Annotated in this window: 50 protein-coding genes and 1 pseudogene (2 of these 51 running past the window's edge); 22 read left to right on the top strand and 29 right to left on the bottom strand. The window is 70.2% G+C overall.

Annotation, left to right across the window (positions count from 1 at the left end):
- The 6 genes from ACZ5U5_RS13290 to ACZ5U5_RS13265 all read right to left on the bottom strand — a co-directional run.
- Positions 1–432, bottom strand: the 5' end (the start) of a protein-coding gene (locus tag ACZ5U5_RS13290) for a GDSL-type esterase/lipase family protein (RefSeq protein ID WP_469020215.1). The gene continues 765 nt to the left of window position 1, outside the view; only the first 432 of its 1,197 coding nucleotides appear in the window; its start codon is at positions 430–432; its stop codon lies beyond the left edge, outside the window.
- A 20-nt stretch (positions 433–452) separates the two neighbouring features.
- Positions 453–1,043, bottom strand: a complete 591-nt coding sequence (locus ACZ5U5_RS13285; RefSeq protein WP_469020213.1) for a TetR/AcrR family transcriptional regulator — start codon at positions 1,041–1,043, stop codon at positions 453–455.
- Between the two features lie 107 nt (positions 1,044–1,150).
- The gene (locus ACZ5U5_RS13280) at positions 1,151–1,933 is read right to left on the bottom strand and encodes an oxidoreductase (RefSeq protein WP_469020210.1); all 783 of its coding nucleotides are present in this window, start codon (positions 1,931–1,933) and stop codon (positions 1,151–1,153) included.
- Positions 1,934–2,025: 92 nt separating this feature from the next.
- Positions 2,026–2,604 (bottom strand): TetR/AcrR family transcriptional regulator, encoded by a 579-nt coding sequence (locus ACZ5U5_RS13275; protein WP_469020207.1) that lies wholly within the window; start codon positions 2,602–2,604, stop codon positions 2,026–2,028.
- A gap of 80 nt (positions 2,605–2,684) precedes the next feature.
- Positions 2,685–4,214, bottom strand: a complete 1,530-nt coding sequence (locus ACZ5U5_RS13270; RefSeq protein WP_469020204.1) for a DEAD/DEAH box helicase — start codon at positions 4,212–4,214, stop codon at positions 2,685–2,687.
- 165 nt (positions 4,215–4,379) lie between these two features.
- Entirely contained in the window at positions 4,380–4,583 is a 204-nt protein-coding gene (locus tag ACZ5U5_RS13265) for a cold-shock protein (RefSeq protein ID WP_100598391.1), read from the bottom strand.
- Positions 4,584–5,265: 682 nt separating this feature from the next.
- On the opposite strand from ACZ5U5_RS13265, the gene ACZ5U5_RS13260 reads away from it, so the two are divergent.
- On the top strand, positions 5,266–6,375 hold the full coding sequence (locus ACZ5U5_RS13260; RefSeq protein ID WP_469020202.1) for a sugar ABC transporter substrate-binding protein: 1,110 nt from the start codon (positions 5,266–5,268) through the stop codon (positions 6,373–6,375).
- A gap of 24 nt (positions 6,376–6,399) precedes the next feature.
- Here the strand turns inward: ACZ5U5_RS13260 and ACZ5U5_RS13255 are convergent, their stop codons facing one another.
- Positions 6,400–7,362, bottom strand: coding sequence for an ankyrin repeat domain-containing protein (locus ACZ5U5_RS13255; protein ID WP_469020199.1), 963 nt, complete (start codon positions 7,360–7,362; stop codon positions 6,400–6,402).
- A gap of 63 nt (positions 7,363–7,425) precedes the next feature.
- Positions 7,426–8,364, bottom strand: coding sequence for a LysR family transcriptional regulator (locus ACZ5U5_RS13250; RefSeq protein ID WP_469020197.1), 939 nt, complete (start codon positions 8,362–8,364; stop codon positions 7,426–7,428).
- A gap of 235 nt (positions 8,365–8,599) precedes the next feature.
- On the opposite strand from ACZ5U5_RS13250, the gene ACZ5U5_RS13245 reads away from it, so the two are divergent.
- Entirely contained in the window at positions 8,600–9,352 is a 753-nt protein-coding gene (locus ACZ5U5_RS13245) for a sulfite exporter TauE/SafE family protein (protein WP_469020194.1), read from the top strand.
- A gap of 125 nt (positions 9,353–9,477) precedes the next feature.
- Positions 9,478–9,954 carry a carboxymuconolactone decarboxylase family protein gene (locus ACZ5U5_RS13240; protein ID WP_469020193.1) on the top strand — a complete coding sequence of 159 codons (477 nt, stop codon included), beginning with the start codon at positions 9,478–9,480 and terminating at the stop codon, positions 9,952–9,954.
- Between the two features lie 16 nt (positions 9,955–9,970).
- Here the strand turns inward: ACZ5U5_RS13240 and ACZ5U5_RS13235 are convergent, their stop codons facing one another.
- Together ACZ5U5_RS13235 and ACZ5U5_RS13230 are read right to left on the bottom strand one after the other, a co-directional pair.
- Positions 9,971–10,909 carry an AraC family transcriptional regulator gene (locus tag ACZ5U5_RS13235; protein ID WP_469020190.1) on the bottom strand — a complete coding sequence of 313 codons (939 nt, stop codon included), beginning with the start codon at positions 10,907–10,909 and terminating at the stop codon, positions 9,971–9,973.
- Between the two features lie 72 nt (positions 10,910–10,981).
- Complete coding sequence (locus ACZ5U5_RS13230; RefSeq protein WP_469020189.1) at positions 10,982–11,905, bottom strand: NADP-dependent oxidoreductase; 924 nt, start codon at positions 11,903–11,905, stop codon at positions 10,982–10,984.
- Positions 11,906–12,172: 267 nt separating this feature from the next.
- On the opposite strand from ACZ5U5_RS13230, the gene ACZ5U5_RS13225 reads away from it, so the two are divergent.
- From ACZ5U5_RS13225 to ACZ5U5_RS13215, 3 genes are all read left to right on the top strand, one after another.
- The gene (locus ACZ5U5_RS13225; protein WP_469020186.1) at positions 12,173–12,520 is read left to right on the top strand and encodes a DoxX family protein; all 348 of its coding nucleotides are present in this window, start codon (positions 12,173–12,175) and stop codon (positions 12,518–12,520) included.
- Positions 12,521–12,671: 151 nt separating this feature from the next.
- Entirely contained in the window at positions 12,672–13,187 is a 516-nt protein-coding gene (locus ACZ5U5_RS13220) for a lytic polysaccharide monooxygenase auxiliary activity family 9 protein (RefSeq protein WP_469020184.1), read from the top strand.
- 136 nt (positions 13,188–13,323) lie between these two features.
- Positions 13,324–14,517, top strand: coding sequence for a serine hydrolase domain-containing protein (locus ACZ5U5_RS13215; protein ID WP_469020183.1), 1,194 nt, complete (start codon positions 13,324–13,326; stop codon positions 14,515–14,517).
- Positions 14,518–14,547: 30 nt separating this feature from the next.
- Here ACZ5U5_RS13215 and ACZ5U5_RS13210 read toward each other — a convergent pair whose 3' ends face one another.
- From ACZ5U5_RS13210 to ACZ5U5_RS13190, 5 genes are all read right to left on the bottom strand, one after another.
- Complete coding sequence (locus ACZ5U5_RS13210) at positions 14,548–17,406, bottom strand: NHLP bacteriocin export ABC transporter permease/ATPase subunit (RefSeq protein WP_469020180.1); 2,859 nt, start codon at positions 17,404–17,406, stop codon at positions 14,548–14,550.
- A 1-nt stretch (position 17,407) separates the two neighbouring features.
- Complete coding sequence (locus ACZ5U5_RS13205; RefSeq protein ID WP_469020179.1) at positions 17,408–19,690, bottom strand: NHLP family bacteriocin export ABC transporter peptidase/permease/ATPase subunit; 2,283 nt, start codon at positions 19,688–19,690, stop codon at positions 17,408–17,410.
- Positions 19,687–20,493, bottom strand: a complete 807-nt coding sequence (locus ACZ5U5_RS13200; RefSeq protein ID WP_469020178.1) for a biotin/lipoyl-containing protein — start codon at positions 20,491–20,493, stop codon at positions 19,687–19,689. Before ACZ5U5_RS13200 ends, ACZ5U5_RS13205 begins: the two co-directional genes overlap by 4 nt.
- Positions 20,494–20,586: 93 nt before the next feature.
- The gene (locus ACZ5U5_RS13195; RefSeq protein WP_249585724.1) at positions 20,587–20,814 is read right to left on the bottom strand and encodes a type A2 lantipeptide; all 228 of its coding nucleotides are present in this window, start codon (positions 20,812–20,814) and stop codon (positions 20,587–20,589) included.
- 406 nt (positions 20,815–21,220) lie between these two features.
- Positions 21,221–22,195 carry a TauD/TfdA dioxygenase family protein gene (locus ACZ5U5_RS13190; protein WP_469020175.1) on the bottom strand — a complete coding sequence of 325 codons (975 nt, stop codon included), beginning with the start codon at positions 22,193–22,195 and terminating at the stop codon, positions 21,221–21,223.
- A gap of 470 nt (positions 22,196–22,665) precedes the next feature.
- On the opposite strand from ACZ5U5_RS13190, the gene ACZ5U5_RS13185 reads away from it, so the two are divergent.
- A complete protein-coding gene (locus tag ACZ5U5_RS13185; protein WP_469020174.1) occupies positions 22,666–23,124 on the top strand; it encodes an RrF2 family transcriptional regulator in 459 nt (152 codons plus the stop codon).
- 5 nt (positions 23,125–23,129) lie between these two features.
- On the opposite strand, the gene ACZ5U5_RS13180 is transcribed toward ACZ5U5_RS13185, so the two are convergent.
- Entirely contained in the window at positions 23,130–23,351 is a 222-nt protein-coding gene (locus ACZ5U5_RS13180; RefSeq protein WP_469020173.1) for a hypothetical protein, read from the bottom strand.
- A 94-nt stretch (positions 23,352–23,445) separates the two neighbouring features.
- Positions 23,446–23,691, bottom strand: coding sequence for a hypothetical protein (locus ACZ5U5_RS13175; protein WP_469020170.1), 246 nt, complete (start codon positions 23,689–23,691; stop codon positions 23,446–23,448).
- Between the two features lie 476 nt (positions 23,692–24,167).
- On the opposite strand from ACZ5U5_RS13175, the gene ACZ5U5_RS13170 reads away from it, so the two are divergent.
- The 7 genes and pseudogenes from ACZ5U5_RS13170 (at position 24,168) to ACZ5U5_RS13140 (ending at position 31,625) form a co-directional block, all read left to right on the top strand.
- Positions 24,168–25,484: a prenyltransferase/squalene oxidase repeat-containing protein gene (locus tag ACZ5U5_RS13170; RefSeq protein ID WP_469020169.1), complete on the top strand. Its 1,317-nt coding sequence runs from the start codon at positions 24,168–24,170 to the stop codon at positions 25,482–25,484.
- A gap of 107 nt (positions 25,485–25,591) precedes the next feature.
- Positions 25,592–26,905 carry a methyltransferase domain-containing protein gene (locus ACZ5U5_RS13165; protein WP_469020168.1) on the top strand — a complete coding sequence of 438 codons (1,314 nt, stop codon included), beginning with the start codon at positions 25,592–25,594 and terminating at the stop codon, positions 26,903–26,905.
- Between the two features lie 50 nt (positions 26,906–26,955).
- The gene (locus ACZ5U5_RS13160; RefSeq protein WP_469020165.1) at positions 26,956–27,849 is read left to right on the top strand and encodes an amidohydrolase family protein; all 894 of its coding nucleotides are present in this window, start codon (positions 26,956–26,958) and stop codon (positions 27,847–27,849) included.
- 12 nt (positions 27,850–27,861) lie between these two features.
- Positions 27,862–28,356 (top strand): annotated as a pseudogene (locus tag ACZ5U5_RS13155) (transposase); the annotation flags it as partial.
- A 182-nt stretch (positions 28,357–28,538) separates the two neighbouring features.
- Positions 28,539–29,744: an acyl-CoA dehydrogenase family protein gene (locus ACZ5U5_RS13150; protein ID WP_469020164.1), complete on the top strand. Its 1,206-nt coding sequence runs from the start codon at positions 28,539–28,541 to the stop codon at positions 29,742–29,744.
- Between the two features lie 87 nt (positions 29,745–29,831).
- Complete coding sequence (locus tag ACZ5U5_RS13145; protein WP_469020161.1) at positions 29,832–30,617, top strand: thioesterase family protein; 786 nt, start codon at positions 29,832–29,834, stop codon at positions 30,615–30,617.
- Between the two features lie 186 nt (positions 30,618–30,803).
- Positions 30,804–31,625, top strand: coding sequence for an endonuclease I family protein (locus ACZ5U5_RS13140; protein WP_469020159.1), 822 nt, complete (start codon positions 30,804–30,806; stop codon positions 31,623–31,625).
- A gap of 74 nt (positions 31,626–31,699) precedes the next feature.
- Here the strand turns inward: ACZ5U5_RS13140 and ACZ5U5_RS13135 are convergent, their stop codons facing one another.
- From ACZ5U5_RS13135 to ACZ5U5_RS13100, 8 genes are all read right to left on the bottom strand, one after another.
- Positions 31,700–32,677 (bottom strand): 2-hydroxyacid dehydrogenase, encoded by a 978-nt coding sequence (locus ACZ5U5_RS13135; RefSeq protein ID WP_469020156.1) that lies wholly within the window; start codon positions 32,675–32,677, stop codon positions 31,700–31,702.
- Positions 32,674–33,849: a lactate 2-monooxygenase gene (locus ACZ5U5_RS13130; RefSeq protein WP_469020153.1), complete on the bottom strand. Its 1,176-nt coding sequence runs from the start codon at positions 33,847–33,849 to the stop codon at positions 32,674–32,676. The genes ACZ5U5_RS13135 and ACZ5U5_RS13130 overlap by 4 nt, the downstream gene beginning before the upstream one ends.
- 30 nt (positions 33,850–33,879) lie before the next feature.
- Positions 33,880–35,085, bottom strand: coding sequence for an LLM class flavin-dependent oxidoreductase (locus tag ACZ5U5_RS13125; protein ID WP_469020151.1), 1,206 nt, complete (start codon positions 35,083–35,085; stop codon positions 33,880–33,882).
- Between the two features lie 14 nt (positions 35,086–35,099).
- On the bottom strand, positions 35,100–36,503 hold the full coding sequence (locus tag ACZ5U5_RS13120; protein ID WP_469020150.1) for an NtaA/DmoA family FMN-dependent monooxygenase: 1,404 nt from the start codon (positions 36,501–36,503) through the stop codon (positions 35,100–35,102).
- Positions 36,504–36,520: 17 nt separating this feature from the next.
- Complete coding sequence (locus ACZ5U5_RS13115) at positions 36,521–37,780, bottom strand: LLM class flavin-dependent oxidoreductase (protein WP_469020149.1); 1,260 nt, start codon at positions 37,778–37,780, stop codon at positions 36,521–36,523.
- Positions 37,781–37,858: 78 nt separating this feature from the next.
- Positions 37,859–38,002 carry a putative leader peptide gene (locus tag ACZ5U5_RS13110; RefSeq protein WP_469020146.1) on the bottom strand — a complete coding sequence of 48 codons (144 nt, stop codon included), beginning with the start codon at positions 38,000–38,002 and terminating at the stop codon, positions 37,859–37,861.
- 251 nt (positions 38,003–38,253) lie between these two features.
- Entirely contained in the window at positions 38,254–40,215 is a 1,962-nt protein-coding gene (locus tag ACZ5U5_RS13105) for a M13 family metallopeptidase (protein ID WP_469020143.1), read from the bottom strand.
- Positions 40,216–40,276: 61 nt separating this feature from the next.
- Positions 40,277–42,541, bottom strand: coding sequence for an ATP-binding cassette domain-containing protein (locus ACZ5U5_RS13100; RefSeq protein WP_469020140.1), 2,265 nt, complete (start codon positions 42,539–42,541; stop codon positions 40,277–40,279).
- 239 nt (positions 42,542–42,780) lie between these two features.
- Between ACZ5U5_RS13100 and ACZ5U5_RS13095 the strand changes: the two genes are divergently transcribed.
- On the top strand, positions 42,781–43,926 hold the full coding sequence (locus tag ACZ5U5_RS13095) for a S1 family peptidase (RefSeq protein WP_469020138.1): 1,146 nt from the start codon (positions 42,781–42,783) through the stop codon (positions 43,924–43,926).
- A gap of 182 nt (positions 43,927–44,108) precedes the next feature.
- The gene (locus ACZ5U5_RS13090; protein ID WP_469020137.1) at positions 44,109–45,119 is read left to right on the top strand and encodes a DUF3048 domain-containing protein; all 1,011 of its coding nucleotides are present in this window, start codon (positions 44,109–44,111) and stop codon (positions 45,117–45,119) included.
- Positions 45,120–45,211: 92 nt separating this feature from the next.
- On the opposite strand, the gene ACZ5U5_RS13085 is transcribed toward ACZ5U5_RS13090, so the two are convergent.
- Entirely contained in the window at positions 45,212–47,434 is a 2,223-nt protein-coding gene (locus tag ACZ5U5_RS13085) for an MMPL family transporter (protein WP_469020134.1), read from the bottom strand.
- Between the two features lie 367 nt (positions 47,435–47,801).
- Between ACZ5U5_RS13085 and ACZ5U5_RS13080 the strand changes: the two genes are divergently transcribed.
- Together ACZ5U5_RS13080 and ACZ5U5_RS13075 are read left to right on the top strand one after the other, a co-directional pair.
- Positions 47,802–48,989: a hypothetical protein gene (locus ACZ5U5_RS13080; protein WP_469020133.1), complete on the top strand. Its 1,188-nt coding sequence runs from the start codon at positions 47,802–47,804 to the stop codon at positions 48,987–48,989.
- 182 nt (positions 48,990–49,171) lie between these two features.
- Positions 49,172–50,206: a tetratricopeptide repeat protein gene (locus ACZ5U5_RS13075; RefSeq protein ID WP_469020131.1), complete on the top strand. Its 1,035-nt coding sequence runs from the start codon at positions 49,172–49,174 to the stop codon at positions 50,204–50,206.
- Positions 50,207–50,224: 18 nt separating this feature from the next.
- On the opposite strand, the gene ACZ5U5_RS13070 is transcribed toward ACZ5U5_RS13075, so the two are convergent.
- The 3 genes from ACZ5U5_RS13070 to ACZ5U5_RS13060 form a co-directional block, all read right to left on the bottom strand.
- The gene (locus tag ACZ5U5_RS13070; protein ID WP_469020128.1) at positions 50,225–50,611 is read right to left on the bottom strand and encodes a PPOX class F420-dependent oxidoreductase; all 387 of its coding nucleotides are present in this window, start codon (positions 50,609–50,611) and stop codon (positions 50,225–50,227) included.
- 185 nt (positions 50,612–50,796) lie between these two features.
- Positions 50,797–51,297: a hypothetical protein gene (locus ACZ5U5_RS13065; RefSeq protein ID WP_469020127.1), complete on the bottom strand. Its 501-nt coding sequence runs from the start codon at positions 51,295–51,297 to the stop codon at positions 50,797–50,799.
- A 198-nt stretch (positions 51,298–51,495) separates the two neighbouring features.
- On the bottom strand, positions 51,496–52,887 hold the full coding sequence (locus ACZ5U5_RS13060; RefSeq protein ID WP_469020124.1) for a helix-turn-helix domain-containing protein: 1,392 nt from the start codon (positions 52,885–52,887) through the stop codon (positions 51,496–51,498).
- Positions 52,888–53,126: 239 nt separating this feature from the next.
- Here ACZ5U5_RS13060 and ACZ5U5_RS13055 point away from each other — a divergent pair, with 239 nt between their 5' ends.
- The 4 genes from ACZ5U5_RS13055 to ACZ5U5_RS13040 all read left to right on the top strand — a co-directional run.
- Positions 53,127–54,476 (top strand): M64 family metallopeptidase, encoded by a 1,350-nt coding sequence (locus tag ACZ5U5_RS13055; protein ID WP_469020122.1) that lies wholly within the window; start codon positions 53,127–53,129, stop codon positions 54,474–54,476.
- Positions 54,477–54,560: 84 nt separating this feature from the next.
- Positions 54,561–55,043, top strand: coding sequence for a GNAT family N-acetyltransferase (locus tag ACZ5U5_RS13050; RefSeq protein WP_469020120.1), 483 nt, complete (start codon positions 54,561–54,563; stop codon positions 55,041–55,043).
- A 114-nt stretch (positions 55,044–55,157) separates the two neighbouring features.
- Positions 55,158–56,453 carry an MFS transporter gene (locus tag ACZ5U5_RS13045; protein WP_469020119.1) on the top strand — a complete coding sequence of 432 codons (1,296 nt, stop codon included), beginning with the start codon at positions 55,158–55,160 and terminating at the stop codon, positions 56,451–56,453.
- Positions 56,446–56,499, top strand: the 5' portion of a protein-coding gene (locus tag ACZ5U5_RS13040; protein WP_469020116.1) for an aminoglycoside phosphotransferase family protein. 843 nt of this gene lie beyond the right edge of the window; 54 of the gene's 897 nt are visible here — the first part of the coding sequence; it begins with the start codon at positions 56,446–56,448; the stop codon falls past the right edge of the window. The genes ACZ5U5_RS13045 and ACZ5U5_RS13040 overlap by 8 nt, the downstream gene beginning before the upstream one ends.

Here is a 56,499-nt window from a genome sequence, read left to right as displayed (position 1 = left end):
CTCGATGTCCTTGGCGCGGTCCGCCAGTTCGGCGTAGCGAATGGTGCCGGGCGGGCCGAGCCGGGTCTCGGTCTTCCCGTTCATCATGTCGATGGTCAGGATGTTGCCGCCGCTCACGGATGCCTGATCCGCCAGGCGGCCGTCGACGAGCAGGTCGTACAGGCCCGCCGGGCGGGGTGGGGCACCCACGTAGTCGCGCTTGGTGGGCAGCGTGTCCAGTTCGATGACGGTGGCGCTGGTACGGAAGGCGAGGCGTACACCGGAGGGCTGGGACTCCGCCATGGCCAGCTGCCCGTCGGCACACTGGGCGCGGGCCCATGCGGGCAGCCGGTGCGGCAGGACGCCGTGCTCGGTGCGCTCTAGGTCGAGGGCGCCGCGCAGGAGGTCTGCGGTGATGGGCGTGGTGATCCAGTCGTCGTGCTCGGTGTCCATGGTCGGCCTCCGTTTGCTGATCATCGTGTTACGGGGCCCGAACAGGCCGCGGGCCAGTTCCGCAGCAGTGCGTCGAGGGCATCCAGGATGCGCTCCCACGACTCCTGCGAGTCGGGCTCGCTGTGGCTGAAGCCCCCCGCCATCTCCAGGCTGACGTAGCCGTGGAAGACGCTGCCCAGCATCCGGACCGCGTGGGTCTGGTCGGTCTCCGTCAGGTCGTAGCCGCGCAGGATCGCCCGCGTCATCCGGGCGTGCCTGACGCCCGCGCTGGCGGCCGCCGTCTCCGGGTCGAGCCTCAGCCGGGCCGCGGCATAGCGCCCGGGGTGCTCCCTCGCGTAGTCGCGGTAGACATCGGCGAACGCGGTCAGTGCGTCCTTCCCGGCCCGCCCGGCAAGGGCGGCGGCGCCCCGGTCGGCGAGTTCCTCCAGGGAGAGAAGGGCAATACGCGTCTTGAGGTCCTGCGAGTTCTTCAGATGCGAGTAGAGACTGGCGACCTTGACGTCGAAGCGCCTGGCGAGTGCCGAGACGGTCACCTGCTCGAAGCCGACCTCGTCGGCCAGCTCCGCTCCGGCCTGCGCCAGACGCTCCACGGTCAGACCTGCGCGAACCATGGCTTCCCCTTCCTCCAGCTCAACCGATTATGCATCTACCTAATACCTTTAGGCAAACAGGTAAGGGTTGAAGGAATCGTCGAGCGCGTCGGACACCGGCAGGCCCGTCAGACTGTCTTGACCGTGCCTCCGTCGATCACGTAATCCGCTCCGGTGACATTGCCCGCCACGCCCGAGAGCAGGAACGTGATCAATGACGCCACCTCCCCGGGCTCGGTGATCCGCCCGCTGGTGATGCCGAACGCCGTCGGGAGCTGCGCGAGGAACGCTGCGTGCTCGACTCCGGCACCGGCTGCGATCTTGCCCCCGAAGCCGTCGGGGTCCTCCCAGATGGCGGTGCGCACCGCGCCGGGCGAGACGGTGTTGACCCGTACGCCCCGCGGCCCGAACTCCTCGGCCAGCGACTTGCCCAGCGAGGTGAGCGCCGCCTTGGCGGCGCTGTAGGCGACGGGACCGGCCGCCGGGAGGCGGGAGTTGATGGAGGAAACGTTGACGATCACACCGCCGCGCTCGATCAGGCTCGGCAGGGCGGCGCGACTGACGCGGACCGCGCTGAGCAGGTTGAGGTCGAAGACGCCGTGCCACTGTTCGTCGTCGGTGTCGAGGAAACCGACGGGCTGCACGGCGTCACCGGCGCCGACGTTGTTCACCAGCAGGTCGATGCCGCCAAGCTCGGCGAAGGCACCGTCCATGAGCGTGGCCACCCCGTCCGAGGTACCGAGGTCGGCGGACACGGCGAAGGCTCCCGAATCCTTGAGTTCGGGGGTGATGGTGCGGGCCGCACCCACGACTCGCACCCCCTCCTCGATCAGCGCCCTGACGGTGGCCAGGCCGATACCGCGGCTGGCACCGGTGACGACGGCGGTCTTGCCATTGAGGTCGAGTTCCATGTTCCGAAGCTCCTTCAGACCAGTTTTTTAACTACAGGTACAAAACATAGGTACACGTCAACACGGTGCAGAGATGGGTGGGTTCAGCCGGTTCAGAGAGAATCGATCGTCGCGTCGACCACCCTGGCGAGACGCTCCGGACCTTCCACGACCCGCGCCATCAGCCGCAGGCCGACGACCGTGGTCACCAGCAGGCTTCCGATGGCGCGAGCGTCACGGCCGGGGTCGATCTCACCCGCCCGCTGGCCCTTCTCCACCAGCATGGAGAAGGCCCCTTCGGTGCGGTCGAACATGCGCCGCACCAGGTCGGTCGCCACCTCGTCCGTCCCGGCCAGCTCGGCGGCGGTGTTCACCGCCATGCAGCCGCGCCGGTCCGGATCAGCGAGGTCCATCTCGACGAGCAGCCACAGCGCCGCGCGCAACCGCTCCTTTACTGGCCCCGACTCCTCGAGCATCTCGATCAGAGCCGCGGCCTGACTGTCGCGATAGCGGCGCAGCGCCCGCTCGAAGAGGGCGTGCTTGCTGCCGAAGGTGTTGTAGAGACTGCCCTTGCCGATGCCGAGCGCGTCCACCAGGTCTTGGGGCGTGGTGGCGGCATATCCCTTGCGCCAGAACACGTTCATGGCCTGGTCGACGGCGGCGTCCGGATCGAACTGCTTAGGCCTTCCCATACGCAGGAGACTAGACGGTTCTTGACCTGTAGGTCAAGAACCGTCTCCAGGCGCACCACTACACGTGCGCCCCTACGACCTCAAGCAGCGCGACGTACGCGTGCCGCCTTGCGGGCCTCGGCCAGCTCGCGGGATTCGGCGGACCGGCGTGAGCCGCCACCGGAGCGGCCCGGCTGCCCCGGGCGCGTGCCCATGCCCCGGAAGGGGGCGCCGCCGCGCTGCTTGGGGCGCTCGGTGGGCGCGCTGCCCGCGACGGGCACTCCGGAGGGTGCCTTCGCCCCGGTGATGCGGCTCAACTCGGCTTCGCCGGAGCGCACTTGGGTGATCTGCGGGCGGATACCGGCGGCGGACATCAGACGGCTCATGTCGCGGCGCTGGTTGGGCGTCACGAGCGTGACGACGCTGCCGGACTCACCGGCGCGTGCCGTACGGCCGCCGCGGTGGAGGTAGTCCTTGTGGTCGATGGGCGGGTCGACGTTCACGACCAGGTCGAGGTTGTCGACGTGGATGCCGCGGGCCGCGACGTTGGTGGCCACCAGGACCGTCACCGCGCCGGTCTTGAACTGGGCGAGCGTACGGGTGCGCTGCGGCTGCGACTTGCCGCCGTGCAGCGCGGCGGCCCGTACACCGCTGCCCATCAGATGCTTGGTGAACTGGTCGACGGCGTGCTTGGTGTCGAGGAACATGATCACGCGGCCGTCGCGGGCCGCGATCTCGGTGGCGGCCGCCAGCTTGTCGGTGCCGTGCACGTGCAGTTCGTGGTGCTCCATCGTGGTGACCGCGCCCTTGGACGGGTCGACGGAGTGGACCACCGGGTCGTGCAGGTAGCTGCGCACCAGCAGGTCGACGTTGCGGTCGAGCGTGGCGGAGAACAGCATCCGCTGGCCGTCGGGGCGCACCTGGTCGAGCAGTTCGGTGACCTGGGGCATGAAGCCCATGTCGGCCATCTGGTCGGCCTCGTCGAGAACGGTGATGCTCACCCGGTCCAGACGGCAGTCCTTGCGCTCGATGAGGTCCTTGAGGCGTCCGGGCGTCGCGACGACGACCTCGGCACCGGACCGCAGGGCCCCGGCCTGCCTGCCGATCGACATGCCGCCGACCACCGTGGCGATACGCAGCTTCAGCGACCGGGCATACGGAGTGAGCGCCTCGGTGACCTGCTGGGCGAGCTCCCGGGTGGGAACGAGGACCAGGGCGAGGGGCTGCTTCGACTCGGCGCGCCGGCCGGCGGTGCGCACGAGGAGCGGAAGCCCGAAGGCGAGGGTCTTGCCGGATCCGGTGCGTCCACGGCCCAGCACGTCCCGGCCCGCGAGGGCGTTCGGCAGCGTGGCCGCCTGGATCGGGAACGGCTCGGTCACACCGAGGCCGGTGAGCGTCTTGAGGAGCGGGGCCGGCATGTCGAGTTCCGCGAAGGTCTCCGCCGCCGGGAGGCCCGGGGTGATCGTGACCGGCAGGGCGAATTCACCCTGGGGTGCGGAGGGTCGGCGTCCCTGGCCGCCGGAGCGGTTGCCGGGGCGGGCGCCGCCACCCTTGCGGGGGTTGGCACCGCGGGAGCCGCCGCTGTTGCGGGGATTGGAATATCGGTCGTTCGAGCGTGCTGAACGGTTCATGGAGAACCTTCCTCGATAGGGCACGCATCGAGGAATTCTCGGTGGATTTCAACCGAACGAATTGCAAGCACGAGCCGAAAAAAGACAAAATCTTCTGTAAACAGCAACGAGCTGGCGCCCGCGCCGTAAGGCGCGGACACCAGCGTCGTCTTAACGCTTCAAGCGTCAGGCAGGAACGATGTTCTCCGCCTGCGGGCCCTTCTGGCCCTGAGTGACGTCGAAGTTCACCTTCTGGCCTTCCTGAAGCTCACGGAAGCCCTGGGTGGCGATGTTCGAGTAGTGGGCGAAGACGTCGGGGCCGCCACCCTCCTGCTCGATGAAGCCGAAGCCCTTTTCCGAGTTGAACCACTTCACGGTGCCAGTAGCCATACTAAATTTCTCCTTCGGGGCAAGCTCCGGGACCCGCACTGTGCGAACCCCGGCGTCGCCACGTTGATTGCCCCGTCCGGGAAAACCTCTCCCGGAAATACAAAAGTGCCCGGCGGAAATTTATCCACCAAAGGCACTTGAAGTCTTATGGGAACCACAACTGCAACTACGATCAACAGTAGCACGAGATCAGCTTCGCGGCACGGACAAGCTCTACTTATTTCGCTCGACCGGCCCTGCACCCCCGCCACATTGCGGAAACCTGCGGTCATCTTGCGACACGAGCGCCGTCGGAGCGGCGTGTCGAACGGCAGGGTGCTGGGTGCGCCGACCCACGGAACGTGGGCGTGCCGACCGGCGCGGGCGCGGGCGCGGACGAGGCGGCCGAGCCCGAATGGTCCGCTTCGTTCCCGGCGCCGCCCGAGAGCGTCACGGAGGCCGTTCTCCACCTCATGCAGCCTCCATGCCTCCCCCACCAGCCCCACACGTCTCCGCCGCAGCTGGGCGGACACTTCTGCTGTCACGTGTAAATGCGGGACAGTTCAATACTGAAACGCACATTCCATTGCAATCTCGTTATGCATTGACTCCTTGACGCCGGGAACACTCCGGGGTTGGCTTTCAGCCATCTCGGACCACAACGAAGCGGTCCGATCGAGGAAGTGGGCGAATGAAAACCCGTATGCGTGAAGCCACCGTCGCCGTATCTGTGAGCGCCCTGGCACTCTCGCTCGCCGCCTGCGGCAGCCTGCTGGGCTCGGACGACGGGAAGTCGCAGACCGAGAGGAAGGGTGACGCGGTCACCGTCGGTCTGCTCCTGCCCGAGGCGGAGACGGCTCGCTACGAGAAGTTCGACCACCCCATCATCGAGAAGCAGGTCGGCAAGCTCACCAACGGCAAGGGCAAGCTCGTCTACGCCAACGCCAAGGGCGACGCTGCCAAGCAGAACGACCAGCTCGACCAGATGGTCGCCGACAAGGTCGACACGATCCTGGTGAGCGCGGTGGACGCGAAGAAGCTCGCACCGGCGGTCAAGAGGGCGAAGGAGGCGGACATCCCCGTCATCGCCTACGACCGGCTCGCCGAGGGACCCGTATCCGGCTACGTGGCCTTCGACAACGAACTGGTCGGCCAGGTCCAGGGCCAGGCGATCCTGAAGGCACTCGGCGGCGGCAACCGCCAGACCAGCAAGGTCGTCATGATCAACGGCGCGACGACCGACCCGAACGCCGCCGTGTTCAAGGAGGGCGCGCTCTCCCAGCTGCAGAACCAGGTGGACATCGCCAAGTCGTACGACACCGATGGCTGGAAACCACAGATCGCCGGCGAGCACATGACGGACGCGATCACCGCCATCGGCAAGGACGACATCGCCGCCGTCTACTCCGCCAACGACGGCATGGCGGGCGGCGCGATCAAGGCCCTCAAGGCCGCAGGCCTCACCGACCTGCCGCCGGTCACCGGCCAGGACGCGGAGCTGCCGGCCGTGCAGCGCATCGTCACGGGCGAGCAGTACATGAGCGTCTACAAGCCCTACCCCGAAGAGGCCGTCGGCGCCGCGGAGATGGCGGTCCGCATCGCCCAGGGCCGCATGGTCGAGTACGACGCACTGGCCGGGGACAGGTCCGAGAACGCCACCACGAAGAACATCCCCTCCCTCCTGGTCTCCGTCCGTCCCCTTACCCGGGACACCATCAAGTCCACGGTCATCAAGGACGGCATCTACAAGACCAAGGACATCTGCACGGCCGAGTACAAGGCGGCGTGCGCGACGGTCGGTCTCAAGGGCTGACCCGGTGTGCGGCCGGCCGGCCGCTCAGTGCCAGTAGCCGCGCCGGGGCAGCTTGAGCCAGCGGTCGGGCGGGCCGGTGACGGCGCGGGCGTCGGTCGGGCGCAGGCCCACGAAGGCGCAGGAGTAGGCGACGGCGTTGTGGCGGTAGAGGTAGGCGGCGAGGACCTCCTCCGAGGAGTCGTCCTCGTCCGGGCCTCCTCCTGGGTGCAGGTCCCAGCCTTCCAGGACGCCGTCGCGGGCGATGCTGCCTTGGTTGCCGCTCTTGGGATTGGCATAGAGGCCGTAGCAGACGGTGCCTCTTGAGAGCAGGGTCTGCACGCCGGGCATCTGCGGTGCGTAGCCCCAGGGTTGCGTGACGACGCAGCCGCCCGGTACATCGGTGACGCCGATGATCTGGAGGGACTCGTCCATGTCGTACGACAAGGGGTCCTCCAGGAGTACGTCGAGCTCGGGGTCCTCATAGGGCTCGGCCCCGAGTCGGCGCGCGACCTCGGCGGTGTCTATTTTGGCCACGCACGCCAGGCCTGTGCCATCGGTGTGGAGGTCGCCCAGCGCCGCGGTCAGCCGTCTGCCCTCCGTCGCGGCGGCGGACTCGGCCGGCGTCAGGCCGCGTTCGCCGAACGGAACCATGAAGAGGTCCGGGACCGGCCCCGCCAGGCTGAGCCTCCCCGGGGACCAGTCCGCCAGCACGGTGCGCCACGGGTCGGCCCCGGCGGCGGCCAGCACACGGGCGTTGTCCGCGCGGTCGGCCAGGACCGCGACCCACAGCGCGGTGCGGCCCTTCGACTCGGCGTCGACGTCGTCGACACGGCGGGCCAGTTCGGCGACCACCTCCGGTGAGCCGAACTCGGCCGCCCTGTGCAGAGGGCGGCTGCCGCCCCACACATTCGGATCCGCTCCGCGCTCCAACCGATCGCGTACCAACGCGTGGTCGCGCCAGCCCTCCCAGCCCAGACCCGCCCAGCCGTCGCTCTCGACAACAGGCATGACACTCCCCCCTCGTGGTGGCCGTACCTTCCGATCGTGGCGTCACCGGCCACTCACTGAACGTTACAGACGGCCACTGACAATCGACCCCTCCGAGACTTGACCGGGGATACGCGCACGCGGGCAGTTGTGGCTCACCGTGTCGGCGAACGTCTTGGCCAAGGGAGACAGCGCGTCCCAGCGGCGCACCGCCCAACCGGTCCACAGGGTGGGCAGCTCCGGGATGGGGATCAGGCGCAGGTCGGGGTGGCCGGGACCGCGCCAGCCCGGCAGGTCGGGGACGATCGCATGGCCCAGGCCCAGTTCGGCGAGCAGCAGGGCGGTGTCCCAGTCGGCGACGCTGGTGTCGGAGGCCGGGCTGATGCCGCGCTCGGTGAACCAGGCGTCCAGGCGCGCGCGGGAGGTCGTGCTCTCCGGGAGCCCGATGAGCCGGATGCCGGCCAGGTCGGCGGTGGTGATCCGCGACGTAGCGGCGAGGGGGTCGTCGCGTTGGACGGCCAGCACCCAGGGCAGTTCGATGACGGGACGTTGCTCGATGCCCTTCACCGGTGCGCCGATGGTGATCCAGGCCAGGTCGAGGCCGCCCGCGATGAGGGCGTCGAAGCAGCTGCGGCTGGAGTGCGCGGTCTGGAATTCCAGGCTCACCTGGGGGTGGCGCCGGCGGAAGGCGACGATCGCGTCGGACATGAAGTGCCGCACCGTGGTGGCGCCGGTGGTGATCCGCACCGAGCCGGCCTCGCCGTGCACCAGGTCGTTCAGTCGGCGCAAGGCGTGGTCGATGTCGCCCAGACCGCCGGCCGCCGCGTTCTGCAGGAGCTGTCCGGCCGGCGTGGGGACGACTCCACGCGGGTGGCGTTCGAGAAGGCTGAGCCCGAGCTCTCGCTCCAGGCGCTTGATGTGCTGGCTGACCGCGGGCTGCGTACAGGACAGCTCGCGGGCGACGGCGCTGAGGCTGCCCGTTCGGCAGACGGCGACGAAGACGCGCAGGTCGTCGAGAGTCATGGAGGGTGAAGCTACAGCTTGGGGGTCTGCAAGGAAATCCGAGGATTGACTTGGGTGTCGGGCGGGCGGGACGATCTTTCCGGGCCCAGGGCGGCAACCCGGCCCGGTTCGCACGCCATCCGGAGGGCAAGCGGACCGGGCCGGGTGCCGACCCACCGGCTCAGCACCAGACTTCTGCGTCCCGGGCTGCCCGCACTCCGCTCCGGTACGCCGACCGTCCCGGGGAGGGCGATCCATGCAGGCGCTCGAAACAGTGGCCATAGCGGCCGCGGCCGTCGCGGCAGGCGGCATCAACGCGGTGGTCGGCTCCGGCACGTTGATCACCTTTCCCACGCTGCTCGCCTTCGGCTACCCGCCGGTCCTTGCCAACGTCTCCAACACCATCGGTCTCGTCCCGGGCGTGATCAGCGCGGCGTACGGATACCGCGCCGAACTCAAGGGCCAGCGGTCACGCCTCATCAAGCTCGGCAGCGCATCGCTCCTGGGCGGTGTCACGGGCGCGGTCCTGCTCCTGAAGCTGTCCGCCGACACGTTCCGCTCCGCGGTGCCGGTGCTGATCCTGATCGCCTGCGCTCTGGTGCTGTTGCAGCCGCGCCTCCAGAAGTGGCTGGCCCGGCGCGGCGGCAGCGGCCGCAAGGACGGCGGCGCCCCGATGTGGGCCGGCGTCATGGTCACCGGCGTCTACGGCGGGTACTTCGGGGCGGCCCAAGGGGTCCTGCTCATGGGCCTGTTCGGGTCCTTCCTCCGTGATGACCTGCAGCGCCTGAACGCCGTGAAGAACGTCCTCGCGTCCCTGGTGAACGGCGTCGCCGCGGTCATCTTCATCGCGGTGACGAGCGTCGACTGGACGGTGGCCGGTGTGATCGCCCTCGGCTCGACCCTGGGCGGTCTGATCGGCGCGCGCGTGGGCCGCCGCCTCTCGCCCGCCGTGCTGCGCGGGCTCATCGTGGCCGTTGGGGTGACGGCTGCCGTTGCCGTGGCCGTGTGAGCGCCATGTCGAGCCGCGCCCGGCCACGCCCGACAGGGAGACGCGCGTCACATCCGCCGCTGTCGAAACGGGCCTGGCTGCCACGTGTAGGAGGTGAAACCACCCGTCACGGCAAGGAGTTCACCATGGAAGCCCGCTTGAACCTCTTCGGCAGTCCCCTCGCGGCCAAGGCCCTGAAGCACCTCGGGTCGGCGAGCAAGGCGATCTTCTCGGAGTCGACGCTGCCGACCGCGACCCGGGACCTGGTGATGCTCCGGGCGAGCCAGATCAACGGCTGCGGATTCTGCACCGACATGCACACCAAGGACGCCGCGCATGCGGGAGAGACCCAGCAACGCCTGCACTTGGTCGCCGCCTGGCGCGAGGCCACGGTGTTCACCGAGGCCGAGCGCGCCGCCCTGGACCTGACCGAGGAGGGCACCCGGATCGCCGACGCGGCCGGTGGCGTCCCGGACGAGGTGTGGGCGAACGCCGCCAAGCACTACGACGAGGCGCAACTGGCCGCCCTGGTGTCACTCATCGCCCTCATCAACGCGGCCAACCGCTTCAACCTCATCGTGCAGCAGCCCGCCGGGGACTACCGGCCCGGCCAGTTCGGCTGAGCGGAGCCGACCGCCGCTAGGCCGCCCTGTTCTGGCGTCGGTAGCCGCCCGGCGCCAGGCCGTACTCCCGCTTGAAGGCCTTGGCGAAGGCGAACTCCGAGCCGTATCCGGTGCGGGCGGCGACCGTCGTCAGCGGGGCGTCGGACTCCCGCAGCATGCGGGCGGCGGTCGTCATGCGCCAGCGGGTCAGATAGGCCATCGGCGGTTCGCCGACCAGCGCGGCGAACCGCCGGGCGAACGCGGCGCGGGACAGACCGGCGCGCGCCGCGAGGGACTCGACCGTCCACGAGGCAGCGGGATCGTCGTGCATCGCCGACAGGGCGGGCGCCACCGCCGAGTCCCCCAGGGCCGCCGCCCACCCCTGAGCTGCGGTAGCGGGCTGGTCGTCGAGCCAGGCCCGCAGGATGTAGAGGAGCAGCGAGTCGATCAGGGTCGGCACGATGCCGTCGGAGCCGATCCGCGGGTTCTCCAACTCGGAGCCGAGGAGCTGGACGGCGGCGCTGAGCTCCGGGTGGCGGCCGTGCCGCGTCGGCAGGATGATCACCTCGGGCAGCTGGCGCACCAGCGGGTGCGGGCGCCCCTGGTCCAGGTGGTAGTTGCCGCAGAGCAGGCTGGTTGCGGCGCCCTCACCGCCGAGCGTGACCGAGCCGATGGGTGAACTCCCGTGATACTGCGCGGCCTTGTACTCCTCGGCGGGGGTGGAGGGGTGGTCGGCGAGGATGTGCCCCCGCCCGTCCCGCAGGAAGATCACGTCCCCGGGGTTCAGCTGGACCGGCTCCAGATGCGGGGACGCCTCGGGCAGCGGGACCAGCCAGCACGTCCCGTACAGCACCACATGGAAACCTGCGCCCGCCACGGGTGGCAGGCGCAGGCCCCAGGGGGCGCGGCCGTTGGTCCGCACGGACGCCGGGTACCCCGTGCGCATGGAGGCCAGTGCCTCGGTGAGGATGTCCATCCGGCCTCGCCCTTCCTGATGCCGCCCGTCGCGGTCGGCCCTTGCGGACCGCCCACCTGGGCCGCCCTGTTCTCAGACCGTCAGGACAATCTTGCCCTGTACGTGTCCCGCGGCGACCAGCTCGTGCGCCTTGCCGGCCTCCGCGAGCGGGAGCGCCTCCTCTACGTAGGGACGGATCCGGCCCGCGTCGATCAGCTCGGCGAGCGCTTCGAGCCCGGCGGAGTCCGGTTCGACCAGGACACCGGCGAAGCGCCGTCCGGCGGCCTCGACGCGTGCGGTGAGTTCCGTGTCGCCGTGCTCCAGGATGCTGATGAGTACGCCGCCGGGGCGGACCACGCCGAGCGAGAGGTCGCCCTGGGCCGTCGAGTCGAGGAGGACGTCCACGTCCTTGACGGCCTGGGTGAAGTCGGTGGTGCGGTAGTCGATGATCTCGTCGGCGCCGAGTCCGCGCACGAAGTCATGCCGGCCCGCGCTGGCTATCGCGATCACGTGGGCGCCACGCGCCTTCGCGATCTGCACCGCGAAGTGGCCGACTCCGCCGGCCGCCCGCTGGATCAGCACCCGGTCGCCTTCCTTGACGTCCGCCGCGCGCACAAGGCCCTGCCAGGCGGTGAGCGCCGCGAGAGGCACCGCTGCGGCGTGCACGTGGTCGAGCGAGGCGGGCTTGCGGGCCAGCTGACCGGCCGGAACGGCGACATAGTCGGCGTACGCGGTGGCGGCGTGGGGGAAGTGCGGCATGCCGTACACCTCGTCGCCCACCGCGAACCCGTCACCGGGGCCCGCCTCTTCGACCACCCCGGAGATGTCCCATCCCACGCCGAACGGCGGCTCGCCGAGCAACGGAAGGGCTCCGGACCTGACGGCGATGTCCACGGGGTTGACGGCACTGGCGTGGACCTTGACGAGGACCTCGCCTGCCTGCGGCTCGGGCCGTTCGGTCTCGACGACCTCGAGGACCTCGGGGCCGCCGATGGACTTCTGGATGACTGCGCGCATGGTGAATCTCCTGGGCGGGGTGCGGGTTCAGCGGTTGATGTCCTCAACACTAGGGAGATCGAATGAGCCGCAGAATGGCTTTCTGTCTCGGCTACATGTCTCAGCGTCTTACCTCAGTGCACCCTCGGCCATACGTGGTCCAGGTCACACCACAAACGGCGTTCACCGGTCACATTCCCGCGTCGCGGTCCGTCAGGGCAGTGACGCACTCAAGATGCCAGGCCGGGGCAAGTCCGGCCGGGCGCCCGCCCGATGGGAGCACTTCTGATGTCCACCGCCTTCGTTGTCGTCACCGTCATCGCCGCCGTCATGGTGGGTTTCTCGGCCGTCTCGGTCTTCCTTCGCGCCAAGTGGGTCGTGGAGCCCATGGCCGACTACGGCGTCCCCTTCTCGTGGCTGCCCTGGCTCGGTGCCGCCAAGGCCGCCGGGGCAGCAGGTCTGCTGGTCGGACTGCTCGTACCGGCCATCGGCGTCGCGGCCGGGATCGGCCTGGCGCTGTACTTCACCGGCGCCGTCGTCACCGTCATCCGGGCCCGCTGGTACGCGCACATCCCCTTCCCGCTGATCTATGCGGCGCCGGTGGTCGGGGCCCTGGCACTGAGCTTCGCCGCCTGACCTCACGAGCAACTTCCGCACCGCGAGAAGCACTTCAGGAGTACTTGAAGGGTTGACTGAGCCCTGACAACCAGTATGGTCTAGGCCAATGAGTCGACCGAGGCGCCCGGTTGTCTCTCACCCCTCCTCCCCCCACTCAGAGGGAACAGAGATGAACAAGAAGCAGAAGCTGGCAGCCGCTCTGGGCGCGGGAATCGCGCCCGTGCTCGTCCTGGCCTCCGTCACCCCGGCCAGCGCGCACGGCTACGTATCCTCGCCCCCGAGCCGTCAGGCACAGTGCGCGGCAGGCACCGTGTCCTGCGGAGACATCACCCACGAACCGCAGAGCGTCGAAAGCCCCAAGGGGCAGACGACGTGCAGCGGCGGCAACGCGCGGTTCGCCGAACTGGACGACGACAGCAAGGGCTGGAAGGCCACCGACGTCGGCTCGTCGCAGGAGTTCAGCTGGAAGCTGACGGCACGTCACAGCACCAGCACCTGGCAGTACTTCGTCGGCGGCAACAAGATCGCCGAGGTCGATGACGGAGGCGCCCAGCCGGGCGAGACCGTCACGCACAAGGTCGACTTCGGCGGGCTCAGCGGCAAGCAGAAGGTGCTCGCGGTGTGGAACATCGCCGACACCACCAACGCCTTCTACGCCTGCATCGACGTGAACATCGGGGGCTAAAGCCCTCGCGCGGGTGGGTCCCCCACACCACCCGACCCGGTCTGCCGGGCCCCGGCGTCAGCACGCCGACGGCCCGGCAGGCCGGGTTTTCACGCGGTGAGGCCGCGGGTCGGGTCCCGCCTGAGAGGGTGGAGGCATGGCCGATCTGCGCAGGACTCTGGAGACGCACGTCAGCAACAGCTCCGTGGCGGGAGCGGTGGGCCTGGTGGCCCGCGGTGACCGGGGCGAGGAGGTCGCGGCCGTCGGGTCCGTCGATGTCGAGGGCACCGCCCCGATGGCCAGGGACTCGATCTTCCGCATCGCGTCGCTGACCAAACCCATCGTCGCCGCCGCCGTCATGATGCTGGTCGAGGAGGGCCGGATCGCACTGGACGCTCCCGTCCGCGAGTGGCTGCCCGAGCTGGCGTCGCCGCGCGTCGTCCGTGCCCCGGACTCGCCGGTGGACGACGTGGTCCCCGCGGTCCGGCCCATCACGGTCTCCCACCTGCTCGCCTCCCGTACCGGATACGGATTCCCGTCCGACTTCTCGCTGCCCGCGCTCGCGCCGCTCTTCAGCGAGCTGAAGCAGGGGCCTCCGCAGCCGCAGGCCGTCCCCGCGCCGGACGCGTGGATGGCCGCGCTGTCCCGGATCCCGCTCCTGCACCAACCCGGCGACGGCTGGCTCTACAACCTCAGCTCCGACCTCCAGGGCGTACTGATCTCCCGCGTCGCCGGAATGCCGCTCCCCGAGTTCCTGGCGGAGCGGCTGTTCGAGCCGCTGGGAATGAGCGACACCGCGTTCTCGGTGCAGCCCGGCAAACTCGACCGGTTCACCAGCTATTACGCGGCCGGGGCCGAGGCCGGGCCCGAACGCGACCCCCGCAGCGGACTCGAACTGCTCGACGCCCCCGACGGACAGTGGAGCAGCCTGCCACCGTTCCCGTCCGGCGCCGGCGGTCTCGTCTCGACCGTCGACGACTGGCTCGCCTTCGGGCGGATGCTGCTCGCCGAGGGCGCGGGCGGCAAGGGTCGGCTGCTCTCGCCGGATTCGGTGCGGCAGATGACCACCAATCACCTCACCACAGCCGAGCGGGAATCCGCCGGACTCTTCCTCGAAGGGATGGGCTGGGGCTTCGGAGGCGCGGTGGACATCGAAGCCGTCGAACCGTGGAGCGTGCCGGGGCGCTACGGCTGGGTCGGCGGAACCGGCACGACCGCCCACATCACACCGTCCACCGGCGCGGTCACCATCATGTTCAGCCAGCTGCAGATGGGCGGGCCCAGCTTCCCCGAGCTGATGCGGGACTTCTGGCGGTACGCGGCGGCCGTGGCCCGAGGCAACTCGAGCTGATCCCCGCCCGCTTGACCGTGCCCGCGCACCTCACTGCATCTGCCGCCGCACCAGCTCGTGCAGCCGACCGCCCGTGTCCGCCAGCAACTGTGCGGGCGGGCCCTGTTGGACCACTCGTCCCTCCGACATGACGATGACGCGGTCCGCGTCCATGACCGTGGAGAGGCGGTGGGCGATGACGACGCGGGTGGCGTTCAGGGCGCGGGTGCTGTCGATGACCGTGCGCTGCGTCTCGTTGTCCAGGGCGCTGGTCGCCTCGTCGAAGAACAGGACGCGGGGGCGGCGGATCAGGGCCTGGGCGATCATCAGGCGCTGGCGCTGGCCGCCGGAGACCGCTCCGCCGCCGGAGATCATCGTGTGCAGGCCCATCGGCATGCGTTTGATGTCCTCGGCGAGGCCCGCCATCGCCGCGGCCTCCCACGCCTCCTCCTGCGTGAACGTCTCGGCGCCGCAGATGCAGTCCAGGATCGATCCGGTGAGCGGCTGCGCGTTCTGCAGGACGACGCCGCACTGTCGGCGTACGGCCGCCTGATCCAGGGCCGACAGGTCCTGGCCGTCGTACAGGACGCTGCCGGACACCGGCTTGTCGAAGCCGATAAGGAGGCGGAGCAGTGTCGACTTGCCGCAGCCGCTGGGGCCGACAACGGCGACGAACTCGCCCGGCCTGATGGACAGGGACACGTCGTCCAGGACCAGGGGGCCGTCGTCCGCGTAGCGGAAGGACAGGGCACGGGCCTCGATCTCGCCCTGCAGCTCGCCCGGCTGCGTGCTCGCGCCCCGCACCTCGGGCGTTTCTTCCAGCACCGGTTTGATCTGCTCGAACATCGGGAGGACCGACGCCGCCGAGATCAGCGCGCCGGTCAGCTGCGTGACCGACGTCAGGAGCATCGTCACCGCCGTGCTGAAGGTGAGGAACTCCCCCGCCGTGAGGCTGCCGCGGGCCGGGCCCGCGAGGAGGATGAACATGATGAGAGTGCAGAGCGGGAGGTAGACCGAGTTGAGGACCGTCGTGACGTTCTTGATGCGGCCCGCGCGCTGTTGCAGCTCCCGGCTGCGTGCGAACTCCCCCGCCCACGCCGCGTACGCGAAGCTCTCCGCTCCGGCGACGCGGAGTTTGGGCAGGCCGCGCAGTGTCTGGAACGCCTGGTTGTTGAGCTTGTTGGAGAGCTCGACCAGGCGGCGCTGCCAGCGCAGTTCCCACAGGCCGAGGGCCAGGAACACGGCGGCGATCACCACCAGCATCCCCAGGGCGGCCAGGGCCAGCGGGACGCTGTAGAGCAGCAGCAGGACCAGGTTCATCGCGCCGATCGTGCCCGCCTGCAGCGCGACGGGACCGATGCCCGACAGGACCCGGCGGATCGCGCTGACGCCCATCGCCGCGCTCGCCAGTTCGCCGGTGGACCGGGAGGCGAAGAATCGGGTGGGGAGGTTCAACAGACGGTCCCAGACCGCTGGTTGCAGTGTGCTCTCCATCCGGCCCTCCATCCGCAGGATGGTGAGGTTCTGGAGCAACATGAACGCCGCGGAGACGATGCTCGTGATCATCACCGCCAGGGACACCTGGACGATGAGGCTCTTCTCGCCGTTCGGGACGAACACGCCGAGCACCTGTCCCGTCGCGATCGGCACGAGCGCCCCGATCGCGACCGTCACCAGACCGGCGATCGCCAGATTGCGTACGTCGCCGCCGGTGCCCCGCAGGCTGAAGCGGAAGAGCCGCCACGGCGTCAACGCCCGCTCCGGCAACGGGCGGTAGAACATCACGCCCTGCGGTTCGAACTCCTCCGCGTTGGTCTTGTCGATGCGCGTGCGCCGACCGGACGTGGGGTGCACGGACTCGTAACCGCCGCGCCGCCACAGCAGCGCTACCGGCGCCCCGCTCGCCGCGCGGTGTCCCACGAGGGGGCCCGCGTTCTCGCGCCACCAGCGCCCGTCCAGGCGTACGGCGCGGGTGCGGATGCGCGAGGCCACGGCGACCTGTTCGACCGGGTCGATCCGGTCGCTGACCGCGCCGCCCTGAGCGGCGCCGGACAGCGTGATGCCCGCCGCCTCGGCGACCAGACGGCAGGCCGCGTACGTCGCGTCGTCGCCGCCCCGCGATTCGGTGCGGCGCACGCCGCCCCTGCCGGAGCGGCCGATGGAGGCGATCAGAGTCCGGTCGGCCTGCTCGCGGACGGTCTCGCCCGCCTTGATGCCGGCGGCCGTGCGGTCCTCGTGGGCCCGCTCAAGGCGTTCGATCCAGCGGTCGAGGGTCGAGAGCAGCCGGTACTGCTGGTTGACCATGCGCTGCCACATGGAGGCGTCGACGAGCAGATCGCCCGCGGCCTCCGAGCTGTAGGCGGAGCCGTACTGCACGCTGCCGGGCGCGACCGGCATCCAGAGGATGTCGTCGTCGGTCACCACGTCGTCGGCCATGGTGCGGCCGTCGAGCGGGGCCTCGAACAGGACGCGGTGGCTGCGTCCGATGCCGAGCGCGAAGGCGTGCTCAAGGAGGCTGAGGGACGCGTCCTGGGTGTCGTACTGGCTGGGATACTGCTGTTCGTAGGCCCAGGTGTCGCCGTAGTCGGGGCGGTACAGCTCGCGCAGTGGGATGCGGCGCAGCTCGCAGCCCTGCAGCGGGCGCCCGACGAGGGTGTGCTGGGGGCCTTCGACCGGACCGAGGAGCAGGGTGCCGGGTTCGAGGCGGCCGAGGAAGTGCCAGTGGCCCTGCTGCACGGCGTCGACGGCGAACAGGTCGAGCGCGCCGGCCACGACGAGCCACAGGACCTGTGGGCCTTCGAGGTGGACGCTGCGCAGGCCCGTGCAGTCGGCGGGGGTGCCGAGCGTGCCGAAGGCGGCGGCGACCGCATCGCCGCTGTAGGAGGTGTACTGCTCCGGTACCGAGGTCACCTCAGTGCTCCTTGACCAGGTCGGCGTAGGGTCCGCCGGCGGCGACGAGGTGTTCGTGGCGTCCGCGTTCCACGACCGTGCCGTGGTCGAGGACGACGATCTCGTCGCTGTCGCGCACGGTGCTCAGGCGGTGGGCGATGACGACGCAGGCGCAGCCGCGGCGGCGCAGGTTGTCGATGATGACCTGTTCGGTCTCGGCGTCCAGGGCGCTGGTCACCTCGTCGAGCACGAGGATGCTGGGGCGGCGGACCAGGGCCCGCGCGATCTCCAGGCGCTGGCGCTGCCCGCCGGAGAAGTTGCGGCCGTCCTGCTCGACGCGGCCGTGGATGCCGCCGGGCCTGCGCGCCACGATGTCGAACAGGCAGGCGTCCTTGAGGGCGGCCACGACGGCGTCGTCCGGGATGGAGGGGTCCCACAGCGCCACGTTGTCGCGGATGCTGCCCTCGAAGAGGAAGACGTCCTGGTCGACGAAGGAGACGGAGGCGGCGAGCGCCCCGCGCGGGATGTCATCGAGGCGCTGCCCGTCGATGCGGATCGTGCCCTCCCAGGGGCTGTAGAGCCCCGAGATCAACCGGGAGACGGTCGACTTGCCGCTGCCGGAGCCGCCGACGAGGGCGACCTGCTGGCCGGGCCCGACCGCGAGGGAGAAGCCCGTCAGGAGCGGCTTGTCGAGGGGGCTGTAACCGAAGGTGATGTCTTCGAGGGTGACGTGGCCCTTGAGGCGGCGGGTGCTCGCCTCCGGTTCGGGGCGGGAGTAGAGGGTGTCGACGGGGAAGTTCTCGACGTCCTTCAGACGGGCGACGTCGGCGCCGAAGTCCTGAATGCGGCCCGCGACGCCGTTGAGGCGGGTGATCGGCGCGGTGAAGCGGGTGACAAGAGCCTGGAACGCGACGAGCAGACCGATCGACAGATGCCCCTCGACCGCGCGCAGGCCGCCGATCCACAGGATCAGCGCGCTGTTGAGCGTGGCGAGGGTCGGCGCGACGACGCCGAGCCAGGCACTGGGCACGCCGAGGCGCTGCTGCTGCTCCAGGGTGGTGGCGTGCTGGCCCGCCCACCGCCGGAAGTAGCCGTTCTCGCCTCCGGTGGCCTTCATGGTCTCGATCAATTGAAGGCCGGTGTACGAGGTGTTGGTGAGTTTGGCGCTGTCGGCGCGCAGCTTCTGGGTACCGGTGGCCCGCAGCCGGATGACGATGCGCATCGCGACGATGTTCAGCAGGGCGATGCCGACACCGACGAGCGTGAGCTGGGGGTCGTACGTCCACAGCAGGGCCGCGTAGAGGAGGACCACGATGCCGTCGACGCCCGCGGCCGTCAGGTCGCGGGCCAGGGTCTCGGCGACCGCGTCGTTGGACGCGAGCCGTTGGACGAGGTCGGCGGGGCTGCGCTGGGCGTAGAACGTGACGGGCAGGCGCAGCAGGTGGCGCAGGAAGCGGGCGCTGCTCAGCGTGGAGGAGATGATGCGGCCGCGCAGCAGGTTCGCCTGTTGCAGCCAGGTGAGGACGACGGTGAGTGCCACCATCGCGCCCATCGACGCGAACAGGGCGCCCAGGAGGGACGTCTGATGGCCGATCAGGAACAGGTCGATGTACGTCCGGCTGAGCGCGGGCAGTGCCGCGCCGACCGCGACGAGCAGCAGGCTGGCGAAGAGCGCGGCGAGCATGGTGCCGGTGGTGCCGCGCAGCCGGGCGGGCATCGCTCGCATGATGCCGGGCCTGCGGCCTCCCGGGCGGAAGTTCTCGCCCGGCTCCAGGACCAGGACGACGCCGGTGAAGCTGGTGTCGAAGTCTTCCGAGGGGACGAAGCGGCGGCCCTTGTCCGGGTCGTTGATGTGCACGCCGCGCCGTCCGAAGCGCCGGCCCACGCCGTCGTAGACGACGTAGTGGTTGAACTCCCAGAAGAGGATCGCGGGCGCCTTGACCTCGGCGAGCGCGGCCGGTTCCATCTGCATGCCCTTGGCCGTCAGGCCGTAACTGCGCGCCGCCTTCAGGAGGTTGCTGGCCCGCGAGCCGTCGCGGGACACGCCGCACGCGATGCGCAGCTCCTCCAGCGGGACGTGGCGTCCGTAGTGGGCGAGGACCATGGCGAGGGCGGCGGCGCCGCACTCCACGGCCTCCATCTGCAGGACGGTGGGCGTACGGACGGTCTTCTGCCGTTTGCCCTTCGACGCTGGGCGGGGAGCGGCGCGACGGCGGCTGCGCTGGGATTCGGGACGGTGCCTGCGGCGGCCGCCGGGGGGCGGCAGTTGCTGCTGGTGCGCCGGGGAGGGGTGCGGTGCGGTCACGGAAGCAGCCAATCGATCGGGCGCTGCTCGGCGAGGTGGAAGGCGCCGCTGGTCAGGGTCATGGAGTCGAGGGTGAAGGGCGGGCCGTCGGCGGACGACCACTGGTAGCCCGACCTGGTGGCGGAGGAGTTCTCAAGGCTCACGAGGACCGCCACGGGCGGCCCGTCCTTGGTGAACTGCCCGGCCAGCTCCTTGTCCCCGAGGAACCCGCTGACCTTCTGTTCGCTCTGCGCCGCTCGGCCGATCGCCTTCACGCGGCCACGCAGCTTGCCGTACTCCTCCGTGGGGACGGACTGGACGGTGAGGTCCACCGAGGCGCCGACGGGGACGGTCGCCGCGCTGTCCGCCGGTACGTAGAGCATGGCGAGGAGGGGGTCGTCGGTGCCCGAGACCCGCTCGACGGTCGCGACGTCGGCGCCGGTGGTGACGACGGTGCCGATCCTGGCGACCAGGGTGGTCACGCGACCCGCGGCGATGGAACGTACGACCTTGTCTCCTTGGTCCGTACGGACCTTGAGCACGGGAGCGCCCGCGGCGACCCGCTTTCCCTCTTCGGCGAGGACGCGCGTCACCTGTCCGGTGACGGGGCTCTGCAGGACGTAACTGCCCTGGCCGTGGGTGAGGATGCCGGGTGCGCGGAGCGTGGAGGAGATCGAGCCGGTCACGGCCCAGATGCTCGCGGCGGCCATGACGACGACGGTGACGGCGAGCACGAGCAGGCCCTGGGGTCGGGCGTAGCGGACCGGCAGGTCGAGTTCCTCGGGCGACTGCAGCTTGGACAGGGCCTGTTGGCGGAACTGCACGGAACGCTTCCCTTACTTTGCCTGTGGCGTCCGTGAGCCCCGGAACCAATGGTTCCGGGGCTCACGAATCATGGCGTCTCAGTGAGCTGAGGCTCAGAGACCAGCGGTCAGGCCGGAGGCCAGGCCCGTGACGGCGCCGGTGTTCAGACCGGTGACACCCTCGACGGTGCCGACGACGCCGCCGACGACGCCCGAGACCGGGGCGATGGAGTCAACGGTGCTGGTGACGTTGCCCGCGACACCGGCGACGAGGCCACCGGAGACGTTGTCGAGGTCGGCGTCGGAAATCTCGAGGGTCTCGACCTGGGGGGTGTAGTTCATGGTGTGAGCTGCCCTTCTCATGAATGGTGCAAAGGTGTTTCCAACACTGCGGAACCTGATGTGCGAATTCCGCGGTGGCCAGGATCAAAGCACGTTCGCAGGTCGTACATCCAATCGATGTGGCGACGGTCGGCAGCCCTTGTGGCGTCGAATCACCGCTGCGTGCAGGCATGTTCACTGCGCAGGAGCAGCTCCTTCACAACATTCACAGACGGGAATCCCCTGAGCGGAAGGACTCCCTCCACCAAAGCGGACACTCTCACACCAAAGCGAAAGTTCTGTGGTCAATACACAAGGGCCGCGCGTGGAGTATTCGCCGAATGGCGTGACTGGGCTGCGCATTCGATGTGCAGGTTTATTGAAGGCGCGGCGAATCGTGGCCGAAGGGGACACGGCGTCCGCCGGATCAGACCTCCGCGACCGCCCCGTCCGTCGACGCGCCGGAGGCGATTCCGTGGCCGGGCTCGGGCACCGACTCCGGGGCGAGCAGCACCGAGCGGCGGCCGTCGACACCGATCGGGACGTCGCCGTCGATGGTCACCCGGCGCAGGGTGCGCTCGTGGTCGTCGGAGTCGTCGACGCCGTAGTGCTGCGTCGCGCGGTTGTCCCAGATGGCCACGTCGCCCGCGCGCCACTGCCAGCGGACCGTGTTCTCCGGCCGCTCCACGTGGGACTGGAGTACGCCGATCAGGGCGCGGGAGTCGGCGGCCCGGAAGCCGCTGAGCTTCTGCAGGAAGTTGCCCAGGATCAGGGTGTGTTCACCTGTCTCGGGGTGGACGCGGACCACCGGGTGCTCGGTCTGGAACTTGACGGCGGTGAACACCTTGCGGTGCTGATCGAGTGCCGCGGAGGAGGCTTCGGGGCGGGTGGCCGCGTAGTCGTAGTCGTTGGTGTGCACGCCCCGCACGCTGTCGGCGAGGGTTCGCAACGGCTCGGGCAGGTCCCGGTATGCGGCGGCGGTGTTGGACCACAGGGTGTTGCCGCCGTACGGCGGGATGACCTCGGCGCGGAGGATGGAGAAGGCCGGGTAGGCGGGCACGAACGTGACGTCGGTGTGCCACTGGTTGGCGCGGCCGCCGCGTTCGTTGTCGATGCCGAGGGCGTAACGGCCGTCCACGGACGGCACGGTGGGGTGGGCTACGGGAGTGCCGAGCAGCCGGGCGAAGGCTTCGTGGCTCTCGGGGTCGAGATGCTGCTGGTCGCGGAAGAAGACGACCTTGTGCTCGAGGAGCGCGGCGCGCACGGCGGCCACGGTCGCCTCGTCCAGGTCACCGCCGATGCGGACCCCGGATATCACCGCGCCGATGCGGCCGCCCACTTTCTGGACGGTGAGGGGCTCAGCCGGGCTGAGGGTGGTCTCCACTGCGGGTGCGGAGGTCATGGGTCGAAATCCCTTCGGTGGGGCGGGCGGTGGAAGCCCTCGGAATCAGTACGGAGTCAGCGCGCAGGTCACATGACGCCACGCATGGCGGAGTTGAGGCGTGCGGATGCGTGTGGGTGCCGTGCGGATGCGAGCGAAGAGGGCCAGAAGGTTCGCCCTGCGGCGCTGAAGCGGGCCGGCAGCCACAGCGGACAGCCGCAGCCGCAGAGAACGGAGGCGGCGGTCAGGCCACGCGCAGACGACACGCCGCGGAGGCGAGGCGGCCCAGGTCTACGTGGAGCCGCGGGACGAGAAAGGTCATCGCGGTCATGTCCTGGAGCATGGCCGCCCTCCGGAAGCACGGCAAGGTCTCCCCCGCCCGTTTCACGACCTTGCAACGCGCCCGACATCGCGGAGGCGAGCTCGCGGCGACGACGCCCCCGGGCCGGAGGTGATTCGTACCGTTCAGGGCGGTGCAGCATAATGCGGCCATGCGGATCTCAGCCAGGGCGGACTACGCGGTACGTGCCGCGCTGCAACTCGCCGCGTGCCAGGACGACGGGCCGCTGAAGGCCGAGGCAATCGCGGACGCCCAGGAGATCCCGCACAAGTTCCTCGAGGGCATCCTCAACGACATGCGGCGCGGCGGTCTCGTCCTCAGCCAGCGCGGCGGCAACGGCGGCTACCGCCTGGCCCGGCCCGCCCACCGCATCAGCATCGCGGACGTCATCCGCGTCGTGGAAGGCCCCTTGGTGTCGGTGCGCGGGGTACGCCCTCCGGAGCTGGCCTACAGCGGGCCCGCGGAATCGCTGCTGCCGCTGTGGATCGCCCTGCGGGCGAACGTCCGCCAGATCCTCGAGGGCGTCTCCCTGGCCGACGTCGCCACCGCCGAACTGCCCACCCCGGTCACGGAACTCGCCGCGGATCCCGCGGCTTGGACAAACCCCTAGCGGCCCTAGCGGCGATTGCGCGGGTGGTTGCGTGCCGTGCGTTCGTTGCCGTGCTTGTACGCGCCCGTCCAGCGGGCCATCACCAGTTGGGCGTCGCCCGACTCGACCTCGGCGAGGAACTTCTCGGCGCGCGCGCCGCGCAGCGTACCGGCGTCGCGCCCGTGATGGGTGATCGTCACGCTGGCGTCGGGGCGTTGCTCATAAGTGAATCCTGAGGGTCTTGGCATGGCCGGATGTTAGGCGTGACGGCCGCACCTCCGTAACCGAATTTAGACGTCATCTCATTTGGCGAGTCTGCGGTAGCGGCTTGCAGCCGGAGCGTCACGCTGTCTGCTCCAAGCGGCGCGGCGCAGCCACGGTGCGCCCCGCCTCCTCGGTTCGGCCCCGGTACAGCGCGGCGGCCTCGGTCGCGGCGGCCTGGCGGCGGCGCGGCCTGGCAGTGCGCCTCAATCGCGCGCCGATACCGTCCGGCGGCGGCCTGCGCTCCACCGGAATGGCGGGCAAAGCGGGCGCGGCCGTGGCGGCGGTCGCCGTGGCCGTGGCCGTGGCCGTGGGGCCAGTCTTCACGGGCGCGAGCGCCCGGACGTGCAAGACGCGGACGTTTGCGCACTGCACCCGCTCGTTGGCCACGCCATTAGCTTCGGGGCGCTCCAGCGCAGCTTCGTGCCGACGGCCAGGGCGTCGGGTTCTCCGAACTAGCAGCGGCGGGAGACTCCGAGACGGCACGGCCACGTTGCAGAACGGGAGCAAGCTGCCGAGCTGAGCGAGTCCGACCCGCAGGGTGATCGGGAGCTACACCCCCGCAAGGGGGCGGGATACCGACCATCACCGTTACCAGCGTCCGGTACCGGCAGATCGGGGTCCTGATGCGCCAGGTCGCCGTCAAGCGGCCCATTTCGTGGACCGCCGAGGATCGAGGCGAAAGCAGTGCCAGGGGAGGCAGGGGCGGGCACACTGGGGCTACCGTTCCGGTCGCGTCACGTCGCTGGGGGCGCGCCCTGACACAGGATCGGGAAGCCGCACCTAATCAGGGGGAGGCAGGCGTGCGTTCCGCTGCCAAGCTGTCCGGTACCGCCGTGACCGAGTCCATCGACCGTGCCGTCGGGTGCCTGCGCCAGGCCTTCCGCACCGGCCCAGACGCGGCTGGCTGGTACCACTACCTCGACGATCCACAGCCAGGCACTACCGCCTCCGCCGTCGGCCTGTTCACCTTCAGCCTGGCGGGGCTGCGTTTCGAGCGCTCCGCTGAGGTGGTCTCGTACCTCACCGGTGAGCAGCGCCTCTCGCCAGACGGCAGGCAGGGCGGCTGGTCGGTACGCACGACCAACGGTTTCCCAATAGTCGAGTCCACCGCCTGGGTGCTGCGGGCGCTCAGTCGGCCCGGCACCACGCTGGGCTCCGGAGAAACCTTGAGGCTGGGCATCGAATGGCTCCGGGCCCAGCAGAACGTCGACTTCGGCTGGGGCTCCTACCGCGGCCAGCCCTCCCGGGTCTTCCTCACCGCTCTCAACATGCTCGCCCTGCACGAGGCCGGGGCGGAAAGCGAAGCCCTCACCAACGCCCAGCGCTGGCTGATTGACGTACAGAACCCGCAGGCGCCTGGCTGGGGGCCGCTGCCCGGGACAGAACCGACCGTGGTCCACACCAGCATCGCCCTGATGGCGCTGTCCCGGATTCCCGGCGCCTTGAGCACCAACACCATGCGGCAGACGGCCGAGTGGCTGCTGGAGCGGGTCGAGCCGGGGGTGCACGTTGAGCGCAGCACCACGGTCGAAGAGTACGACGTCCCCTTCGACGATGCCGGAACACCCTCGGTCTTCCAGAACTCCCTGCCGCACTTCGCCGGCCCGCTCGCGCTCTCCGCGATCTGCGCCACGGGCGTTGTCAACCCCCTCCAGCCCAAGGTTTTCAATTTGGTCACCGGCATTCTCGATACCCAACTCGAGAATGGTTGTTGGGAGTTGCCCCGTAGCCCGATGCGACCCTCGGTGTGGGCGGTGTGGCCATTTGTGGCGGCGCTGTCCGCGATCCGGGGTGCGGTGCTCTCCACGCCTCGCAGCCGGGCGGACCTGCTCTACCCGGGCTGCGCCATCATCCAGAGCGAGGACCAGCCCCAGGACCTGACCCGCCAGCTGCTGATCCGCAACGCCTTCTTCGACTGGTTGCGCAGCAAGTGGCTCACACTGGCGCTCTGGGCGGTGGCTCTGCTGACCACCGGTATCCCGCTCGCCCTTCTGGCGACTGGTCACTTTTCCAAGAAGGACTTCCTGACCGCGCTCATCCTGCCGATCCTGTTAATGGTGTTCCAGTACGCCTGGGGCCACCGCAGGCGGCCGGCCCGGCCCCGGGGGAACCCGTGAGCGTGCCTGAGTGGACGGGCTTGCCGTCCCGCCGCCGGCCACCCCGCCGGTCGTCTGCTTACGCGCCCCCGGCCACCGTCTTCGCGGCTCCGCCGGAGCAGTGCGAGATGTGCGAGGAGGTCCGGCTGGTCGGCGCCTTCGCCACAGGCACTCCGTACCCGCTCGGTGCCCCCGACACCGGCTTCTCCCGGCTGATCACCCGCACCGCCGCCATCGACGTGTTCTCCGGTCTAGGGTCCCTGCGCCCGGGCTATCTACTGGTGGTGCCGCGGCGGCACACGGCCAGTCTGGGCGAGCTGGCGCCGGCCGAGCTGGCTGAGGCCTTCGACCTGGCCTGGCTGTACGCAGACCGGGTGGGCCGGGAGCTCGGCAGCCCGGTCGTACTGGTCGAACACGGCTCCTCCGGGGGTGAGACGGCCGGTCACCCCACAGAACACAATCCGGATTACCCCTCCGGTGGCTCCTGCATCATCCACGCCCACCTTCACGTCTTCCCGCTTTCGGATGAGTCCCACGCCATGCTGTTCGTCGCTCCTGGAAGTCGCCGGACCACAGGTCTCTCGGACCTGGTAGACACGGCGCACCGCAATCGGAACTACTACTTCTGCACCTGGAAACGCGACGAGGGGTACCTGTTGTCCGATCCGACCCTCCCCTCCCAGTACGCACGCCGCGTCTGGGCGGGGACCCTCGACGAGCCTGACCTCTGGGACTGGGCCGCCTTCCCGTTCCTGACCCACTGCCAGGAGACCGCCAACCACCTCCGGGGGGCCGCGGACGACCCAGACGAGACCGAGCGCTGGCTGCGCGAGACATTGCTGGCGTACGGGGCCGCCGCCCGCAGTTACGCGGCCGGCACCCAGGAGTACGGGACGGACTCCGCCCTGCCCGGCGAGATCGCCGACCTGGCCGCCGACACTGGCGGAACGGTCCTGGACGCCGGGGCCGGCGCCGGCCGGGACGCACTCTGCTTCGCTCGCACCGGCCGCCGGGTGATCGCCCTGGACGCCTGCCTGCCGCTGCTGTCGGTGATCCCGGATGACGCCCAAGTCCGCCGGGTCGCCGGGGATGTGCGCGCCGTACCGCTGGCGGCCGGGGCGGTAGGGGCGGTGTGGTGCTCAGCCGTGCTGCTCCACCTGCCGCCCGCCGAACTGTTTCGCGCACTGGTCGAATTCCACCGCGTGTTAGGCAGCCGGGGCTCCCTGCACGTCTCAGTGAAGGAGGGCGACGGGCACGCCGCACTGCCGATGGGCGGCGAGAACCCCTTCTGCCGGCACTTCTTCTATTACCGGCACGAGGACCTGGTGCCGCTCGCCCACAAGGCCGGCTTCGAGGTGGAGCGCAGTTGGGCCACGGAGGAGCGGGACTCTTCTGCCGAACTCCAGCAGTGGAGGAAACTCCGACTCCGCCGCACGACGTGAACGGCCCCAGGAGTACGGACACCTCCGCCGAGCGCGGCTGCGGCACCCCCATGGCCCCGGTCCGTCCTCACCTTCACCTCCACACTGAGCCTGAAGAACGTAAGCGTCGCGAACTAGGCCTGACGCTACGCGATTTCAGCTCTAGAGACCGATTCTTCGCGGCGCACCGAACCGACCGCGCGGACCGGACCCGGACCGGCCCGGAGGACTTCGCTCTGTTCCTTGCCCAGGTGCACGCCGAACAGCGCGCCCAAGGCGCGGACCTTGTGGAACTGCGGCTTTCGCCGCGTCGGCTGCTGCTGGACGGGATGACCTGGGAGGAGTTCACCAGCACTGCGCAGCGGGTGCTGGGGCCACTGAGCGACCCGGTGGTTTCGGCGGTGCTGCTGGTGAACCGGAACAGCCCGGCCGATTTCATCGGGGAGCTGACCGACCGAATCGGGGATCTGCCACCGGTCTTCGTGGGTCTGGACGTTGCGGGGGATGAGTTGACACACCCAGACGTCCGGCGATTCGTACCGCTGGCTAGGGCAGCGGCCGGCGCGGGGCTGGGGCGGACGGTGCACGCCGGGGAGTTCGGGCCCGCGGAACATGTCTGGCGGGCCCTGGACCTGCTGGGCGCGGACCGGATCGGCCACGGTCTGTCCTGTGCCACCAGTGCCGCGTTGCTGCGCAGAATGGCAACCGACGGGATCATGGCCGAGATGTCGCTCACCTCGAACCTGGCGCTGGGCGCGGTACCGAAGCTCACGTCTCATCCCCTGCCAGCAGTTCTGGCGGCCGGCGTCCCGGTCTCCCTCAACACGGACGTGCCCCTGCACACGGGGCGCACCCTGATGGACGAGTTCGACCTGGCCGCTCAGGTCTTGAACCTTCCGGCCGGAGAGATCCAAGCGCTCCAGGCACGCGCCGCCGCCTTCCGCTTCTCCCGCCGACCGGCTTGACCGTCGTCGTCGGTCCACGTCTGTATCCGCCCGTGTACGTGGTCGCAGGTGCCGCCGGTGTCCGGGCCGTCGGGGGCCACGGCTCACCGCCGGTTCATGGCGTGGAGTCGGCAGCGGGTCTGGTCCAAACTGCGACTCGGTGAACATGCGGGCCCTGAAAAAGGGGACCTGACGGGTCCGAATCCTGTAGATCGCGGCAAGTATGGCTCGAAGATCTACTTGCGGCCCCGCCGCCGGCGCCCCGCCAAGCTGCACGCCGACAAGGCTTACGACAACCGTCACCTGCGGCAATGGCTCCGGTCACGACACATCACACCCCGGATCGCCCGCAAGGGTGTCGAGACATCGCAGAAGCCGGGCCGCCATCGCTGGACCATCGAGCGCACCATGGCCTGGCTCGCAGGATGCCGCCGACTCCACCGCCGCTACGAACGCCAGGCCATCCATTTCCTGGCCTTCACCAGCATCGCCTGCACACTCATCTGCTACCGCAGACTCGCCGAATGAGATGAGCTCTTAGGCGCGCCCGCGGGCATCGGTGACCGGGACCGCCATCCGGACGGCATTCCCGGTACCAGCCTGCGAGACGGGGTAGTCCGCCCCTTGAACACCCCCTTGTAGTGGGCAGAGTTCAGGACCACTATTCCTATCAATCAGGTAGGGAAACTAGGAATCTGTGAGGCGTCGCCGTGACACCGCTGATCCCCTCCGCCTCGCCGCGCGTCGTCCGGGAACTCGCCGACGATCTCGCCGTCGACGCGGACCTGCGCGACCGGGCGGGCAAACCACCGCTCGACGAGGTCTCGCGGCTGCGTGAGGCGGGACTGCCCGCGCTCTTGTCACCCCCCGGCCACGACGGTCCCGGCAGCCGGGGCGTCGACTGGCGTACGGCCTGTACGGCGATCAGGGACATCGCGGCGGCGGACAGCTCCATCGCCGAACTCCTCGCACATCACCACGCCCTGTCGTGGAGCCCGCGCCTCTTCGCCGCACCCGCGGACGCCGCGGCCCTCGAACTGCGCGCCGTACGCGAACAGTGGCTCTGGGGCGGCGACATCGAACTGCCGGACGCGCAGACGGGAACCGGCCTCGCGCTGACCCCGGCGGCAGACGGATACGTTCTGCACGGCAGACGGCCCTCGACCGCGGGCGTCACCGTCGCGGACCGGCTCGTCCACACGGCGCGGCGCACGGACAGCGGCGAGTGGGTCGTCTTCCAGGTGGACCCGGCCCACCCCGGTGTCAGCGCCGAGCCGGCGCACGATCTGCTCGGGCAGCGGCTGAGCGGTGCGGGCGGCGTCAGCTATGACGACGTACCGGTGGCCGCGCATCAGGTGCTGGGCACTGTTCCCGTCGACGAGCACGAGATCGCGCCGTTCACCGCGCTCGCCCCGCTCGCCCGCCGTCTCCTGCTCGTCCAGGTCGGTCTGGGCAACGCGGAGGGCGCGCTCGCCGAAGCGCGGGACGTCAGCCGTGCGCTGCCGCGTCCCGCCCTGATGGGTGCGCTCGACACCGGCGGGGACTGCGGGCCGCCTCCCACCGACCCCTACCTGCTGCTCGCCTACGGGGAGTTGGCGACGGCCGCGCACACCGCGGCCGCCGTGGTGGATCGCGCGACGGAGGCATTGGCCCGTGGTCTGGAGACGGGGCACGCGCTGGATGCCGACGAGCGTGCCGACATCGCGTTCCTCGTGGCCGCGGCCGAAGCGGTCACCACCCGGTCCGCCCTGCACATCACCACCCGCGTCCTGGAACTCACTGCCGACGCTCCCTCTCCTGCGACCGACCCCGGACTCGACAGGTTCTGGCGCAACGCCCGCGCCCTGACGGCTCACGACTCCGCCGCGCACCGCCTGCGTGACATCGGCGAGCACTACCTCAACGGCCTGCGCTAGCGGGCCGCCCTGCGCCCCTCCCGGGCCGGCCCGCGGTCAGTACGATCTTCGGATACCGGGACCCGCAAGGCCGAGAGGGAAGCACCGTTGAACACCGGCAGCTACTACGAACCCATCGACGCGCACCGCTACAAGCCCACCTCCCACGCCGGTGGCGCCTGGGACACCGACGAGCAGCACTTCAGCCCGCTCGGCGGCCTCACCGTGCACGCCATCGACCGGTACCTGGCCGCCCGGCCGGACAGCGGTCTTGTGATGTCGCGGATCAGCTTCGACATCCTTGGCCGTCTCGCCCTCGACGAGTGCGAGATCCGGGTGGAGACCATCCGCCCCGGCCGCACCATCGAACTGGTCGAAGCCGTCGTGCTGATGGCCGACCGTCCGGTGGTACGGGCCCGGGCCTGGCTCCTCGCCGCCGGTGACACCAGTTCCGTCGCGGGCGGCGGCGCCGACAAGCTTCCCTCTCCCGAGGCGCTGGAGTCCTGGCCCATGGCGTCCTTGTGGCCGGGCGGATACATCGCCTCCGTGGATGTCCGCCCCGCCACTCCCCCGCAGCCGGGCCGTACGACGGCGTGGATCTCCACCCCGCTCGATCTCGTCGCCGGGCAGACCGCGAGCCCCCTCGCTTCGTACGTCGCGCTCGTGGACACGGCCAACGGCATCGCCGTACGCCAGCCGCCCACCGCCTGGATGTTCCCCAACGTCGACCTCACCGTGCACCTGCACCGCCAACCCGAGGGCGGCTGGACGGGACTCGACACCACGGTGACGTTCGGCCCGATGGGTCAGGGCATCACCAGCACCGTCCTGCACGACATCCACGGTCCCGTCGGCCACGCCCAGCAGATCCTCACCGTGCGGCCCGCGCCCTGATATGCACCCATGCGCCGCGCATGTCGTGTCCACGACATCGTCACACGGTCGACCCACAACGTTCATACAGTGATGGGCTCAACCATGCCACTCTCCCGTTGGCCCACTTGTCAACTCGCGTAGAACGCAGGTCCCGTTGGAGGGATCCGCGCTGCGCGCGAGTCTCCGGGAGAGGACACCCCCCACATGCCCGTCCCTCACATACGTCACTGGAAACCGCTGGCCATGACGGCGGCCGCGGTCCTCGTCGGGATCACCGTCCCGGCCGCCGCCGACGCCACGACCACGGCCCCCACGCCGCCCGCCGCGTCCGCCGACGCCTATGACGACACGTACTACAAGGACGCGCTCGGCAAGACCGGTCCGGAGCTGAAGAGCGCCCTGCACACCATCGTCAGCGACCAGACCAAGCTGTCGTACGACCAGGTATGGGACGCCCTGAAGGTCACCGACGAGGACCCGGCGAACAGCAGCAACGTGATCCTGCTCTACACCGGCCGCTCACAGAGCAAGGACAGCAACGGCGGCGACCCGGACCAGTGGAACCGTGAGCACACCTGGGCCAAGTCCCACGGCGACTTCGGCACCGCCACCGGCCCCGGCACCGACATCCACCACCTGCGCCCGACGGACGTCTCGGTCAACAGCACCCGCGGCAACAAGGACTTCGACAACGGCGGCAGCGAGGTCGGCGAGGCGCCCGGCAACTACACCGACGCCGACTCCTTCGAGCCCCGCGACGCCGTCAAGGGCGACGTCGCCCGCATGATCCTCTACATGGCCGTGCGCTACGACGGCGAGGACGGCTTCGCCGACCTGGAGCCCAACGACAAGGTCGACAACGGCAGCGCCCCCGCCATCGGACGCCTCTCCGTCCTGAAGCAGTGGAACGACGAGGACCCGCCGGACGCGTTCGAGAAGAACCGCAACCAGGCGATCTACGACCAGTTCCAGCACAACCGCAACCCGTTCGTCGACCACCCCGAGTGGGTCGGCGCGATCTGGTAGCTCGCGGACGCGGCTGGTGGTGACGGCGTCCCGGCGCTTTCGGGGAGCCGCCACCACCAGTGACCGAGTGGGCGTCAGGAGACGATGTCCGCCAGGGGCTTGCCCTCCAGGTGGCCCGCGACGTTCTGGATCGCGGCGAGGCCGATGCGGACGAGCGTCTCGCGGGTCACGCCCGCCACATGCGGCGAAAGGACGACGTTCGGCGCCTTGAGCAGCCGCAGGGCGGCGGTGGGCGGTTCGGGGTCGAAGACGTCGATGCCCGCGCCGGCCAGCTTCCCGGCCGTCAGTGCGTCGGCGAGGGCGTCCTGGTCGATGAGCGCGCCCCGCGCCGTGTTGACGACGAAGGCCGTCGGCTTCAGGAGGGCCAGGCGCTCGGCGTCCAGGAGATGGCGCGTCCGCTCGGTGAGCGGGGCGTGCAGGCTGACGTAGTCGGACGTGCGGAGGAGTTCTTCGAGTTCGACGTGGCGCGCGCCGCCGAGGCGGGCCTCCGTCTCAGCGTCCCGGGAGCGCGGACCGGCGTAGACGACGCTCATGTCGAACACGACCGCGCGGCGTGCGACTTCCTCGCCGATGTGGCCGAGCCCGACGATGCCGAGCGTCTTCCCGGAGAGCTCCGTGATGGACTGCTGGAGGCGCGGAAGCGCCCAGTCCGCCTCGGTCAGCGCGGTGTGCGCCGGGATCAGCTGCTTGGCGAGGGCGAGCATCAGGGCGAAGGTCTGCTCGGCCACGTTCTGCTTCTCGGCGCCGCTGGAGCCGATCGAGCAGACGGAGATGCCGCGCGAGCGGGCCGCCTCCAGGTCGACGTAGTCGAAGCCGTGGCTCGCGCACTGGACGACTTCCAGGGCCGGGGCCGCCGCGATGTGTTCGGCGGTGACGGGCGCGAGGCCCGTGACGATGACGTGTGCCTCGCGCAGGGCCGCGGGGTCCTCGTCGGCCGACTCGACGACGGTGACACGCGCTGTGGCGGGGAGCAGCCCGGCGAGGGCGCCTCCCGCCGCGCGGCCGCCGACGTGGGGCGACACGATGGCCAGGACGTTCTGCACGGCGGTCATGCGGTCTCCTCGATCAGGTCGTCAGGGGTGAGGGTGGCGGGCCCGGCGTGTCCGGACAGGGCCAGGGTGAGGTCGAGTTCGGCGAGCAGACAGCGGATCACGTGGTCCACGCCCGCCTGTCCGTCGAGGCCGAGCCCATAGGCGTACGGCCGCCCGACGAGGACGGCCTCGGCGCCCAGAGCGAGCGCCTTGAAGATGTCGTCACCGGTGCGGATACCGCTGTCGAACAGGACGGAGAGCCGGTCGCCGACCGCCTCCACGACACGAGGCAGCGCGTCGGCCGCCGCGACGGAGCCCGCGACCTGGCGGCCACCGTGGTTGGAGACCACCACGCCGTCCATGCCCACGTCGGCGGCGCGACGTGCGTCGTCCGGATGCAGGATGCCCTTGAGCACGATCGGGCCGTCCCAGTTCTCGCGCAGGAACGCCAGGTCGGGCCAGGTCTTCGCGGGGTCGGCGAACATGCCGACGAAGTGCATCACCGCCGCGTTCGGGTCCTCGTGCACCGGCTTGGCCAAGCCCGCCTGAAACGCCGGGTCGCTGAAGTAGTTGGCGGTGCCCACGCCGTGCAGGAAGGGCAGATACGCCTGGTCGAGGTCGCGGGGCCGCCAAGCGAGGAGCGGGGTGTCGAGCGTGACGACGAGCGCCGTGAAGCCCGCGGCCTTCGCCCGGTCCAGGAAACTCTTGGTGACGTCACGGTCCTTGGCCCAGTACAGCTGGAACCACCGCTGCGCGTCGCCCATCTCCCCGGCGACCTGCTCCATGGGGGTGCTGGAGGCCGAGGACAGGATGAACGGGACGCCGCGGGCCGCGGCCGCGCGGGCGGCGGCGGACTCGCCCTCCGGATGCATGATCGACAGGACGCCGATGGGTGCGAGGGCGATGGGCGCGGGCAGCCGGTGGCCGAGCACCTCCACGGACAGGTCGCGTTCGTGGACGTCACGCAGCATGCGGGGCACGATCCGGCGCCGTTCGAGGGCCTCGCGGTTGGCGCGGTCGGTGCTGCCGTTGCCCGCGCTTCCGGCGACGTAGCCGACCGGTCCCGGGCCCAGGCGCTGCTCGGTCAGCTCCTCCAGGCGGGTCAGGTCGGTGGGCAGGCGGGGTACGGCGCCAGTCATGCCGTTGAGGTAGATCTCGTACTGGAAGTCCGCCCAGTTCGGCGTCGTCGTCATGTGGTGGGTCCCGTCCGGTGGCCTTGAAGTTCAGCACTGCCTACCCGACGATCCTTGCCACAGTCGCAAGCCCCGTCCATGGTCGTACGCGCCCCTTTTCCGATGGGACCGCCTGCGCCGCCACTCCTCGGCGAGCAGTTCGTAGGAGCGCACCCGGTCGGCGTGGCCGTGGGTGATGGTGGTGATGAGCAACTCGTCGGCGCCGGTGGCTTCCTGGAGTTGTTCCAGGAGGTCCGCGACGCGGCCCGGGGAACCGGTGAACTGGGTTTCGGTGCGGTCCTCGACCAGTGTCCGGTCCGCGTCCGTCCACACGTGCGCGCGTGCCTCCTCCGGCGTGGGGTACGGGATGGCGCCCTCGGCCGTGCGGATGCTGCGGACCCATGGGCCGTAGCCCGCGGCGAGTTCGCGGGCGGTCTCGTCGTCCTGTGCGACGACCACGTCGGCGGAGACACTGACGTAGGGCTTGTCCAGCACGTCGGAGGGTGTGAACGCGGCGCGGTAGCCGTCCGCCGCTTCGAGCACCGTCCCTGGGCTGACGTGGTAGTTCGCGGCGAAGGGCAGGCCGTTTCGGCCCGCTGCGTCCGCGCTCTGCCCGCCGCTGCTGCCCAGGATCCACACCTGGATGTCGGCCCCCTCACCGGGGACGACATGCGCTTCGATGCCGTCCTCGGACCGGTACGTTCCCGCGAGCAGCGCGAGGATGTCGTCGACCTGCTCCCCGTAGTCCTGCGCTGTGGCGTTCGGCTGCTGGAGCAACTTGCGCTGGAGGGCGACGCGGGGTGAGCCGAGCAGATGCTCGTAGGAGAAGCGGGGCGGGATGCGCAGCCCGTTGGGGGCACGGCCGTCGACGACCGGGGTCACGGTCGGCGGCGCGGGGGCGGGCGTTGCGGGCGGCTTGCCCCCGGAGCGGCCGAGCCCCAGGTCGAGGCGCCCGGGGTGCAGCGCGTCGATCAGGCCGAACTCCTCGACCGTGGCGAGCGCGGTGCGGTGCCCGAGCTGTACGGCGCCTGCCCCGAGCCGGATCGTGGAGGTCGCGGCGGCGGTGAGGGCGAGGACGACCGCGGGCGAGGTGCCTGCCACGCCCGGGTTGAGGTGGTGCTCGGCGAACCAGTAGCGGGCGTAGCCGAAGCGCTCGGTCTGCCGGGCCAGGTCGATGGAGCGGTGCAGCGCCTCTGTCGCGGTGGAACCGGAGGAGACCGGAACCAGGTCCAGGACGCCGAGAGGGATCTGTGACATGGGTGTGGTCCTCCTCAGTGGCCGGCCGACGCGGGCACGGGCTCGGGGGCGTCCGCGCCCGCGTCGGGGTGGGCCAGGCCCAGGTGGTCGCGCAGGGTGGTGCCCTCGTACTCCGTGCGGAAGACGCCGCGCTCCTGGAGCAGCGGGACCACGGTGTCGGCGAAGGCGTCGAGACCGCCGGGGGTGATGTGCGGGACGAGGATGAAGCCGTCGGCGGCGTCGGCCTGGACGAAGGAGTTGATCGTCTCGGCGACGGTGGCCGGGGAGCCGACGAAGGACTGGCGGTTGCCGGTCTCGATGACCAGGTCACGGATGGACCAGTTGTTCGCGGCCGCCAGCTCGCGCCACTCCCGGGCGGTGGCCAGCGGGTCGCGGTACATCCGTACCTGGGCCCGGCCGCGGGCGATGGTGTGCTCACCGGGGTCCGGGTCGATGTCGGGCAGCGGGCCTTCCGGGTCGTAGGCGGAGAGGTCGCGGTTCCAGACGAATTCCAGGTGCTTGATGGCGGTGGCTCCGCTGACCTGGAGGCGCCGCACCTCCCGGGAGAGTTCCTCCGCCTCGGCGTCCGTGTCCCCGAGGACGAAGGTCGCGGCGGGCAGGATGAGCAGCTGGTCGTGGGTGCGGCCGTGGCGGGCGAGGCGGCCCTTGACGTCGGTGTAGAACGCCTGCCCTTCCTTGAGCGTGCTGTACCGGCTGAAGATCGCGTCCGCACCGGAGGCCGCGAATTCCCGCCCCTCCTCCGAGTCCCCGGCCTGGAAGATGACCGGCCGCCCCTGAGGGCTGCGCGGGACGTTGAACTGACCCTGGATGTCGAAGTGTTGACCCTGATGGACGAAGGCACCCGCCCGGGCGTCGCGCAGGAAGGTGCCGGTCTCCTGGTCGGCGACGATCTCGTCCCCGCGCCAGGAGTCGAACAACTCGTTCGCCGTGGCAAGGAACTCCTTGGCCCTGGAGTAGCGCTCCTCCTGCGGGAGGAATCCTCCGCGGCGGAAGTTCTCACCGGTGAAGGCGTCCCAGGAGGTCACGACGTTCCACGCGGCGCGTCCGCCCGAGAGGTGGTCGAGGCTGGCGAACTGGCGGGCCACCTCGTAGGGCTCGTTGAACGTGGAGTTGATGGTGCCGGTGAGGCCGAGGTGTTCGGTGACGGCGGCGAGCGCGCCGAGGACGGTGAAGGTGTCGGGCCTGCCGACGACGTCCAAGTCGTATATTTCGCCGCCCTGTTCACGGAGCCGAAGCCCCTCGGCGAGGAACAGGAAGTCGAACTTGGCGCGCTCGGCGGTCTGCGCGAAGTGCGCGAAGGAGCTGAACTCGATGTGGCTGCCGGCCTCGGGGTCGCTCCACACGGTGGTGTTGTTGACGCCGGGGAAGTGCGCCGCGAGGTGGATCTGCTTGAGCGGCTTGTCCGGTGTTTTGCTCATGACGAGGTCCTTCCGGCTCAGGCGGTGGCGGCCGCGTAGCGGCTCGCGGGGCGGGCGAGGCCGAGGAGGCCGCGCAGGGTGCCGGCTTCGTACGCGCGCCGGAAGGCGCCGCGCCGCTGGAGCTCGGGCACCAGGCCCCGGGTGATCGCCGGGAGGTCGTGGCCGACGACGGCGGGGCGCAGCCGGAAACCGGTGAGCCCGGCTCGCCCCAACTCGGTCAGCAGGTCGGCCAGTTGGGAGGCTGTCCCCGTGAACACCTGCGCGTCGCTGGTGTACGGGTGGCCCGCGAGGGCGTCCAGACGCTCGCGGCGGTCCGTGGCGGCGCCCGCATCGTCGTCGAGGAACACGACCAGGTCACCGAAGAGGTGCAGGGGCTCGTCGGCCCGCCCGGCGGCGTCCTGTTCGCCGCGGACCGCCCTGACGAGGGCGCGTGCGTGTCCGGCGTCGCGCGGAGTGACGTATCCGATGTCGGCCGAGCGGCCGAGCAGCCGGAACGGCGCGTGGGTCGGGGACTCGTGGGCAAGCGCGCTGACGATCGGCTGACCCTGTGGTGGCCTGGGTGTGATCGAGGGACCCTTGACCCTGAAGTGCTTGCCCTCGAAGTCGACGTAGTGCAGCTTGTCGCGGTCGATGAAGCGGCCGGTGGCGACATCCCGGATCTCCGCGTCGTCCTCCCAGCTGTCCCAGAGGCGGCGCACCGCTTCGATGTGGTCGGCCGCCTCGTCGAAGAGATCGGCGGTCAACTCCCGTACGTAGGGCCGTTCGAGGTCCTCGGTGCCGAAAGCGGGAAACGTGCGGCGCCCGAAGTGCGCGGCCTCGTTCCGGCGCGCCGACACCTGGACGCGCAGGCCCGCACGGCCCGCGCTCACGTAGTCGAGCGTGGCGATCGCCTTGGATATGTGGAAGGGCTCCGTGTGTGTGGCCACCACCGTCGGCACCAGACCGATGTGGCGGGTCAGCGGGGCGACGCGGGCGGCGATGAGGACGGCGTCGAGCCGCCCGCGGATCTGATCGGTGCGTCCGTCGGGTTCGGTGAAGTGCGAGGACTGCGGACCGAGCCCGTCCTCGATGGTCACGAAGTCGAGGAGGCCGCGCTCGGCCTCCGTGACCAGCTCGGCCCAGTACCGGGCGGTGAACAACTCCCCCGGGCGGGACACCGGTTCACGCCAGGCGGCCGGGTGCCAGCCCGCCCCGTCGAGCGCGACGGCGAGGTGCAGCGCGGCGGAAGGAGCCGAGGAAGCAGAAGAGGGCAGACGGGATGAAGGTGATGACGACACGAGAAGGGTGCCTTCCTGATCGACCGTACGAGAACGCCGGCCCCTCGGCTCCGAGGGTGCGCGGCGGCGGGTGACGGGTCAGGAACGACAGAGCGCGCCGGCGACACGCTGCAGGTCGATGTGGTGCCGGGAGTACAGATGCACCTGGCGGCTCGGGCCGATCGCCAGGACACGCGGACCGGGCACGAGCGGCAACGGCGGCACGGGCGGCAGCAGTGGCACGACCGTCACCTCCGCCCTTCCGGCTCGGCGGGCCCGCGGCCTCGCCGGTCTCGCACTGGTCAACTGCTCGGACGCTACGTGAGGTCGCAGCCGCACGCAACGCCCGTGGATCATGGCGTCCGCCCGCCTTCGTCAGGCACAACCACCGGGCCGCTCCATCTGTTCCGCCCCCGCGCTCTTTTCCGAACCCACGCCGGTGCGGCCGATGGATCGGGACGGCCGCGGCGGAACTGCCGCGGCCGTCCCGGAGATCACCAGATCCTGACGCGGTCCGCCCGGTCCAGCCAGAGGCCGTCGCCTTCCCTCGTCCCGAACGCCTCGTGGAACTCGTCGAGGTTACGGACGATGTTGGCCCGGAACTCCGGCGGCGAGTGCGGGTCGATCGTGAGGTACTGCTGCTCCTGCTCCTTGCGGCGCTTGGTGCGCCAGCAGTAGGCCCAGTTCATGAAGAGCCGCTGGGTGCCGGTCAGGCCGTCCTTCGTGGGCATCGGATCGCCGTTGAGAGCGATCTTGTACGCCGTGTGCCCGATGGTCAGGCCGCCCAGGTCGCCGATGTTCTCGCCCACCGTCAGCGAGCCGTTGACGAACTCGCCGGGCAGGTTCCGGGGCGAGAACGCGTCGTACTGCTTGACCAGCGCCTTCGACTTCGCCTCGAACGCGGTCTTGTCGGCCGCGGTCCACCAGTCGTTGAGGTTGCCCGCGCCGTCGTACTGCGCGCCCTGGTCGTCGAAGCCGTGGCCGATCTCGTGGCCGATGACCGAGCCGATGCCGCCGTAGTTCTCGGCGGGGTCGGCGTCGGGCGAGAAGAACGGCTTCTGCAGGATGCCCGCGGGGAAGCAGATCTCGTTGGTGCCCGGGTTGTAGTAGGCGTTGACGGTCTGCGGCAGCATGAACCACTCGTCGCGGTCGACCGGCGCGCCGATCTTGGCGAGCTGCCGGTCGGACTCGAATGCGTCCGCCGCCTGCGCGTTGCCGAGCAGGTCGTCCGCGGACACCTGGAGAGCCGAGTAGTCACGGAAGGTGTCGGGGTAGCCGATCTTGGGACGGAAGGTGGCGAGCTTCTCGTACGCGCGCTCCTTCGTCTCGTCCGTCATCCAGTCGAGCCTGGCGATCGACTGGCGGTAGGCCTCGAGGAGGTTGGCGACGAGGTCGTCCATCATCGCCTTGGAGCTCGGCGGGAAGTGCCGCGCCACGTACTCCTTGCCGACCGCCTCTCCGATGCAGCCCTCGACGAAGGCGACCGCCCGCTTCCACCGGGCGCGCAGCTCCGGGGTGCCGTTGAGGGTGCGGCCGTAGAACTCGAAGTTGTTCCGGACGAACGCGTCCGTGAGGTAGGGCGCGCAGGAGCGAAGGACACGGATCATCGTCCAGTCCCGCCACTGCTCGATCGGCACCTCGTCGAGGACCGCGGACAGGTGACGGAGGTAGGAGGGCTGACGGACGCACGACTCGGCGATGGTCTCTTCCGAGCCGCCGAGCCCCGCGACGTAACCGCGCCAGTCGAAGTGCGGTGCCAGGGTGATCAGTTCGTGCAGGGTGAGGAGGTTGTAGGTCTTCTGTACGTCACGTGTCTCGGCCCGCTCCCAGTGACCGGCGGCGAGCCGGGTCTCCAGGGCGAGGACCGCTTGCGCGGCCTCGGCGGGCGCGGCGTGCTGCCCGAGCGTGAGCAGCTCGGTGAGGTAGGCGACGTACTTCTCGCGGATCTCGGCGAACTTCTCTTCGCGGTAGTACGACTCGTCGGGCAGGCCGAGGCCGCCCTGGACGATGTTGAAGAGGTAGCGGTCGGAGTCGCGGTCGTCCGAGTCGATGTAGGAGCCGAAGAGACCGGAGCCGCCGATCCGCTCGAAACGGCCGAGGAACGCCGCGAGCTCCCGGGTGTCCCGCAGCCCCTTGACCTCGTCGATCAGGGGCTGTGCCGGGGCGAGCCCGCGGGCGGCGATCGTCTCCTCGTCCATGAAGGAGGCGTACAGCGTGGCGATCTTGCGCGCGTCATCCGGGACGGCGCCGGCCGTCGCGGCCGACGCGAGCTCCTGGATGATCACCTTGACTTGTTCCTCGGCCGTGTCGACCAACTGCACAAAGGGGCCCCAGCTGGAGCGATCTTCGGGGATCGGCTCGTTCTCCAGCCAGTGACCGTTGACGTGGCCGAACAGGTCGTCCTGCGGCCGGATCTCGGGGTTCATGCCCGCGTGGGCGTCATCCAGCATGCTCATTCACGCACCCTACGCGGACACGGGGCCCGAGCACGATCGGCCGGTCACCGCCGACCTGACCTCACCCCGCGACGTACTCCCGCAGATGCCGCGCCGTCACGGTCTCCCCCTCGGACACGAGGGCCGCGGGCGTGCCGGTGAACACCACCTGCCCGCCGTCGTGACCGCCGCCGGGGCCCAGGTCGATGATCCAGTCCGCGTGTGCCATCACCGCCTGGTGGTGCTCGATGACGACCACCGAGTTGCCGTCGTCGACGAGCCGGTCGAGCAGCGCGAGCAGCTTGTCCACATCGGCCAGGTGCAGCCCGGTCGTCGGCTCGTCCAGGACGTACGTCGATGACTTCTCGGCCATGTGGATCGCGAGCTTGAGGCGCTGGCGCTCGCCGCCGGAGAGGGTGTTGAGCGGCTGGCCGAGCCGCAGATAGCCGAGCCCGACATCGCTGAGGCGGCCGAGGATGGTGTGTGCCTGGCCCGAGGGGAAGAAGTCGTGTGCCTCGGCGACGGACATGCCGAGGACCTCGCTGATGTTCTTGCCGCGCAGCCGGTAGGTGAGGACCTCGGCCGTGAACCGCTCCCCCTCGCATTTCTCGCACACGGACGCCACCCCGGCCATCATCGCGAGGTCGGTGTAGATCAGCCCGATGCCGTTGCACTTCGGGCAGGCGCCCTCGGAGTTCGCGCTGAACAGGGCCGCCTTGACGCCGTTGGCCTTGGCGAACGCGGTGCGGATCGGGCCGAGCAGTCCGGTGTAGGTCGCCGGGTTCGAGCGGCGCGAGCCGCGTATCGGTGACTGGTCGGCCACCACCACGCCCTCCTGCCCGGAGAGGTAGCCGTGGATCAGCGAGCTCTTGCCGGAACCCGCGACCCCGGTGACCACGGCGAGCACCCCGAGCGGGATGTCGACCTCGACGTCCTTGAGGTTGTGCCGGTCGGCGCCCTTGATGGAGAGCTGCCCCTTGGGCACCCGCACCTGCTCGCGCAGCCGGGCCCGGTGCTCCAGGTGCCGCCCGGTGAGCGTGCCGGAGGCGCGCAGCCCGGCCACGTCGCCGGTGAAGCAGATCTCGCCGCCCGCCGTCCCGGCGCCGGGGCCGAGGTCCACCACATGGTCGGCGATGGCGATGACCTCGGGCTTGTGCTCCACCACGAGCACCGTGTTGCCCTTGTCGCGCAGTCGGAGCAGCAGGTCGTTCATGCGCCGGATGTCGTGCGGGTGCAAGCCGATGGTCGGCTCGTCGAAGACGTACGTGACGTCGGTGATGCTGGAGCCGAGATGGCGGACCATCTTCACGCGCTGGGCCTCGCCGCCGGAGAGCGACCCTGACGTGCGGTCCAGGCTGAGATAGCCGAGTCCGATCTCGACCAGCGATTCGAGCAGCTCGCGCAGGCCCGCGATCAGCGGCGCGACCGCGGGGTCGTCGAGGCCCCGTACGAACGCGGCCAGATCGCTGATCTGCATCGCCGAGCAGTCGGCGATGTTCAGGCCGTCGATCCTGGACGACAGCGCGTCCGCGGTCAGCCTGGTGCCGGCGCAGAGCGGGCACCGGGCGAACACCACGGCCCGGTCGACGAAGGCCTTGATGTGCGGCTGGAGGGAGTCGCGGTCCTTGGCGAGCCAGGTCCGCTGCATCTTGGCCACCAGACCCTCGTACGTGAAGCCGTTCGAGCCGACCTTCACCTTGACCGGAGCCTTGTGCAGGAGGTCGGCCCACTCCTGGTCGGTGAAGTCCCGGAGCTTCCTGTCGGGGTCGTGGAAGCCGGAGTTGACCATGATCTGCCAGCTCCAGGAGTCCACGGCGTAGTAGGGGACGGTGATCGCGCCCTCGTTCAGCGAGAGGTCGCGGTCCACGAGCTGGTCCACGTCGACGGTGGAGACCTCACCAGTGCCTTCGCACTCGGGGCACATCCCTTCGGGCAGATTGAAGCTGAAGGCGCCCGAAGTGCCGATGTGCGGGTCGCCGAGGCGACTGAAGATGATCCTGAGCATGGTGTACGCGTCGGTGGCGGTGCCCACCGTGGAACGCGAGTTGGCGCCCATCCGCTCCTGGTCGACGACGATCGCGGCGCTGAGATTGCGCAGGCTGTCCACGTCGGGGCGGCTCTGGCTCGGCATGAACGACTGGACGAACGCGGTGTACGTCTCGTTGATCAGCCGCTGCGACTCGGCGGCGATGGTGCCGAAGACGAGCGAGGACTTTCCGGAGCCCGAGACTCCGGTGAAGACGGTGAGCCGCCGCTTGGGGATGTCGAGCGAGACGTTCCGCAGATTGTTCGCGCGGGCGCCTCGCACCTGAATCTCGTGGTGGCTGTCGGCGGGGATGACCGTCACTGATGCTCCTTGGCCTGAACGGGCGGAAGGAAAAGCGTACACCGTACTCAGTGACGTGCGTACACCGTACCCACTATTTCTTCGACGTCGATTTCCGGGCCCAATTGCCGCCCCAGAGCGCTCAGTTGGTATGGACATGACCGCCGAGTCGCTCTTATGCTCCGCCTGAACTCATCATGAGAGCGCTCTCATCACCCTGTTCCTCCCCACCTCGACGGAACAACAGAAAGGGCACTGCCATGAGACGCAGAACCGGAGCCCGCATCGCCGTCTCCTCCCTGCTCCTGGTCGGCACCTGGGCAAGCGCCTCGCTCACCTCCACCGCCGGCGCCGCCCCCGCCCCCACTCCTCCCCCGGCCTCCGCGGGCATGCTCACCGCCCTCCAGGACGACCTCGGACTCACCGCGGGCCAGGCGCGCGAACGCCTCGCCGCCGAGAAGACCGCGACCCGCGTCGACCGCGCGGCACAGCGCGCGGCCGGCTCCACGTACGCGGGCTCCTGGTACGACGCGGCCACCGCGAAGCTCACCGTCGCCACCACCAGCGCGAAGAAGGCCGACGCCCTGCGCGAGACCGGCGCCGCCGTCCGCGTGGTCCGCCACAGCGCGAAGGCACTGGACGCCGCCAAGGAGCGCATCGACGCACTGGACGCGCCCAAGGGCGTCAGCAGCTGGCACGTGGCGCCGCGCAGCAACAAGGTCGTGGTGAACGTCGTCGCTGCTCAGAAGAACGACAACGATGTCCGGCGGTTCGTCGACCGGGCCCGGAAGGCGGGCCCCGTCCAGGTCGATACGGTCGGCAAGGCACCGAGCACGTTCGCCGCGGGCACCGTCGGCGGCGACCCCTACTACACCGGCAACGTCCGCTGCTCCATCGGCTTCTCGGTGCACGGAGGGTTCGTCACCGCGGGCCACTGCGGGCAGGCGGGAGCCGGGGTGCGCGGCTGGGACGGCTCGAACATCGGCAGCTTCCAGGGCTCCTCGTTCCCCGGCGACGACTACGCGTACGTCAGCGTGGGCAACGGCTGGTGGACCGTCCCGGTGGTGCTCGGCTGGGGCACCGTCTCCGACCAGCTCGTCCGCGGCTCGGCGGAGGCACCCGTAGGAGCGTCGATCTGCCGCTCCGGCTCCACCACGCACTGGCACTGCGGCACCGTCCTCGCCAAGAACGAGACCGTCAACTACAGCCAGGGCGCCGTCCACCAGATGACCAAGACGAGCGTCTGCGCCGAACCGGGCGACTCCGGCGGCTCGTTCATCAGCGGCGACCAGGCCCAGGGCGTCACCTCGGGCGGCTGGGGCAACTGCAGCGGCGGCGGTGAGACCTGGCACCAGCCCATCAACGAGATCCTCGGGCGCTACGGCCTGACCCTGCACACCGCCTGACGGCGGCGGACCGCGCCGGGCCCGCGGGAGGGCCCGGCGCGTACGCCGCTGCGGTGAGTCCTGGCGGCTGGATGGCCCTAACCGGGTTCACCGCGCTCACCCCGGAGGAAGGACTGCGGCTGCCACTGCCAGGAACGAACTGGTCCCGGAACCGCGCGTTCGGGGACGAACGGAGAACCGCGATGACAGCAAGGGCCTCTCGCCTGGACCGGGCCGGATCGGGGAGCGGGGCCCGCCGCCGCACCCGCGTCGGCACGAGGCTCCTGGCCACGGTCGCCGTGGGCGCGCTCACCATGGGAGCCGCGCAGGAGAGCGCACCGGCCGACGCCGGGGCCCCGGGGCAGGACCGGTCGCCCTTCACCGGGCTGCGGGCACAGCAGGGCCCGGTGCTCGCGGTGAAGTTCGACAACGCGCGCATGGCCAGGCCGCACACCGGCCTCGCGCAGGCGGACATCGTCTACGTGGAGAAGGTCGAGGGCGGCATGAGCCGGCTGATGGGGGTGTACTCCAGCCGCCTCCCCCAGGCCGTCGGCCCGGTGCGCAGCGCCCGGGAGTCCGACGTCGAACTGCTGCGGCAGTTCGGCCGCCCGGCCCTCGCCTACTCGGGGGTGCGCAGCTCGCTCAACAAGATGCTCGGGCAGTCGCCGCTGTACGCCCGCCCGGAAGGCCGCCTCCCCGGCGCCTACTTCCGCGACGGCAACCGGCCGGCCCCGCACAACCTCTTCGCCCGCCCCGAGGCCGTGCTGCGCTCGGCCCCGAAGGCCGACCACGCCGCCGACATCGGCTTTCGCTTCGGGCCTGCCCCGGCCGGCGGCTCCCGCACCGCGGCACGCACCGTCCGCTACGCCTCGGCCAGCCACACCTTCAGCTGGTCCTCCGGTGAGCGCCGCTGGCTCGCGTCCTTCGACGGGGCCCCGGCCCGCAGCAGCTCGGGGGCGCAGCTGGGCGCGCGGACCATCGTCATCCAGCACGTGAGCATGCCCCCGTCGCGCTACAAGGACGTCAACGGCGCGGCGACGCCGTACATCAAGACGGTCGGCAGCGGCAGGGCGACCGTCCTGCGCGACGGCAAGGCGTACCAGACCCACTGGAAGCGGTCCAGCCCCGAGGGCGGCACGACCTTCACGCTCTCCAACGGGCAGCGGATGCCCTTCGCCCGCGGGCAGGTCTGGATGGTCTACGCGGACCGCTGAACTCACGTTCGGCCACCCCGGACAGGCGTCAGCCCGGTGACCGTGATCGGTCACCGGGCTGACGTGCGTACTCCTGGCGGAGCGTCAGGTGCTCAGCCGCGTACGGACTCCAGCTCCCGGTCCTCGTCCTCCCGGCGCGCCGTGGGGAAGTCGCCGAGCTGCTTGTGCAGCTTCTCGCCCTCCACGTCGACGTTCGGCAGCGCGCGGTCGAGCCACTTCGGCAGCCACCACGCCTTGTTGCCCAGGAGGGCGAGCACGGCAGGGACGATCGCCATGCGGACGACGAAGGCGTCGAAGAGGACGGCGATGGCCAGGCCGAAGCCCATCATCTTGATCATGTCGTCGTTCTCCATGATGAAGCCGGAGAAGACGCTGATCATGATGACCGCCGCGGCGGCGACCACGCGTCCGCCGTGCGTGAAGCCGGTGACGACGGCCTCGCCGGGGCGCGCCCCGTGGACGTACGCCTCACGCATGCGCGTCACGAGGAACACCTCGTAGTCCATGGCGAGACCGAAGACCACGCCGATCATGAAGATCGGCATCATGCTCATGATCGGGCCCGGCTGGTCCACGCCGACGATGTCCGCGAGCCAGCCCCACTGGAAGACCGCGACGACGGCGCCGAGCGCGGCGGCCACCGAGAGGAGGAAGCCGAGCGCCGCCTTGAGCGGTACGAGGACCGAGCGGAAGACCAGCATCAGGAGCAGGAAGGCCAGGCCGACGACAAGTCCCAGGTAGGGAAGGAGCGCGTCGTCCAGGGTCTGCGAGAAGTCGATGGTCATGGCGGTCGCGCCGGTGACCAGGACCTCGGAGTTCGTCTTGTCCCCGAGCCCGTCGACGGTCGAGCGGATCTCCTTGACGACGCCCTCGGTCTTGTGGTCGCTGGGACCGGTCGTCGGCACGACGTTGAAGATCGCGGTGTCGTCGGACTTGTTGGGGTTCGCCGGAGTGACGGCGGCGACGCCGTCGATCTTGGCGATCTCCTTGCCGACGGTGCCTGCCGCGGCGGCGGCGCCCTTGTCCGTGTCGACCGTGACCATCAGCGGGCCGTTGAAGCCGGCGCCGAAGGACTCGGACAGCATGTCGTACGCCTTGCGCTGCGTGGTGTCCGGCGCCGATGTGCCCTCGTCGGGCAGGCCGAGCTCCAGGCTGGTGGCCGGTACGGCGACCACACCGAGGCCCACCACGGCGAGCAGAAGCACGGGGATCGGGCGGCGCAGCACGAAGCGTGCCCAGCGCGTGCCCAGCTTCGGCTTGGCGTTCGGGTCCTGCAGCTCGCTCACGGGCTTCTTGCGGTCCTTGCGGCGCAGCACCTTCTTGCCCGCGAAACCGAGCAGCGCGGGGATCATGGTGAGCGCGATGAGGACGGCTATCGCGACCGTGCCGGCCGCGGTCAGGCCCATCTTCGTGAGGATCGGGATGTTGACGATGGCGAGGCCGGAGAGCGCGACGATGACGGTGAGTCCGGCGAACACCACGGCCGAGCCCGCGGTGCCGGTAGCACGGCCCGCGGCCTCCTCCGGCTCGCGCCCCTCGGCGATCTCCGCCCGGAAGCGGGAGACGATGAAGAGCGCGTAGTCGATGCCGACGGCGAGGCCGATCATCATCGCGAGCGTCCCGGTCATGGCGGACAGGTCGAAGACGCTGCCGAGGGCCGCGATGCCCGAGACGCCGATGCCCACGCCGATGATGGCGGTGAGGAGCGGCATGCCCGCGGCGATCATCGAGCCGAAGGTGATGAGCAGGACGACCGCGGAGACCGCGATGCCGATGAGTTCGGCGGTGCCGCCCATCTCCTGCTCCGCCATGACGGCGTCGCCGCCGGTCTCGACGGTGTAGCCCGACTTGCGGGTGTCGTCGGTGGCCTTGGTGAGCGCGTCACGCGCCTTGTCGGTCAGCTCGGTGGCGGTCACCTTGTACGTGACGGACGCGTACGCGGTGGTGCCGTCCTTGCTGATGGCGTCGGCCTTGAACGGGTCGGCGACCTCGCTGACCTGCGGGCCCGCTCCCAGGGTCTTGACCAGCTGCTGGACGTCGCCCTTGGGACCGGACTCCCTCAGCTTCTCGCCCTCGGGGGCGCGGATGACGACGCGGGCGGTGGCGCCCTCGGCGCTGGCCGCCGGGAACTTCTCGTCGAGGAGGTCGAAGGCCTTCTGGGACTCCGTCCCCGGCATGGAGAAGGAGTCTTCGGGCGGTGCGGGTGCGGTGGCCGAGGCGAAGCCGACGCCGGCCAGCAGCACCACCCACATCAGTGCCACATAGCGGCGTCGCCGGAAGGCGAGGCGGCCCAGTTTGTAGAGGAACGTAGCCACGGCGAAGGGGCTCCCGTCGGTTTCGGCAGGCGGAGTGAGACCCCCCGCGGCACTATCGGCGCACGTCAGGGCGGTCAGCAGGTTCCCTTCAATAGTCCAGGCCCACTCCGGCCGGGAAGTCAGACTCAGAGTCGGACTGTGAGCCCACGGGTGCTGTAGTGCCATGCACGCAGGGTCATCCTCGGGGAGGAGATGTGATCAGGATGTGTAGGACCCACATCAAGTCGCAGGTCAGCGGAGGATTCGCCTCCGTACCGTGGGACACCTGTTCACCCGAGAACAACTCGCCCTCATACCACCTCAATAGAGGCGATAAGGTGTCGAGTCAGCTCTCAGATACTTGTCATCACCATCCAGGAGAACCTTCGTGACTCTTGCCATCGCGCCGTCTGAAGCAGCCACGCCGTCGGAAGTGTCCGAGCCGGTGGCCCGGGACGCCCGCGAGTTCGGTGCCTACGCACGGACCGGCGGCTGGGCCTTCGCCCTGAAGGTGGCACGCAGTGTGCGCCCCGGCGGACAGGGAGCCGACGAGACGCCGAAGGTCTCGGCGAAGGAGTTCAGCGAGCTGGCCGGCTGCTCCGCCGAGCGCGTCATGCGCTACTACAAGGCCTGGGACAAGGCCGCTGACGACGGTCTCGTACCCCTCTTCGAGGCGCTCACGCCCGGCGAGGACATCGAACTTCCGGACTCCGACGCCTGGTTGACGTACTACACCTCCCGCTCCAGCGCCCTCTCCCCGCGCGGCACCGCGATCACGGAGGCCGCCGAGGCCGAGGGCATCCGCCCCACCAAGGCGCTTGAGGTCGCCGAGAACCCCACCGCACTGCGGGCCGCGATCCTCGCCGACCCCGGCACCGCGGAGGCGGCGCGGCGCGCGCTGATGGACCGGCTCGACGAGGACCCGGCGCTGCGCACCGAGCTCGTCCGCGACATCGTGCGCGTGGACGACCTCAAGAAGGCGGTCGCGGCCGAGGCCAAGGCGGGCGACCGCGTCGACTACGTCCGCCAGATCGTCGACAAGGGGCAGGTCAAGACGCCGGCGGGCCAGCTGATCGACGCGCCCGCCGAGCTGAAGGAGGAGGCCGAGCGGCACCTGTCCCTCATCGACGAGCTCGATGAGGGCGAGGACTCCGGCGAGTGGGCCCGCGAGGCGTACGACACCGTGAAGGACCTGGTCGCCCAGACCGTCCAGAGCGACCCGCAGCTGCGGGTGCAGGAGCGCCGCGCCAAGTTCTACAGCAGCCTGCAGAAGGCGACGAAGGTCTTCGAGGAGCTGACCTTCGACGACGCCGAGGTCGACGACATCTATGAGGACGACATGCTGCTGCGCCTGGAGGAGCTGCAGAAGTCGATCGCCGCGTGCATCACGGCGCTGCAGACGGCGACGGCGGGCTCGGCCGCCGCCGGTTCCGCGGCTGCCGACGCCAATGCCGCTGCCACGGCCACCGCCGCCTCCGAGGCCGTCGCCGTCTTCGACGACATGCCCGTCTTCGACGACACGGCCGGCACAGACGAGACGGCCGACACGGCCGACACAGCGCAGGCCGCCGGCTGACGAACGACCGCGGGTCCCGCCCTCCCCGTACATCCCGATGATGACCATGGCCTCTCCCGTAGCCCTGGAGTCGTACGGAATGACCCACACGCGGAGGGATTCGCCGCACCCCACCGCGCTCGTAGCTTCTTGATCAACGTACGGAGACCGGCGTACGGAGTTGATCGAGAGGTCATGGATCTATGCACGGCAAGGCATTCGCGCCCGAGTATCAGGGCGAGCTGGGCGCGGCACTCGGGGTGAACTCCTCCTACGAGGAGGTGCTGACGGCGGCGGACCGCGCCCTCTCCCAGGCGGACACCGCACTGGAGAGGGCGCGTGCCGCACTCGCCCTGGCCGAGGCCAACCGGCGGCTCGGCCAGGTGGACAACGCGGGCTCCGCCTGGCGCCACAGCTACCGCAGTGCACGCGTCGCGGGGGACGCGGGCGCCATGGCCTGGGCACTGTGGAGCGGCGGCACGCTGGCCCGCCAATGCGGCCAACTGCGGCTCGCGCGACGGCTCCTGGCCTGGGGAGTCGCACTGGCCGACGACAGCGGAGAGCGGCTCGCACACGGCTACGCGCTCGCCGGACTCGCCGAGACGGGAAGAATCCAGGGAGACTACGCGGCGGTGGCCGCCCTGCACGAGCAGCTCCTGGAGCAGGGCAGGAAGCACGGGGAGGCGCGGCACATGGTGTGGGCGATGTCCGGCATCGCCCAGATGCGGCGCAACACCGGCGACTACACCGAGGCGCTCGAGCTGTTCGAGGAGTGCGTAAGGATCTCGGCCGACGCCCAGGACGCGCGGGGGCGCGCCTGGTCGCTGCGCGGGGTCGCCGACGTCCTCTCACTGCGGGGCGAGACGGAGAAGGCGCTCGCGCTGCTCTCGGAGGCGGAGGTCATCTGCCGGGCCATGGATCTGGCGAGCGCGCTCGCGTACAACCACAAGATGCGCGGCAACGTCCTCTACCGGCACGGGAGTTATGCCGAGGCGCGGGAGATGTACGCCATCGCCCTTGAGGAGTTCGACGCCATGCGGGAGCCGCGCGGCGCGGCCCTGTCCCGGCTCGGTCTGGTCAAGTCGCGGGCCAGGCTCGGCCACGACCGCGGCGAGACACTGGCCGAACTCGCCGTGCTGGAGGGCGACTTCGCGCGGATCGGGCTGCGGCAGGCGCGGGAGGCGGCGGTCGAGTTCCGCGACGAGATGGCCACCCAGCCGGAGCCGAGCATGACCTGACGCCGGCGTATCGGGGTGTCACTCGGCCCGGGTGATCCGGATGCCGACCGTCCCCTTCGTGCCGCGCCGGATTCTGCTGCCGAGCAGCGTGAGGCGGCCGATCAGGCCGTACTTGCGCGCGATGAGGGTGCGGTAGCGCGCGGTCTCCTGCGGGTCACAGATCTCGGCGGTGGCGGGGACCTGCTTGCCGGTGGGGTTGCCCCGCAGGTCACAGGGGCCGATCAGGACGTCGGCGCGGTTGCGGATCCGCTTGACCTTCCAGGAGTCCGCGGCCGTCCAGACGCCGAGTGCGGCACCGTCCTGGACCACCCAGACGGGGCTCGGCACCGGGGAGCCGTTCTTGCGGTAGCTGGTGACCAGGAGGTACTTCCCTGAGCCGAGCCCCGTCCGCGCTGCCTCGTCCACGTGACCGCTCCTGAGCTTCTGTTGACCCACGTACAAACCACCGACCGTGCGGATGTTACTCGCGAACACGTTCGTCTGACGCCTGTGGTTACAGGAGCGCCCGCGGGCCCCGGAGCGAACCGGGTCCCGCGGGCGCGTGGTGCGTGACGCTTGACGCGTATCGCTTGGCGCGTGTCGCTTGGTGCTCAGGCGCCCCAAGTTCCCTGGTTGACGGCGCAGTTCCAGCCGTTGCCGTGGACCTTGAACTTCACCTTGTACGACCTGGTGTTCAGCAGGCGCGTCTTGACCCGGACCCCGAGACTGGCCTTGCCCGCCAGGCTCTTGTCGTAGACGGAGATGGTCTTCGAGGTCTTGTGGGTGACCTTGCCGCCCTTCGCCTTCGCCGAACCGAAGCGGACGTTCTTGACGTTGCTGACGGTGAAGGTGACCTTCTTGAAGCTCTTGGTGCTCTTGTTCTTGAGGCCGAAGTACAGACCGTCGCCCTTCACCCAGCCACCCGGGCCGATGTAGAACCGGGACGTGTAGACGATGTCGATCGGGCAGCCGGCGCTCGTCGCCGAGGCGGTCGACGCCTTCGGCGCCTTCGGTGCGTCAGCCGCTGACGCCGATCCGGCCAGGCCGAGCTGAGCGGCCGTGAGGGCGCCTGCCGTGGCCAGGACTGCGGCGGTCGTACGTGCGTGGTTCATCAAGGCTGGTGCCTTTCCCCCTGCGGCCCTCTCGGGCCAACTGTCAGAATGATGCGATGGATGCGCACAAGGTGGTCCTCGTCCCTGTGCCGCCCGTATTTTTAGCAGGCGGACGGACATGAGTGGACATCAGGTTGTCCGAGCGCACAGCACCGTGACAAAAGCCGGACAATCACCGGGCGGTCCGCCGACGGTCCCTCACATCGGCGGCGGCGCGGGCGCGGGACCCAGCGTCGTGGTGCCCGAGGTGGTCCGTCGGGCGAGGCCGGTGCGGTAGGCGTCCATGGCGGCTTCCGTGCGTCCCGTGCGCCGGAGCAGGTCGCCGAGCAGACAGCACAGGCCGGCCACGTCCCCGGCCGCGCCCGCGCGTTCGAGCAGCGGCAGGGCGGCTCGGTAGTGCTCCTCGGCGCCCTCCGCGTCACCGCACTCCTCCGCGATGAGGCCCAGCAGCCGGTGAGCGGCACCCCGGTGCACCGCGCCGCGTCCGGCCCGAAGCGCCGGGATCTCCGTGGCCCGCGGACCGGCGGCAAGGAGCGGCCGCAGCAGCGCCTCGGCCTCCTCGGTCCTGCCGCGCCTGCGCAGCACGTCCGCGAGCTCCACCTCGACCTGGTGGGCGTAGAGCGCGGCCTTCTTGGCGGTGAGCATGTCGTGGGCGGTGCGCAGTTCGTGCTCGGCGCGTTCCAGGTCACCGTCCTGGGCGTGCACGTAACCGCGCATCCAGTGGCAGTGGGCGAGTTCGGTGCGAAGGTGAAGCTGCTGATAGAGGTCCTGGGCCTTGGCGAGGGACGCGTCGGCCTCGGCGATACGGCCCTGCGCGATGAGCGTACGGGCCACCCCCCGGTGCATGCCCGCGAGCAGCGCGGGGTCCTCCACGCGCGGCGCGAGCGCCAGGGCCAGCTCGGCGGCGTGCGCGGCGCGCTCGTGTGCGCCCATGTCCATGTACGGGGCGATGGACGCCGAGTAGAGGAGGAGCAGCGCGTCCGGGTCGTGCAGCCCCGAGGCGTTGAGCTGGTCGAGCGCGGTCTCCAACAGGTGGCACGCGTAACGGAGTTCGCCCGTGAGGCGGTGGGCGTTGGCGCGGCCGCGGATGGCGGGGACGCGGCGTGGCAGCGGCTCGTCGGCAAGCAGCCGCTCCACGGAGGTGAAGCACTCGTGTGCGTCATCGAGGTCGCCGGATTCGAGGAGGCAGTCACCCAGGCCGAGGAGTGCGGCTGCACGCTCCCCCGGCAGGGCGTGCTCGACGGTTTCGGCGCACAGCGCGCGGAAGAGGGGGGCGGCGTCCTCGGGGGAGCCGGTGGCCAGGGCGCGCCGCGCGTCGGTGAGGCGCAGGCGCAGCTCGGCGGCGAGGCGGGCCGGGCGTCCCGTGGCGAGCTCCTCGGGAGTGACGCCGAGCCGCTGCGCCAAGTGCCGGAGGGCCGCCTCGGAGGGCCGCACCTTGCCCGACTCAAGCGTGGAGATGTAGGCGGGCGTGTACGCAGGCTCGGCCAACTGGCGCTGGGTGAGGCTGAGTTCCGTTCGCAGTCGCAGGACGCGACGCCCGATCTCCGCGGGCTCGTCCGGTCGCACGCCCCCTGATCCGCTGTCCTTCATCTTTTCCCTTCCGGTCCGGCTTCGCACCCGAGCGATGCTCATCCCCGCCGGAAGCAAGCGGAGTGGGTGGTCCTGCCATCAACTCGGCTTTCTCACCGTCACCTTGCGTCTCAGGCATTGCCTGACTTCCCCTCAGCCCCTACATTGAACCGCGCCTTAAGCTCCCTTAACCCCCCACTTATATCGCGGACTTGCCGTGTTTCGGCGACTCGGTCCGCGCTGATCCCGGGAGATCGTCCATGCGTAGACACGCTTCCCGCATATCCGGCATACCCCGCATGTCCCGCAAGCGGCTCATTGTCGCCACCGGTGTCGCTCTGGCCGCGACGCTCGCCGTCACCGCGCCGGCCGCCGTGGGCCAGGGCTCGGGCCAGGACGGCGGCGCAGCGGCCGCCCAGGGCACCGACCGCGTCGAGGTCGAGTACTTCACCGGCCCCGACAGCCACCCCCGCCACACCGAGGTCCCGGCCTCCGCCCCGCTCACCAGGAAGGAGCGGGCCACCGTCCAGGACGACGGCGACGTCCTGCCGATCGTGGAGGCCGGAGCGAGCGACACCAAGGTCGACGTCGTCTTCATCGGCGACGGCTACACCCCGGCCCAGCAGGAGGACTTCCACGCGGACGTGCGCACCAAGTGGAAGGAGATGGCTGCCGTCGAGCCGTACGCCCAGTACGAGGACCTTTTCAACGTCTGGGCCGTCGACGCCCACTCGCAGGACTCCGGCGTCTCGGGCGACCCGACGAGCGACGTCCGCAAGAACACCGCCCTGAACTCGGCCTTCTTCTGCGACGGCATAGAGCGGCTGCTGTGCGTCGACACCAACAAGGTCGAGGCGTACGCGAGCAAGGCCGCCGACCCCGATCTCGTCATCGTGCTCAGCAACTCCACCAAGTACGGCGGCGCGGGCTACAACGCCATCACCTCGCCGTCCGGGTACGACGGCATCGGCACCGCCTCGTCCGACCACCCCGACTCGGACCAGGTCGCCGTCCACGAGACCGGCCACTCCTTCGGCAAGCTCGCCGACGAGTACTGGTACGACGAGAGCACCTACACCGGCCCCGAGCCCGGCGAGTCCAACCTCACCAAGCTCAGCGCCGACGAGATGGCCGCGCAGAAGGTGAAGTGGCACCACTGGCTCGGCCAGGCATCGCCCGACGGGGGCACGGTCGGCGCGTACGAGGGCGGCGGCTACCACGGGCACGGTCTCAACCGCCCCACCGAGGACTCGATCATGCGCACCCTCGGCCGCGAGTTCAATCTGCCGGGACGTGAGGCGATGATCGCGGGCTTCCACCAGCACGCACCCGTGCTCACCTCCGCCACCCCCACCGACCGCAAGGTGCGCGGCACCCAGCGGATCCGCGTCGAGGCGTCTTCCCACGCCGCACTGCGCTGGTACGTCGACGGCCGCGAGGCACGGAAGGCGCGGGGCGCGGGCAGCGTGACCCCCAAGGCGCTCGGGGTGCCGGCCGACGGCCGCGCGCACACCGTCACGGCCCGCGCCACAGACCGGAACAAGGCGGTCCGCGCCCCGGAGCTGCGCAAGCTGATGTCCGGTTCGCTCAGCTGGCAGGTCGCCCGCTGACGGACCCGTCGACGGACCGAGACCGCCGCCTGACGGCAGGACCCCACCCCTGTCGTCAGGCGGTGACCAGCAATACTTCGGGTCATGACCACGCACCCCGAGCAGGCGCGGGACGCGGCGACCCCCGCCCCGGAGTGGACGCTGCAGGCCGCGGAGCCCACCGACGTCGAGACCATCGCCGAGCTGCGCGCGACGGTGATGCGACCGGATCTGGAGCGGCTCGGCCGGTTCGACGAGCATCGGGTGCGCCAGAGATTCCGGGATGCCTACCGCCCCCGGGACACCTCAATGATCCTCGTCGACGGCGCCTTCGCGGGCTGCGTCGCCCTGCGGCCGGCCGATGACTGCCAGTGGCTCGAGCACTTCTACCTCGACCCCGCCTTCCAGGGCCGGGGCCTTGGGTCGGCCGTGCTCCGTGGGCTGCTCGTCCGGACCGACACAGACCAGGACGTCGTCCGCCTGAACGTCCTGCGGGGCAGCGCGGCCCGGCGTCTTTACGAGCGCCATGGCTTCGGCGTGGAGAACGAAGACCCCGTGGATGTCTTCATGGTGCGACGGCCTGGCTGAGAATTGGCCCATGCCCAAGGCCCCCGAATGGTCCACGGCCCGGACCACTGGGCTGGCTAGCCTCCTGGCGTCAGTGAAGGTACCGGCCCAACGGCCGCCTGCTCCGGGAGCGTTGTGCCGATCCAGATCCTGCCGCCCGCGGGAGCGCCGCGCGTGCTCGCCGCCGCCCAGCTGTGCAACTCGCTGGGCGACGGCGCCTACTACGTGACCTCGGCCCTCTACTTCACCCGTGTCGTCGGCCTCTCCCCCACCCAGATCGGGCTCGCGCTCACGGTCGCGTGGGCCATCGGTTCCGTGACGGGGGTCCCGCTGGGCGCGCTCGCCGACCGGAAGGGGCCGCGGGGTACGGCGGTGCTGCTCGCCCTGGCCACCAGTGCGTCGGTGGCGTCCTTCCTGTTCATCCGTTCCTTCGTTCCGTTCTTCGTCGCGGCCTGCCTGTACGCGGTCGCCCAGTGCGGGCTCGCGGCGGCACGGCAGGCGCTGCTCGCGGGTCTGGTCACGCCGGGCGCTCGCACGGGCGTCCTGGCCCACCTCCAGTCGACGCTCAACGCCGGTCTCGCCGTCGGGGCGGCACTCGGTGGCATCGCCCTGCACCACGACACGCGCGAGGCGTATCTGGCGGTCTTCGCTCTGGACTCGGTCAGCTTTCTGCTCTGCGCGCTGGTGCTGCTGCGGCTGCCCGCGGTGCCGCGGACTGTGGGGCGCGGGAAGGGCGAGCCGCGCCTCGCGGTGCTCCGCGACCGGCCGTACGCCGTCATCACCGCGCTCAACGCGGTCCTACTGCTGCGGATGCCCCTGCTGAGCCTGGCGATCCCGCTGTGGGTGGTGGAGCGGACGAACGCGCCGAGCTGGCTGGTCTCGGGACTCTTCGTCCTCAACACCCTTGCGGTGATGGCGTTCCAGGTCCGCATGGCCCGTGACATCGACGGCCCGCGCTCGGCCACCCGCGCGGTACGGCGCTCCGGCCTCGTCATGCTCGCCTCGTGCGCGGTCCTCGCCTGCTCGGCGGCGGGGCTCCCGGTGTGGGCGACGGTGGCGGTCCTGGTGGCGGGGGCGGTGCTTCAGGTCATCGCGGAGATGCAGCAGTCCGCGGGCTCCTGGCAGATCAGTTTCGACCTGGCGCCCGCCCATCAAGTGGGCCAGTATCAGGGCTTCTTCGGCTCCGGAATCCCCGTCGCCCGTACCGTCGGCCCGCTCCTGCTCACCTCGCTCCTCGTGGTGTGGGGCGTGCCGGGCTGGTTCGTCCTCGGCGGGATCTTCGTCGGGGCGAGCCTCGCGACGGGGCCCGCCGTGCGGTGGGCGGAGCGGTCGCTGGTCGCACGCGTGGGCGCGAGGCGCGGAAGCGGCGAGGCGTATATTCATCGGCCGACCGCCGGCACGCCGAGGGATGGGTACTCCGCACATGGGTGACCTCGTAGAGATCGACGAGTCCTTGGTCCGTTCCCTGCTCCGTGTG

This window comes from Streptomyces sp. NPDC033177, from assembly GCF_055577715.1.
The sequence above is the reverse complement of the archived record's forward strand: the minus strand, read 5'-3'. Positions and strand labels throughout refer to the sequence as shown.

What these genes read in the sequence shown, in the direction of transcription:
- ACZ5U5_RS13285 (WP_469020213.1), bottom strand. Translation starts at nt 1,043, where the DNA reads ATGGTTCGCGCAGGTCTGACCGTGGAGCGTCTGGCGCAGGCCGGAGCG.
- ACZ5U5_RS13280 (WP_469020210.1), bottom strand. Translation starts at nt 1,933, where the DNA reads ATGGAACTCGACCTCAATGGCAAGACCGCCGTCGTCACCGGTGCCAGC.
- ACZ5U5_RS13275 (WP_469020207.1), bottom strand. Translation starts at nt 2,604, where the DNA reads ATGGGAAGGCCTAAGCAGTTCGATCCGGACGCCGCCGTCGACCAGGCC.
- ACZ5U5_RS13270 (WP_469020204.1), bottom strand. Translation starts at nt 4,214, where the DNA reads ATGAACCGTTCAGCACGCTCGAACGACCGATATTCCAATCCCCGCAAC.
- ACZ5U5_RS13265 (WP_100598391.1), bottom strand. Translation starts at nt 4,583, where the DNA reads ATGGCTACTGGCACCGTGAAGTGGTTCAACTCGGAAAAGGGCTTCGGC.
- ACZ5U5_RS13260 (WP_469020202.1), top strand. Translation starts at nt 5,266, where the DNA reads ATGCGTGAAGCCACCGTCGCCGTATCTGTGAGCGCCCTGGCACTCTCG.
- ACZ5U5_RS13255 (WP_469020199.1), bottom strand. Translation starts at nt 7,362, where the DNA reads ATGCCTGTTGTCGAGAGCGACGGCTGGGCGGGTCTGGGCTGGGAGGGC.
- ACZ5U5_RS13250 (WP_469020197.1), bottom strand. Translation starts at nt 8,364, where the DNA reads ATGACTCTCGACGACCTGCGCGTCTTCGTCGCCGTCTGCCGAACGGGC.
- ACZ5U5_RS13245 (WP_469020194.1), top strand. Translation starts at nt 8,600, where the DNA reads ATGCAGGCGCTCGAAACAGTGGCCATAGCGGCCGCGGCCGTCGCGGCA.
- ACZ5U5_RS13240 (WP_469020193.1), top strand. Translation starts at nt 9,478, where the DNA reads ATGGAAGCCCGCTTGAACCTCTTCGGCAGTCCCCTCGCGGCCAAGGCC.
- ACZ5U5_RS13235 (WP_469020190.1), bottom strand. Translation starts at nt 10,909, where the DNA reads ATGGACATCCTCACCGAGGCACTGGCCTCCATGCGCACGGGGTACCCG.
- ACZ5U5_RS13230 (WP_469020189.1), bottom strand. Translation starts at nt 11,905, where the DNA reads ATGCGCGCAGTCATCCAGAAGTCCATCGGCGGCCCCGAGGTCCTCGAG.
- ACZ5U5_RS13225 (WP_469020186.1), top strand. Translation starts at nt 12,173, where the DNA reads ATGTCCACCGCCTTCGTTGTCGTCACCGTCATCGCCGCCGTCATGGTG.
- ACZ5U5_RS13220 (WP_469020184.1), top strand. Translation starts at nt 12,672, where the DNA reads ATGAACAAGAAGCAGAAGCTGGCAGCCGCTCTGGGCGCGGGAATCGCG.
- ACZ5U5_RS13215 (WP_469020183.1), top strand. Translation starts at nt 13,324, where the DNA reads ATGGCCGATCTGCGCAGGACTCTGGAGACGCACGTCAGCAACAGCTCC.
- ACZ5U5_RS13195 (WP_249585724.1), bottom strand. Translation starts at nt 20,814, where the DNA reads ATGAACTACACCCCCCAGGTCGAGACCCTCGAGATTTCCGACGCCGAC.
- ACZ5U5_RS13190 (WP_469020175.1), bottom strand. Translation starts at nt 22,195, where the DNA reads ATGACCTCCGCACCCGCAGTGGAGACCACCCTCAGCCCGGCTGAGCCC.
- ACZ5U5_RS13185 (WP_469020174.1), top strand. Translation starts at nt 22,666, where the DNA reads ATGCGGATCTCAGCCAGGGCGGACTACGCGGTACGTGCCGCGCTGCAA.
- ACZ5U5_RS13180 (WP_469020173.1), bottom strand. Translation starts at nt 23,351, where the DNA reads ATGCCAAGACCCTCAGGATTCACTTATGAGCAACGCCCCGACGCCAGC.
- ACZ5U5_RS13165 (WP_469020168.1), top strand. Translation starts at nt 25,592, where the DNA reads ATGTGCGAGGAGGTCCGGCTGGTCGGCGCCTTCGCCACAGGCACTCCG.
- ACZ5U5_RS13160 (WP_469020165.1), top strand. Translation starts at nt 26,956, where the DNA reads ATGGCCCCGGTCCGTCCTCACCTTCACCTCCACACTGAGCCTGAAGAA.
- ACZ5U5_RS13140 (WP_469020159.1), top strand. Translation starts at nt 30,804, where the DNA reads ATGCCCGTCCCTCACATACGTCACTGGAAACCGCTGGCCATGACGGCG.
- ACZ5U5_RS13135 (WP_469020156.1), bottom strand. Translation starts at nt 32,677, where the DNA reads ATGACCGCCGTGCAGAACGTCCTGGCCATCGTGTCGCCCCACGTCGGC.
- ACZ5U5_RS13130 (WP_469020153.1), bottom strand. Translation starts at nt 33,849, where the DNA reads ATGACGACGACGCCGAACTGGGCGGACTTCCAGTACGAGATCTACCTC.
- ACZ5U5_RS13125 (WP_469020151.1), bottom strand. Translation starts at nt 35,085, where the DNA reads ATGTCACAGATCCCTCTCGGCGTCCTGGACCTGGTTCCGGTCTCCTCC.
- ACZ5U5_RS13120 (WP_469020150.1), bottom strand. Translation starts at nt 36,503, where the DNA reads ATGAGCAAAACACCGGACAAGCCGCTCAAGCAGATCCACCTCGCGGCG.
- ACZ5U5_RS13105 (WP_469020143.1), bottom strand. Translation starts at nt 40,215, where the DNA reads ATGAGCATGCTGGATGACGCCCACGCGGGCATGAACCCCGAGATCCGG.
- ACZ5U5_RS13095 (WP_469020138.1), top strand. Translation starts at nt 42,781, where the DNA reads ATGAGACGCAGAACCGGAGCCCGCATCGCCGTCTCCTCCCTGCTCCTG.
- ACZ5U5_RS13090 (WP_469020137.1), top strand. Translation starts at nt 44,109, where the DNA reads ATGACAGCAAGGGCCTCTCGCCTGGACCGGGCCGGATCGGGGAGCGGG.
- ACZ5U5_RS13075 (WP_469020131.1), top strand. Translation starts at nt 49,172, where the DNA reads ATGCACGGCAAGGCATTCGCGCCCGAGTATCAGGGCGAGCTGGGCGCG.
- ACZ5U5_RS13065 (WP_469020127.1), bottom strand. Translation starts at nt 51,297, where the DNA reads ATGAACCACGCACGTACGACCGCCGCAGTCCTGGCCACGGCAGGCGCC.
- ACZ5U5_RS13060 (WP_469020124.1), bottom strand. Translation starts at nt 52,887, where the DNA reads ATGAAGGACAGCGGATCAGGGGGCGTGCGACCGGACGAGCCCGCGGAG.
- ACZ5U5_RS13055 (WP_469020122.1), top strand. Translation starts at nt 53,127, where the DNA reads ATGCGTAGACACGCTTCCCGCATATCCGGCATACCCCGCATGTCCCGC.
- ACZ5U5_RS13050 (WP_469020120.1), top strand. Translation starts at nt 54,561, where the DNA reads ATGACCACGCACCCCGAGCAGGCGCGGGACGCGGCGACCCCCGCCCCG.